The sequence below is a fragment of the Clostridium sartagoforme AAU1 genome, assembly GCF_000401215.1.
GTDB classification, from domain to species: domain Bacteria; phylum Bacillota; class Clostridia; order Clostridiales; family Clostridiaceae; genus Clostridium; species Clostridium sartagoforme.
This window is the reverse complement of record NZ_ASRV01000150.1, coordinates 1-57,671: the sequence shown is the minus strand read 5'-3', so window position 1 is coordinate 57,671 and position 57,671 is coordinate 1. Positions and strand designations below refer to the sequence as shown.

63 protein-coding genes, 2 tRNA genes, 1 other RNA gene and 1 pseudogene are annotated in these 57,671 nt (G+C 27.4%); 51 read left to right on the top strand and 16 right to left on the bottom strand.

Annotation, left to right across the window (positions count from 1 at the left end):
* Positions 1–56 precede the first annotated feature (56 nt).
* A complete protein-coding gene (locus tag A500_RS12060) occupies positions 57–1,532 on the top strand; it encodes an N-6 DNA methylase (protein ID WP_016207870.1) in 1,476 nt (491 codons plus the stop codon).
* Between the two features lie 29 nt (positions 1,533–1,561).
* Here A500_RS12060 and rd read toward each other — a convergent pair whose 3' ends face one another.
* Positions 1,562–1,729 (bottom strand): rubredoxin, encoded by a 168-nt coding sequence (gene rd, locus A500_RS12055; protein WP_016207869.1) that lies wholly within the window; start codon positions 1,727–1,729, stop codon positions 1,562–1,564.
* Between the two features lie 125 nt (positions 1,730–1,854).
* Between rd and A500_RS12050 the strand changes: the two genes are divergently transcribed.
* Positions 1,855–2,157: a hypothetical protein gene (locus A500_RS12050; protein ID WP_016207868.1), complete on the top strand. Its 303-nt coding sequence runs from the start codon at positions 1,855–1,857 to the stop codon at positions 2,155–2,157.
* Between the two features lie 52 nt (positions 2,158–2,209).
* Here A500_RS12050 and A500_RS12045 read toward each other — a convergent pair whose 3' ends face one another.
* A complete protein-coding gene (locus A500_RS12045) occupies positions 2,210–3,784 on the bottom strand; it encodes a DEAD/DEAH box helicase (RefSeq protein ID WP_016207867.1) in 1,575 nt (524 codons plus the stop codon).
* Between the two features lie 287 nt (positions 3,785–4,071).
* Between A500_RS12045 and A500_RS12040 the strand changes: the two genes are divergently transcribed.
* Together A500_RS12040 and A500_RS12035 are read left to right on the top strand one after the other, a co-directional pair.
* Positions 4,072–4,578 (top strand): methylated-DNA--[protein]-cysteine S-methyltransferase, encoded by a 507-nt coding sequence (locus tag A500_RS12040; RefSeq protein ID WP_016207866.1) that lies wholly within the window; start codon positions 4,072–4,074, stop codon positions 4,576–4,578.
* Between the two features lie 218 nt (positions 4,579–4,796).
* Positions 4,797–5,921, top strand: coding sequence for a Fic family protein (locus A500_RS12035; protein ID WP_016207865.1), 1,125 nt, complete (start codon positions 4,797–4,799; stop codon positions 5,919–5,921).
* A 74-nt stretch (positions 5,922–5,995) separates the two neighbouring features.
* Here the strand turns inward: A500_RS12035 and A500_RS12030 are convergent, their stop codons facing one another.
* Complete coding sequence (locus A500_RS12030; protein WP_016207864.1) at positions 5,996–6,721, bottom strand: lysophospholipid acyltransferase family protein; 726 nt, start codon at positions 6,719–6,721, stop codon at positions 5,996–5,998.
* 387 nt (positions 6,722–7,108) lie between these two features.
* Here A500_RS12030 and A500_RS12025 point away from each other — a divergent pair, with 387 nt between their 5' ends.
* From A500_RS12025 to A500_RS12015, 3 genes are all read left to right on the top strand, one after another.
* Positions 7,109–7,921 carry a staygreen family protein gene (locus tag A500_RS12025; RefSeq protein WP_016207863.1) on the top strand — a complete coding sequence of 271 codons (813 nt, stop codon included), beginning with the start codon at positions 7,109–7,111 and terminating at the stop codon, positions 7,919–7,921.
* An 82-nt stretch (positions 7,922–8,003) separates the two neighbouring features.
* Positions 8,004–8,078 (top strand) — tRNA-Arg (locus A500_RS12020).
* Positions 8,079–8,218: 140 nt separating this feature from the next.
* On the top strand, positions 8,219–8,686 hold the full coding sequence (locus tag A500_RS12015) for a hypothetical protein (protein WP_016207862.1): 468 nt from the start codon (positions 8,219–8,221) through the stop codon (positions 8,684–8,686).
* Between the two features lie 36 nt (positions 8,687–8,722).
* Here A500_RS12015 and A500_RS12010 read toward each other — a convergent pair whose 3' ends face one another.
* The 3 genes from A500_RS12010 to A500_RS19545 all read right to left on the bottom strand — a co-directional run bounded on the left by A500_RS12010 (position 8,723) and on the right by A500_RS19545 (position 10,998).
* Positions 8,723–9,058, bottom strand: a complete 336-nt coding sequence (locus A500_RS12010) for a hypothetical protein (RefSeq protein ID WP_157453660.1) — start codon at positions 9,056–9,058, stop codon at positions 8,723–8,725.
* A gap of 343 nt (positions 9,059–9,401) precedes the next feature.
* On the bottom strand, positions 9,402–10,505 hold the full coding sequence (locus A500_RS12000; RefSeq protein WP_016207859.1) for a site-specific integrase: 1,104 nt from the start codon (positions 10,503–10,505) through the stop codon (positions 9,402–9,404).
* A 28-nt stretch (positions 10,506–10,533) separates the two neighbouring features.
* Positions 10,534–10,998 (bottom strand): helix-turn-helix domain-containing protein, encoded by a 465-nt coding sequence (locus tag A500_RS19545; RefSeq protein ID WP_016207858.1) that lies wholly within the window; start codon positions 10,996–10,998, stop codon positions 10,534–10,536.
* Between the two features lie 135 nt (positions 10,999–11,133).
* Here A500_RS19545 and A500_RS11990 point away from each other — a divergent pair, with 135 nt between their 5' ends.
* From A500_RS11990 to A500_RS11945, 10 genes are all read left to right on the top strand, one after another.
* Positions 11,134–11,337 carry a helix-turn-helix transcriptional regulator gene (locus A500_RS11990; RefSeq protein ID WP_016207857.1) on the top strand — a complete coding sequence of 68 codons (204 nt, stop codon included), beginning with the start codon at positions 11,134–11,136 and terminating at the stop codon, positions 11,335–11,337.
* On the top strand, positions 11,334–11,633 hold the full coding sequence (locus A500_RS11985) for a helix-turn-helix domain-containing protein (protein ID WP_016207856.1): 300 nt from the start codon (positions 11,334–11,336) through the stop codon (positions 11,631–11,633). The genes A500_RS11990 and A500_RS11985 overlap by 4 nt, the downstream gene beginning before the upstream one ends.
* A 2-nt stretch (positions 11,634–11,635) precedes the next feature.
* On the top strand, positions 11,636–12,046 hold the full coding sequence (locus A500_RS11980; RefSeq protein ID WP_016207855.1) for a helix-turn-helix domain-containing protein: 411 nt from the start codon (positions 11,636–11,638) through the stop codon (positions 12,044–12,046).
* A gap of 26 nt (positions 12,047–12,072) precedes the next feature.
* The gene (locus A500_RS11975) at positions 12,073–12,579 is read left to right on the top strand and encodes a DnaD domain protein (protein WP_016207854.1); all 507 of its coding nucleotides are present in this window, start codon (positions 12,073–12,075) and stop codon (positions 12,577–12,579) included.
* Positions 12,580–12,970: 391 nt separating this feature from the next.
* The gene (locus A500_RS11970) at positions 12,971–13,297 is read left to right on the top strand and encodes a plasmid mobilization protein (protein ID WP_016207853.1); all 327 of its coding nucleotides are present in this window, start codon (positions 12,971–12,973) and stop codon (positions 13,295–13,297) included.
* A gap of 56 nt (positions 13,298–13,353) precedes the next feature.
* Positions 13,354–13,536 (top strand): hypothetical protein, encoded by a 183-nt coding sequence (locus A500_RS11965; protein WP_016207852.1) that lies wholly within the window; start codon positions 13,354–13,356, stop codon positions 13,534–13,536.
* 251 nt (positions 13,537–13,787) lie between these two features.
* Positions 13,788–14,087, top strand: a complete 300-nt coding sequence (locus A500_RS11960) for a MerR family transcriptional regulator (RefSeq protein WP_157453659.1) — start codon at positions 13,788–13,790, stop codon at positions 14,085–14,087.
* Complete coding sequence (locus A500_RS11955; protein WP_016207850.1) at positions 14,071–15,174, top strand: DNA cytosine methyltransferase; 1,104 nt, start codon at positions 14,071–14,073, stop codon at positions 15,172–15,174. Before A500_RS11960 ends, A500_RS11955 begins: the two co-directional genes overlap by 17 nt.
* Positions 15,175–15,215: 41 nt before the next feature.
* A complete protein-coding gene (locus A500_RS11950; protein ID WP_016207849.1) occupies positions 15,216–15,986 on the top strand; it encodes a PmeII family type II restriction endonuclease in 771 nt (256 codons plus the stop codon).
* 34 nt (positions 15,987–16,020) lie between these two features.
* Positions 16,021–17,700 (top strand): ATP-dependent nuclease, encoded by a 1,680-nt coding sequence (locus tag A500_RS11945; protein WP_016207848.1) that lies wholly within the window; start codon positions 16,021–16,023, stop codon positions 17,698–17,700.
* A 309-nt stretch (positions 17,701–18,009) separates the two neighbouring features.
* Here the strand turns inward: A500_RS11945 and A500_RS11940 are convergent, their stop codons facing one another.
* On the bottom strand, positions 18,010–18,345 hold the full coding sequence (locus A500_RS11940) for a FimB/Mfa2 family fimbrial subunit (protein ID WP_016207847.1): 336 nt from the start codon (positions 18,343–18,345) through the stop codon (positions 18,010–18,012).
* Between the two features lie 83 nt (positions 18,346–18,428).
* Positions 18,429–18,761 carry a hypothetical protein gene (locus A500_RS11935; RefSeq protein WP_016207846.1) on the bottom strand — a complete coding sequence of 111 codons (333 nt, stop codon included), beginning with the start codon at positions 18,759–18,761 and terminating at the stop codon, positions 18,429–18,431.
* A gap of 333 nt (positions 18,762–19,094) precedes the next feature.
* Between A500_RS11935 and A500_RS11930 the strand changes: the two genes are divergently transcribed.
* The 5 genes from A500_RS11930 (at position 19,095) to ffs (ending at position 22,559) form a co-directional block, all read left to right on the top strand.
* Positions 19,095–20,336 (top strand): HlyC/CorC family transporter, encoded by a 1,242-nt coding sequence (locus A500_RS11930; RefSeq protein ID WP_040436817.1) that lies wholly within the window; start codon positions 19,095–19,097, stop codon positions 20,334–20,336.
* Between the two features lie 360 nt (positions 20,337–20,696).
* Complete coding sequence (locus A500_RS11925; RefSeq protein ID WP_016207844.1) at positions 20,697–21,140, top strand: nucleoside deaminase; 444 nt, start codon at positions 20,697–20,699, stop codon at positions 21,138–21,140.
* 111 nt (positions 21,141–21,251) lie between these two features.
* On the top strand, positions 21,252–21,992 hold the full coding sequence (gene lgt, locus A500_RS11920) for a prolipoprotein diacylglyceryl transferase (RefSeq protein ID WP_016207843.1): 741 nt from the start codon (positions 21,252–21,254) through the stop codon (positions 21,990–21,992).
* Between the two features lie 212 nt (positions 21,993–22,204).
* A tRNA-Ser gene (locus A500_RS11915) sits at positions 22,205–22,294 on the top strand.
* Between the two features lie 3 nt (positions 22,295–22,297).
* Positions 22,298–22,559: signal recognition particle sRNA large type (gene ffs, locus A500_RS20035), an RNA gene on the top strand.
* Between the two features lie 224 nt (positions 22,560–22,783).
* Here ffs and A500_RS11910 read toward each other — a convergent pair.
* Entirely contained in the window at positions 22,784–23,266 is a 483-nt protein-coding gene (locus A500_RS11910; protein WP_016207842.1) for a dihydrofolate reductase, read from the bottom strand.
* A gap of 4 nt (positions 23,267–23,270) precedes the next feature.
* A complete protein-coding gene (locus tag A500_RS11905; protein WP_016207841.1) occupies positions 23,271–24,113 on the bottom strand; it encodes a thymidylate synthase in 843 nt (280 codons plus the stop codon).
* A gap of 257 nt (positions 24,114–24,370) precedes the next feature.
* Between A500_RS11905 and A500_RS21750 the strand changes: the two genes are divergently transcribed.
* The 22 genes from A500_RS21750 to A500_RS11800 all read left to right on the top strand — a co-directional run bounded on the left by A500_RS21750 (position 24,371) and on the right by A500_RS11800 (position 43,813).
* Positions 24,371–24,502 (top strand): hypothetical protein, encoded by a 132-nt coding sequence (locus A500_RS21750; protein ID WP_278245126.1) that lies wholly within the window; start codon positions 24,371–24,373, stop codon positions 24,500–24,502.
* Between the two features lie 90 nt (positions 24,503–24,592).
* A complete protein-coding gene (locus A500_RS11900; RefSeq protein WP_016207840.1) occupies positions 24,593–25,759 on the top strand; it encodes an MFS transporter in 1,167 nt (388 codons plus the stop codon).
* Between the two features lie 228 nt (positions 25,760–25,987).
* Positions 25,988–26,674: an N-acetylmannosamine-6-phosphate 2-epimerase gene (locus A500_RS11895; protein ID WP_016207839.1), complete on the top strand. Its 687-nt coding sequence runs from the start codon at positions 25,988–25,990 to the stop codon at positions 26,672–26,674.
* A 7-nt stretch (positions 26,675–26,681) separates the two neighbouring features.
* Entirely contained in the window at positions 26,682–27,965 is a 1,284-nt protein-coding gene (locus A500_RS11890; RefSeq protein ID WP_016207838.1) for a PTS sugar transporter subunit IIC, read from the top strand.
* Complete coding sequence (locus tag A500_RS11885) at positions 27,958–28,722, top strand: HAD-IIB family hydrolase (protein WP_016207837.1); 765 nt, start codon at positions 27,958–27,960, stop codon at positions 28,720–28,722. Before A500_RS11890 ends, A500_RS11885 begins: the two co-directional genes overlap by 8 nt.
* Positions 28,712–29,020 (top strand): PTS sugar transporter subunit IIA, encoded by a 309-nt coding sequence (locus A500_RS11880; protein ID WP_016207836.1) that lies wholly within the window; start codon positions 28,712–28,714, stop codon positions 29,018–29,020. The genes A500_RS11885 and A500_RS11880 overlap by 11 nt, the downstream gene beginning before the upstream one ends.
* 1 nt (position 29,021) lies before the next feature.
* Complete coding sequence (locus tag A500_RS11875; protein ID WP_016207835.1) at positions 29,022–29,321, top strand: PTS sugar transporter subunit IIB; 300 nt, start codon at positions 29,022–29,024, stop codon at positions 29,319–29,321.
* Positions 29,318–30,847: a DUF4127 family protein gene (locus A500_RS11870; RefSeq protein WP_198010583.1), complete on the top strand. Its 1,530-nt coding sequence runs from the start codon at positions 29,318–29,320 to the stop codon at positions 30,845–30,847. The genes A500_RS11875 and A500_RS11870 overlap by 4 nt, the downstream gene beginning before the upstream one ends.
* A gap of 103 nt (positions 30,848–30,950) precedes the next feature.
* Positions 30,951–31,784 (top strand): MurR/RpiR family transcriptional regulator, encoded by an 834-nt coding sequence (locus A500_RS11865; protein WP_016207833.1) that lies wholly within the window; start codon positions 30,951–30,953, stop codon positions 31,782–31,784.
* Between the two features lie 82 nt (positions 31,785–31,866).
* Positions 31,867–33,483 carry a DNA polymerase III subunit gamma/tau gene (gene dnaX, locus A500_RS11860; protein WP_016207832.1) on the top strand — a complete coding sequence of 539 codons (1,617 nt, stop codon included), beginning with the start codon at positions 31,867–31,869 and terminating at the stop codon, positions 33,481–33,483.
* A gap of 575 nt (positions 33,484–34,058) precedes the next feature.
* Positions 34,059–34,403 (top strand): YbaB/EbfC family nucleoid-associated protein, encoded by a 345-nt coding sequence (locus A500_RS11855; protein WP_016207831.1) that lies wholly within the window; start codon positions 34,059–34,061, stop codon positions 34,401–34,403.
* Between the two features lie 161 nt (positions 34,404–34,564).
* Entirely contained in the window at positions 34,565–35,161 is a 597-nt protein-coding gene (gene recR / locus A500_RS11850; protein ID WP_016207830.1) for a recombination mediator RecR, read from the top strand.
* A gap of 24 nt (positions 35,162–35,185) precedes the next feature.
* Positions 35,186–36,721, top strand: a complete 1,536-nt coding sequence (gene cls / locus A500_RS11845; protein WP_016207829.1) for a cardiolipin synthase — start codon at positions 35,186–35,188, stop codon at positions 36,719–36,721.
* A gap of 77 nt (positions 36,722–36,798) precedes the next feature.
* Positions 36,799–37,056 carry a DUF2508 family protein gene (locus A500_RS11840; protein ID WP_016207828.1) on the top strand — a complete coding sequence of 86 codons (258 nt, stop codon included), beginning with the start codon at positions 36,799–36,801 and terminating at the stop codon, positions 37,054–37,056.
* A gap of 44 nt (positions 37,057–37,100) precedes the next feature.
* Positions 37,101–37,349, top strand: coding sequence for a pro-sigmaK processing inhibitor BofA family protein (locus tag A500_RS11835; protein WP_016207827.1), 249 nt, complete (start codon positions 37,101–37,103; stop codon positions 37,347–37,349).
* Positions 37,350–38,012: 663 nt separating this feature from the next.
* Entirely contained in the window at positions 38,013–38,180 is a 168-nt protein-coding gene (locus tag A500_RS20780) for a hypothetical protein (protein ID WP_016207826.1), read from the top strand.
* Positions 38,181–38,202: 22 nt separating this feature from the next.
* Positions 38,203–38,631 carry a large-conductance mechanosensitive channel protein MscL gene (gene mscL, locus A500_RS11825; RefSeq protein ID WP_016207825.1) on the top strand — a complete coding sequence of 143 codons (429 nt, stop codon included), beginning with the start codon at positions 38,203–38,205 and terminating at the stop codon, positions 38,629–38,631.
* Positions 38,632–38,941: 310 nt separating this feature from the next.
* Entirely contained in the window at positions 38,942–40,018 is a 1,077-nt protein-coding gene (locus tag A500_RS11820; protein WP_016207824.1) for a pyridoxal-phosphate-dependent aminotransferase family protein, read from the top strand.
* A 177-nt stretch (positions 40,019–40,195) separates the two neighbouring features.
* Complete coding sequence (locus A500_RS11815) at positions 40,196–41,107, top strand: D-2-hydroxyacid dehydrogenase (RefSeq protein WP_016207823.1); 912 nt, start codon at positions 40,196–40,198, stop codon at positions 41,105–41,107.
* Positions 41,108–41,124: 17 nt separating this feature from the next.
* The gene (locus tag A500_RS11810) at positions 41,125–42,360 is read left to right on the top strand and encodes a DUF1015 domain-containing protein (protein WP_016207822.1); all 1,236 of its coding nucleotides are present in this window, start codon (positions 41,125–41,127) and stop codon (positions 42,358–42,360) included.
* Positions 42,361–42,605: 245 nt separating this feature from the next.
* Positions 42,606–43,112 (top strand): COG2426 family protein, encoded by a 507-nt coding sequence (locus A500_RS11805; protein ID WP_016207821.1) that lies wholly within the window; start codon positions 42,606–42,608, stop codon positions 43,110–43,112.
* A 146-nt stretch (positions 43,113–43,258) separates the two neighbouring features.
* Positions 43,259–43,813, top strand: coding sequence for a rubrerythrin family protein (locus A500_RS11800; protein WP_016207820.1), 555 nt, complete (start codon positions 43,259–43,261; stop codon positions 43,811–43,813).
* 76 nt (positions 43,814–43,889) lie between these two features.
* Here A500_RS11800 and A500_RS19540 read toward each other — a convergent pair whose 3' ends face one another.
* Positions 43,890–45,359 (bottom strand): GGDEF domain-containing protein, encoded by a 1,470-nt coding sequence (locus tag A500_RS19540; RefSeq protein ID WP_016207819.1) that lies wholly within the window; start codon positions 45,357–45,359, stop codon positions 43,890–43,892.
* 70 nt (positions 45,360–45,429) lie between these two features.
* Complete coding sequence (locus tag A500_RS11790) at positions 45,430–45,690, bottom strand: late competence development ComFB family protein (protein ID WP_016207818.1); 261 nt, start codon at positions 45,688–45,690, stop codon at positions 45,430–45,432.
* A gap of 610 nt (positions 45,691–46,300) precedes the next feature.
* On the opposite strand from A500_RS11790, the gene A500_RS11785 reads away from it, so the two are divergent.
* From A500_RS11785 to A500_RS11775, 3 genes and pseudogenes are all read left to right on the top strand, one after another.
* Positions 46,301–47,185 (top strand): HD-GYP domain-containing protein, encoded by an 885-nt coding sequence (locus tag A500_RS11785; protein ID WP_016207817.1) that lies wholly within the window; start codon positions 46,301–46,303, stop codon positions 47,183–47,185.
* A 52-nt stretch (positions 47,186–47,237) separates the two neighbouring features.
* Positions 47,238–48,692: pseudogene (locus A500_RS11780) on the top strand (methyl-accepting chemotaxis protein); the annotation flags it as partial.
* 346 nt (positions 48,693–49,038) lie between these two features.
* Positions 49,039–49,452, top strand: coding sequence for a hemerythrin domain-containing protein (locus A500_RS11775; protein ID WP_016207815.1), 414 nt, complete (start codon positions 49,039–49,041; stop codon positions 49,450–49,452).
* Positions 49,453–49,503: 51 nt separating this feature from the next.
* On the opposite strand, the gene A500_RS11770 is transcribed toward A500_RS11775, so the two are convergent.
* Entirely contained in the window at positions 49,504–50,196 is a 693-nt protein-coding gene (locus tag A500_RS11770; RefSeq protein ID WP_016207814.1) for a 5'-methylthioadenosine/adenosylhomocysteine nucleosidase, read from the bottom strand.
* 268 nt (positions 50,197–50,464) lie between these two features.
* Between A500_RS11770 and A500_RS11765 the strand changes: the two genes are divergently transcribed.
* Positions 50,465–51,223 carry a tRNA threonylcarbamoyladenosine dehydratase gene (locus A500_RS11765; protein ID WP_016207813.1) on the top strand — a complete coding sequence of 253 codons (759 nt, stop codon included), beginning with the start codon at positions 50,465–50,467 and terminating at the stop codon, positions 51,221–51,223.
* 264 nt (positions 51,224–51,487) lie between these two features.
* On the opposite strand, the gene msrA is transcribed toward A500_RS11765, so the two are convergent.
* Positions 51,488–51,958, bottom strand: coding sequence for a peptide-methionine (S)-S-oxide reductase MsrA (msrA, locus tag A500_RS11760; protein ID WP_016207812.1), 471 nt, complete (start codon positions 51,956–51,958; stop codon positions 51,488–51,490).
* 74 nt (positions 51,959–52,032) lie between these two features.
* On the bottom strand, positions 52,033–52,701 hold the full coding sequence (locus tag A500_RS11755) for a DUF4230 domain-containing protein (RefSeq protein WP_016207811.1): 669 nt from the start codon (positions 52,699–52,701) through the stop codon (positions 52,033–52,035).
* A gap of 177 nt (positions 52,702–52,878) precedes the next feature.
* Here A500_RS11755 and A500_RS11750 point away from each other — a divergent pair, with 177 nt between their 5' ends.
* Both A500_RS11750 and glcT read left to right on the top strand, forming a co-directional pair.
* Positions 52,879–53,817 carry a GNAT family N-acetyltransferase gene (locus A500_RS11750; protein ID WP_016207810.1) on the top strand — a complete coding sequence of 313 codons (939 nt, stop codon included), beginning with the start codon at positions 52,879–52,881 and terminating at the stop codon, positions 53,815–53,817.
* A gap of 22 nt (positions 53,818–53,839) precedes the next feature.
* On the top strand, positions 53,840–54,700 hold the full coding sequence (gene glcT, locus A500_RS11745) for a glucose PTS transporter transcription antiterminator GlcT (protein ID WP_016207809.1): 861 nt from the start codon (positions 53,840–53,842) through the stop codon (positions 54,698–54,700).
* Between the two features lie 48 nt (positions 54,701–54,748).
* Here glcT and A500_RS11740 read toward each other — a convergent pair whose 3' ends face one another.
* The gene (locus tag A500_RS11740) at positions 54,749–55,267 is read right to left on the bottom strand and encodes a PTS sugar transporter subunit IIA (protein ID WP_040436814.1); all 519 of its coding nucleotides are present in this window, start codon (positions 55,265–55,267) and stop codon (positions 54,749–54,751) included.
* 559 nt (positions 55,268–55,826) lie between these two features.
* Between A500_RS11740 and nagE the strand changes: the two genes are divergently transcribed.
* Positions 55,827–57,266, top strand: coding sequence for an N-acetylglucosamine-specific PTS transporter subunit IIBC (nagE, locus tag A500_RS11735; RefSeq protein WP_016207807.1), 1,440 nt, complete (start codon positions 55,827–55,829; stop codon positions 57,264–57,266).
* Positions 57,267–57,671: the final 405 nt, after the last annotated feature.

Here is a 57,671-nt window from a genome sequence, read left to right as displayed (position 1 = left end):
GTTATGGTGTATAATTAACAATAAATGAAGCAATTTAAGTTTTGGAGAGAATACTTATGGGAAGAAAAAATAAGATATTAAAGGAAAATATTATAGATGAAGTAGTTATAGATAAAAGAGAAGTAGGATATTATTCAACTCCAACTTTTATATGTGATTATATCACAAAAAGAGTAGTAGATATAAATAAAGAGGGCAAAAGCGTTTTTGACCCATGTTGTGGTAAAGAAGAAATGCTAGAACCTTTTAATGGATTTAACATTAAGACTTATGGTATGGATATTATTAGATATAAGGAGAAGTATAATTGTAATTTTAAGAATATGGATTTTATTGAGTATTATTATGAATGCATTAATGCTGAAGAATTTTTAAGTTATGATTATTATGTGTTAAATCCTCCATATAATTGCCATGAAGTAAAATATATAAGAAATAATAAAAAAATATTAAAAAGGTATTTTAAAGATGTAGGTATTCATAATATGTATGGAATGTTTATATCTGCTATTATAGATCTAGCAAAAGAGGGAGCTGTAATAGGTATAATAACTCAAGACTCATTTATGACATCTAAAAGTTATATTGGCTTAAGAGAAAAAATATTAAAAAGTTGTACTATACATGAAATTATAATGTGTCCAACAGATTTATTTCTAGAGCAAGGAGCCGAAGTTAGAACTAGTATAGTTATATTACAAAAGGGATTGGATTACCAAGGAAATATAATATTAAAAAATAGATTTATAGATAAGAATGAATTAATTAATTTCTTAAATTTTTCAAGAACTTGTGATAATGTATATTCAATAGAGGATGTTATATTAAATAATAAAAAGGATAATAATGAATTTTTGATAGAATGTCCAAGAGATATTAAATGTTTATTTAATCATAATAGACTTGGAGATGAATTTAAGTGTATAACAGGAATATCAACAGGAAATGATGGACAATATTTATCTAGAGAAAATAAAGATCCATATATAATACCATTTTACAAAAACCCAGGTAAGGATAGATATTATACGGATAAAGTAATGTATATACATAAAAATTTCATAAACATATCAAAAGAAGTTTCTAATTTTATAGTAAGAAATAAAGAGTTATTATATAAGCCTGGAGTGATTTGCTCATCTATGGGAGTGCAATTTACAGCATGTAAGTTACCTAAAAATAGTACCTTTGGAGTAAATACATGTATTATATGCGATGATAAGGATATATTTTGGATATTAGCATATTTAAATTCTACTTTAGTAACTTATTTAGTGAGAGGCGTTTTAAACAGAAGTAATATGATTACCTCAGGATATGTTTCTAGAATTCCATTATTAAATTTTGATAATGTAACAAAGGAGAAGTTAAATAACCTAGGAAATAAAGTTTATAATATAGCTGAACAGAGAGAAGATATGAATGAAATTTTAATAGAGATAGATAATATAATCAATGGTACATCTAAATTATCTAAAGAAACAATTTCATATATTAATAAATTTAAAAGTAATTTGATTAAAAGAACATAAAAAACAGTCCTCACGACTGTTTTTTTATTTTACTCTTCATCTAAAGGCTCAAATTCATCTTTTGAGGCACCACATACAGGGCAAACCCAATCATCTGGTAAGTCTTCAAATGGGGTATCTGGATCTATTCCGTTATTAGGATCTCCATATTCAGGATCATAAACATAGGTACAAGGCACACAGATATATTGTTGCATTAATATAAACCTCCTAAATTTCCTTTATATTTTAAAATGTATTGGGTATAGTATTAAAATATGATATAAATTATTATAAATAGTGAAAAAATAATATAAGAGCTTTTTAGAAAAGAGGTAAAGTTATGGGAAGAAAAAATAGTAAAAATAATGATTTATTAAGTAGTGTAAGAAAAGATACATCACCTAAAATATATTCTATATTAGTAGACTTAGTTAATGATGATAGGGAGGACTTAGCAGAGATAGTACTTAAAATAGATTATTTATTGCAATATACAAGTGCATGTATAAATCATAAGGATTTTGACGAAGCTAGAGAGTCAATAAGAAAAGTAGAAGATAGAATTAAAATTTTAGAAAAGGAAGAAAAGAATATTGATTATTTAATATATATTTATGAGGGAATAAAAAGTAAATGTAAATAATACAAAAGGCTATTTTAAGCATGATACGCATTAAATAGCCTTACTTTTATGATTATCTTCTTTTTTTGTTAGCGACCTCAATGTTTACTTTTCTTTTATTAAGCTTAACACCGATACATTTATCAAGAATTTTATCCTTAACGTCAGGAGATATATTTACAAAAGAGAAGTTTTCTAATATGTCTATATCACCAATTGAAGAAGCTTTTATTCTAGCTGTATCTTTAATAAAATTAACTAGAGTTTTAGGGTTTATTCCATCTCTTCTTCCTATAGATAAAAATAATCTTATATCCTCTGATTTAGGAGCTTCTAAAACATCATTTGTATAAGTTTCAAGTAGCTCATCATTAAATTTATTCTTTATTAATGCAGCAATAATCTCTATAGAATCAAATTTTTCAACAAGCTCTTTTGCTACTGGAATAAACTTTGAATAATCAGAATCTGTAATAGTATTAGTAACATCTTCTAAAATAGATTTAGATTTATTATCAAATATATCATTAACTGTAGGAATAGCTTTTCTAGTTATATCACTCTTAGTTACTGATTTTATTTGTTTTAACATTGAAAATTCTTTTGGGGAAACTAAAGAGTAAGCAATACCTTCTCTATTTGCTCTACCTGTTCTACCAATTCTGTGAACGTAACTTTCAACATCTTGTGGTAAATCATAATTTATAACATGAGTTATACCTTCAACGTCTATACCTCTTGCAGCTACGTCAGTTGCAATTAAGTAATTTAGTGAACCTTCTTTAAATTTTCTTAAAGTTCTTAACCTATGAGCTTGAGACATATCACCATGCATACCCTCAACAATATAACCTCTTGATTGCATACCTTCAACTAACTCATCAACGCCTTTTTTTGTTCTGCAGAAGATGATAGCAGATGCTGGGGTATCATAATCTAAAACTCTACAAAGTGCTTCAAATCTTGTTTTGTGAGATATTTCAAAGAAACTTTGACTTATTGTAGAAACTGTCATAGAAGTTTTCTTTATAGAAATTTGCTTAGCATCAGGTTTCATATATCTTTTTGCTAATTTTCTTATTTGATCAGGCATTGTTGCTGAGAATAATAAAGTTTGTCTTTCACTAGGTAATTGCTTTATTATGTCTTCTAAATCATCGATAAATCCCATATTAAGCATTTCATCAGCTTCATCTAAAACTAAAAATTTAATGCCATCTAATTTAATAGTTCCTCTTTTTATATGATCAAGAACTCTACCAGGAGTACCAACTACTATATTTACATTTCTCTTTAATGCTCTTATTTGATTTACTATAGAATCTCCACCGTAAATCGGTAATACTGACAAATCATCATATTTTGATAATCTTTTTAATTCATCATTAACCTGAATAGCCAATTCTCTTGTAGGAGCCAATATTATAGCTCTAAGGCCATCATTCTTAGTGATGTGATTAATGATACCACAGCCAAAAGCAGCAGTTTTACCAGTACCTGTTTGAGCTTGCCCTATAAGATCATATCCTTGTATTGCAACAGGTATTGCCTCAGCTTGTATTTGAGATGGTTTTTCAAAACCTAAATCAGTAATAGATTTTAAAAGGCTATCCTTAAGCCCTAAGTTATTAAATTTTATTTCATTCATTCAAAATCCTCTTTCTTTTAGTATTTAAAATAATCTATAATTAAATATAATATATATTTTTAAATTTTACGACGGGTATATAATATTAATATTCCATGGAGCAAAGGAATTTATAATATAATTTTAAAAATTCCAAATAATTACTATAAATTATATATTATTCTTTGTCAACTAGCTTAGTATACACTATAATTTAAAAATATGCTCGTATTATTTACTAGTAAAATAAGTTATTTTGTAATAAATATTCAAAAAACAATAAGTAAACGTTTGATAGGAGGGATAATATGGAAAAAAACACGAAAAATTTGTACTTCTATAAAATAAATAGCATTATAGGACCAATATATATAGTAAAAAGTTCAGATGGATTAAGAATGATTGAGTTAATAGAAGAAGAATGGATTGAATTTAAGGAAAAACAAAATTTAATAGAAGATAAAAATATATGTATGGATGTAATTATTCAGTTAGAGGAATACTTTAAAGGAAAAAGGATGGAATTTGACTTAGCTTTAGATATAGAAGGTACTGAATTTAGAAAATTAGTATGGAATGAATTAGTGAAAATTCCATATGGTGAATTAAAGAGTTACAGCTATATAGCAAAGTCTATAGGAAATGAGAAAGCGGTAAGGGCAATAGGGCAAGCTAATAGGGCTAATCCAATTCCTATAATAATTCCATGTCATAGAGTGACTGGTAAGAATGGAATGTTATTAGGATATGCAGGAAATCATACAGATATTCAAGAAAAACTTATTAATTTTGAAAAAAGAAATATACAAAAATAAACAAATATTGAGAATAGATAAATTTACATATTATGGGGCGGGTTATATCTCTCCCCTTTTTATTTTGTTAATAATATTATTGAAAAATAAGTATAAGTATTTTAATATATAATTAAAAAGTATTATAGTAGTATATTATTAGTAATTAAACTAGAGATTTTTCGTTATAAGAATAGTATTATAATAGTATTTAAGTAGTAATAAAAGTGAGGATAGCTATGGACAATCAACTTATGCAAGATTTTAACAGTTTATATTTTAGTAAAAAACAAATTTCAAGAAGGATATTTGAAAAAGAAGAATTGGAAAAAATATGGGAAACAATTCAAGGAGGAAGGTTAAAGTTATCTAAAAAAAATAATTGTGACTTTAAGCCGATAACTGATTATTGGTTTAATAATACAGAAGGTATAGATAGTAATATTGAATTTGTTAATGAAGCTAATAATTTGGGAGTATTTAATTACATATCTTCAAAGATAAAGGATAACCTAAACAAATCAGCAGAAAGTTTAGAAATATCTCAGTTGCTTGCTTTAAATGGTATAGAGACATCAGAGAAGAAAATTAATGGTATAAGAAATATTATTAATAATAGTAATATTATTGATGAAGATTTTCTGTGTAATTTATATAACATAATTGAAATGGAAGATTTAGAATCTGATAAAATCAATAAGGTAAATAGTAAAAATATATATAGTATTAGTAGAATTGTAGAAGATGGACATAATATAGAAAATTTATTGCTTTTAATAAATAAATATGAAGAAAAGAGTATTTTAATAAAGGCTACAGTCATACATCTGTATGTAATAATCAATAATCCTTTTATAAAACATAATGCCATAATTTCAGAGCTTTTAACATATAAATATCTATTGATGAATGGATATGAAGTTATAAAATATTGTTCAATATCTCCTTTAATTAAAGAAAAATTAAAAAAATACAATACAGCTATTGAAAACAGCTTATCTTCAAATGGTGATATAACTTATTTTATTAAATTTTATTTAGATATACTTAGAAATTCTATTGAAGTTTTAAATATGGAGTTAAATTATAAATTTGGGAAAAAAATATTGAAGGAATTAATTGAAAAGAATGATGTAAAGTTAGAAGAAAGATGTATGAAGTTTATTAATAGTGTCTTAACTTCAAAAAATAATGTTGTAACCATTGATGAGTATAAAAATAAACTAAATGTATCTTACGAAACTGCTAGAAGTGATTTAAACTATTTAGTTACACTAGGCTTTTTTAGGATTGCTAAATCAGGAAAAAGATATGAATACTATAAAAATGATATATCCACAATTGTAGATAATTTTGAGGAGTAAAATTATCTAAATAGTAAAAAATAAAATAAAACAGATATGAATTATAGCTTCATATCTGTTTTACTAATTTAGTTCTAATTAGGTAGTTTACTTTTAACTATTTCATATACCTTTTTAGGTAAAATATCTTGCTCTTCTTTAGTTAAATTAGCTGTTTCTATAGCTGGATGAATATATAAATCTACATTTGCAGGGTTTATAATCCATTTACGTTTATTAGACTCCATTATTTTATAAGATCCACTCATTGTAACAGGTACTATTGGAACTTTAGATTTTGTAGCTAATTTAAAACTTCCAGCTTTAAATTCACCCATTTTATCACCCTTACTCCTTGTACCCTCTGGGAATATGACTAATGAATGACCATTCTTCAAAACTTTAACTCCTTGAATAATAGCTTCTCCAGCTTTTCTTAAATTACTCCTATCCATAAAGACACAATGCATATATTCCATCCAAGTGCTGACCCCAGGAATTTTTTTTACTTCTATTTTAGAAACAAATCCCTTAGGGACAGGAATTTTACTAATATATATTGGAATATCAAAATTTCCTTGATGATTTCCTATAAATAATACATTTTGATCTTTAGGAAGGTTTTCTAATCCATGAACATTAACACGAACTCCAGCAACTTTTAAAAGGCTATTAGCCCAAGCTGAGGTTGCCTTAAAAGTAAGACGCTCCTTTTCTTCTGCCATATCTTTTTCATCAAATCTTTTAGTTTTTATCATACTAGGAATACTACGTAGCAAACCCATGAAGAAAACTACATACCAAGCAATAGATCTAAGCATGCAAATCAAATCCTTTCAAAAATTATTAAAATACCATAAATAAAGTATATAACAAAGTTGGAATATAGAAAAGCATATAAGTTTTAAATTGCGAATATAAGGGCTATGATAAATAGATATGCTTATTTCACCGTCTATTTACCTTCGCCAACTTATATTAAGAATTTAAATTAATAATGAATTAAGCTATTGGTAAAAAATAATTGGTGAGGTAAATTAAAAACTTAGTTAAGTGGAGCAGACTATAATTGAGCTTGTTCCCTGTTACCTAAAAAAATAAAAACAACTGTGCACTGTGCCTTGTGAACTGTGAATTGAAAAATGCTTCGCAAAATATAACATGCAAGCATATAGTAAGTAATAAAAAGCATTTTAGAGGTGAAAGGTTTGAATAAGCGAAACCAGGGGAAACTGAAGGTTGATTTCAAGAGTGGAATATCACAAGATGGGCCTATAATTCCACGTAAATATACAGTTACTCATTCAGATGAAACCGGCGAGATATTAGTAACAGTAGCTAAGCATTATGATAAATCTAATATAAGTAATAAGAGGGATGAGGTATTTGCTAGATGGTTTCAAAATGGTAGCAATTACGTTTTATGTTTATATTTGAATGTAGATGGAATTGAAAGGGATAAGAATAAAATAGAAATAAGAAATAAAATTTTTAGAGAAGAGTTACCTATAGCTATTACAGCTATAAGACAAGGCGACTTAGAATTAATTAAAAAACATAATAATTTAGATGAAGCAGATATATTTATCAAATTTAATTCAAGATATGAGGAGTTTTATAAGGTTGAAAATTGGGGAAAATTAAAAAATTATAAATATATAGATGATTATGATGAATATGAACTTGAGGAAGATGAAGAAGAAAAGTGGGTAGAAGAAAGAAGAAACTCTCTTATTAGAAAGAAGAAATGTAAAATTACTATGCAAGAAAGCATCATACTTAATCTTCTAAATCCATATATAGAAAATAGACTATGTGTTTTATATGGAAGTAATATAAGATACAATATTGAAAAATGTGAAATAGTAGATATAGAAGAATTAAAAACTTTAGATGGATGTGAGAAAATATATGAAGTATTTATAGTAACAAAAATAAAAATGAATTCTATTAGTAGGAATGTTTCAATAGAGTTTATTGTGAAGCCAAACAATGTGATAGTTAAAAAGGTAAAAGAATAAATAATGGCTATGGAGTATATTATAGTAGTAGGATAATGTTGACATATAATTAATGTTATTATACAATTTATTTGTTGATTATGTCTCCATAGTTCAATGGATAGAACAGTCCCCTCCTAAGGGACAGATACAGGTTCGATCCCTGTTGGGGATACCATGTAATATTAAGAAATGGCTTAACCATAAGGGTTAAGCCATTTTTGTTTGTGTGAAAAGGGACAAAAAGGGGACATAAATCCTAAACAGGTTTTTTATAAATAAAAATTAAAGAAAAAATCTAGTTAAGGAGATAGTATTATGGAGTTATTCGATTATTTAAATGAAAGAGATAAGAAAGGTCTTAAAATAGCAATAGGGCAATGGTTAGGATATAAGTTTAGTAACATAGTTAAAGAAAATGGATTAGAGATAAATTTTATAAATAATATTGATAGAATGAAGCTAGCAGAGCAATTTATGAATGAAAGAATAGGCAGACATACTTTTACTGATTTTAAGCGTTGGTATTGGGGAAATAGAGATTATGAAAGATATGAAATAGAAAATGATATTGCTCAATTCATAGATTTAAAGATTCCTAAAAACTACTATGCTTGTTTAAAAGAGAGTCTAGGTGAAGAATATATTAAAGGAGAGTATAAGGGAATAGATACTGTAGATGGAATAAGCTTCAGCTATGAAGAAAATTATAAGTTAGAGGAAATGACTTTAGAGAGAATCCAAATAAATATGAATATAAATAAAACTAAAAAATATAAAAAGTAACAAAATAGGTTAATATTATTGCATACAAGCAAAATATTAACCTATTTTTATATTGAACTTATAGCTTATATTTAATGGATATAGTGAGTGGGAGCTTTTAATTCCATTAACCTTTAAGATGTTTAGAAAACTTTCATGATTTTTATTAAATATATCAATAGAATTCGATACAGCTTCAAATTCAATAGATATGTTACTCCACTTAGATACTAGATATTTAAATCTACTAGGAATTCTATTTTCTTTATGTTGAATAGCATGTGTTAATTCATGAATAATACAATCTAATAATACATATTTTGACCAACTAAATTTACAGAAGTTTATTTTTTCAATAGTAAGATAATCTTTAAACTCATTATAGTTAGTCATATTGGGGAGGTTAGAGAGTTTTTTTTCTAACATTTCTAATATTCTATTTTCAAACACATAGATTGTTCTAGAACCTATGTTATAACATCCTAGCTCAGCTGTTGGATAAAAGTAGTTTAGTACATATTCAATAATTCCTCCAAAAAATATATAAAATTTAAATGTTTTAAACTATGAAATATATACCTAGAAAAAGTATCAAATATAATTACTTTAGTATCTAAATCTTTATATTTTTGAGGTAAACGGATTAGGCAATCATTAAGCTCATTAATTGAAATATTATCAGAATAATTAATAATATTAAGTTTTAAATCCATAATAATAACAGCTCCTATACATATTAGAATTTAAACAAGGAATCCAAAAGATTAGCTGTATTTTTTTGCATATCTTCCATGACATGAGTATAGGTATTTAAAGTTACCGAAATATCCTTATGTCCTAATCTATCACTTACTACCTTTATATTTTCTCCATTGAAAATTAGTAATGTAGCATGAGTATGTCTTAATGAATGAAAAGATATTTGTTTAAGGTTTTTATATTTAGATACTTTTTTAGTAAATTCCATTGAAACATTTCTAGGATTAGCCATACAATTATTCCTATCTTTTATTATAAATCCATTTATAGAGTCGATATCAGCTTCTCTAAGCTCTTTTAGATGTTTTATTAACACATTAGGTATAGAAATGTTTCTATGGCTTGTAGAAGTCTTTAAAACGTCGGATAAAAGCAATTTTTTATTAATCTTATCCTGAATTACTTGATTATTAACAGTAATAAAAGCGTTATTAAAATCTACATCAGACCATCTAAGTCCACAAAGCTCGCCGATTCTTAACCCTGTAAGTAAGGAAATAAGTACAGGAGTATATAAATAAGTATCTTGAATTTCATTTAAGAAAAAATCAACATCATTTTTATTCCAATAATCTATTTTAGGTTTTTCTAATTTGATTTTTTCTATATCAGTAGGAATATTATAAATAAGTTTGTTTTTCTTAGCATATTTAAAGCAGTTATTTAAGGTTTCAATTATCTTTTTAACACTTGCAGGAGCAAGTTTATTTTCGTTAATTAAGCTATTATAAAAATTTTGTATTGTAATGTTTGTTATTTCACTTAATTTTAAATTACCTAGCTTAGGAATAATATGATAGTTTATTCTACTAAGATAATTATTTTTAGTATTAATTCCTAGAGTATTAGATTTATAGTTATTAAACCACTCCCAAATAAAATCTTTTAATAAGATATTATTAGTAGTTGGTGTTACATAACCTTTATTTTTTCTGTTTAATGTTTCTGTAACAAAAACTTCTGCTTCCTTCTTTGTTTTAAAGCCTTGTTTTTTCAATCTAGTACGCTTACCAGTATCATCATAACCTAGAGAGATTACTACTTGCCAATTTCCTTTTGATAGTTGAGTAAAACTTGCCATAAATACCATAACATCCTTTTAAATGAGTTTATTTAATATTAAATTCAGAAAGTTTAAGTTTAATAGTAAAGTGAATTGAATTAATTAGTTCGTCAATTTGTGAATCAGTTAGTAAACTAGTATCAACATTAAAATATTTTTCAAGGAAATAATATTGATTTGGTTGAGGAATATTTATATTTTTAATGCTAGATTTTTCTAGTTTATTAAGTTCAAACATATTTACTTTATTCTTGGGTGAATCTACTTTAAAAAGGTTTTTACCAATCTTAGAGTACATAACATTTTGCAGTAATTCTTCTCCTGTAATGCCTAAAGCTAAAGAAATTCTATTTAGAGTTTCTTCGTCAGGGGTTCTATTATCATTCTCATAATTTGAGTATGTTGAATAAGGTATTTCAAGTAACTCAGCCATTTTTTTTTGGCTAATATTCTTAGATTTTCTTAGTTTTTTTATTTCTGAACCTAAATTTGAGTAAATTGAAAATTTCATAAAACCACTCTCCTTAATAAAATAATAACAAAAATATTCAGAAATGCAAATAATATTCACTAAAACATTGACATATTCATTAATGAATATTAAAATATTCGTTAATGAATATTTTATAAAGGAAGTGAATATGTTATGAACATTAAATTAGAAAGAATTAAAAGGAATATTAAACAAAAAGAATTAGCAGATGAGTTAGGAATAACTACTCAGTATTTAAGATTAATTGAATTGGGCAAGGTGGATATAAGAAGAAATTTAATGATAAAGATAGCTAAGATATTAAATGTTTCAATACAAGAGTTATTTTTTAGTGAGATAAAGGAGGAAAATAGATGAGTATAAAAACTACAGAGGTTTATTCAGTGGAGGAATTTGCACTTAAGGCAGGAATAACTACAGCTCATGCAAGACAATTATTAAGAGAAAAGAAGCTAAAAGGCATTAAAGTGGGAAGGTCATGGAAAATAAGTAAGACTGAGGTTAATAACTACTTAGGAATACAGACAGATATAGGAGCAATAGAAAAGGAGATATATATTAAGGAATTAGAGGCAAAAGTAAAAAATTTTGAAATGCAAATAAACACATTTAAGAATTTGGTGGATACACTTGGAAATATTGTAGGGTTATAATTATGAGCAGTGAATTTAATAATTCATATATGTATTATAGTGCGTTTGATAAACAAATTAGAGATATTTTATTTAAGGAAAAGAAAGTAGAGAAATTTTTAGTAATATCATCAATAATATTTAATACTAACTTTACTGAATCATATAAAGACTTATCTAAAAATGAAAGTTATTTTAGTTATTCATATATTGAAAAGGCAGTTAATGTTGGAAGGAGCAAGTTGCAAAATATTATGAAAGAACTTGAAGAAGAAGGTTATATTCAATGGATTTATAAATCCAATACTAGATATAAAGAAAGTATATTAAGGCTGAATTTCAAACATGGAAAGGGATACGGTGAAGTTATTATGATGAATACGATAAGAAATACTATAAAGAATATGATGAAGAGCTTGATATATATGGTTTAGAAAATAATAATGATACTATAGAAGATATGGTAAAAGATAGTATGGAGAATACAGTAAAAGATACATACTCTAAAAATATATCTAAAAATGAATCTAAAAATATATCTAATTATGAGGATGATGATATTTTCAATAGAGTAGTAGATATAAAGGTTTTAGAAGTTAGCAGAGCATATTTAAATTTGAATAATACTTCATATAATGAACAAAAGTTATTACAGCTTCAAAATGAGTTTAGTAGTGAGTTATTAGTACAAGCAATTGTTGAGGCTGGTAAGAGAAATGCAAATTCATTGGAATATGTTGAGAAAGTATTAAATGATTGGAGGAAAAATAGAATAAATACACCTATAGAAATAAAAGAGTATATAAGTAAATATAAAAGTAGAAATAGTAAAAATACAAAAAAAGGAAATATCTATAGCGATTATACAAGTAATAATAGTAAAAGATTAAAGTTTAATAATTTTAAGGGAAGAGATTATGATTATGATGAATTAGAAAGAAAATTACTAGGATGGGATAGGGATTAATGAATATATTAAAGGTACAGGTTTTAAATTTAGAAAAAATATAGAATTAAGTTATGCTATTTTAATTTAAGGATACTATTTCCAAAGTATAATAGTAAATAATTTAGAGATTATAACATTTTTATAATAGATAATTTTATAATATGGTGAAATATTAAAAGATTTAAGTAATTAGGATAGCAAAACAAGTTTATAATTTATTTTGTTTAAAATGTCAATTATGCATAAGTGTAGAATAGGATAATTTTAAATAAATTAGTAATATGCAAGCATTGACTCTGGATATCCGTGGATATCCAAAGTCGTGTTGTAAGGGAGTATCCCTTAAACCCTATTTTATTAATTTTAATAATCACTATGTTCAATAATTGATTTTAGGAAGGAAGAATTTATGGAAGTAGAAAGAAAAAGAAATAAGAGTGTTTTAGTTAGAATGGATGAAAGAGAATATGAGAAATATATAAAGTTAGTTAAGAAAAGTAAGTTAAATCAACAGAATTATAATTTGAGGTGTATGCTAAATAAAGATATATATGTAATAGATGGGATACAAGAGTTAGCGATGCAAATTAGAAAAATTGGTGTAAATATAAATCAAGTAGTTCATTTATCTAACCAAGAAAATTATTTGCATAAAGAGGATACTGATAAGCTTAAAATGTTAATGGATGAAATATGGAAAGTGCTTATTAGTTTTATAAAACAAATTAAAATATGATATGGATGTTCCCAGGGAACTAAAATTAAAAATGATAATTTAAAAGGAGTAATTCTATGAAGGAAGTAACCATAGATGAAAATGATGAAGTTATAGATTATGAGTTAATAGCTGATGATGATAGCATGGTATTAAAAAATAGGAAGATACTTAAAGTAAAAACTAAGGATAATATAACTAGTGTTTTAGTAGAGGCAACAATGCGTGGAATTAGAAAACGCTATAGAATTTTATGTTGATACTACTGATAGTAATATTATAATTGAACAATTTAATGAAGATTTGATTATTATTTGTGAAAATAAAGCTTAATTTAGTTGGGAGGAGTTTTATAGTTTTGATAGATAAAAATTAATATTTAGAAAGGTGATTAGGATGGGGATACATTCGTAATCACCTTTTTATTTTAACTTGCTATATATTAGTAGAATATATAAAATAGTAAAAGTAGTAAAAATAAATAAATTGATATAAATAAAAAAATAATAAGATGAATAAAAACAGAAAAAAGAGGAAAAATAGAGAAAAGATAGAATTGGTTATATGTAAAATGGTTAAGTTTGGAGTGGGGATAATGAAATATAATACTAAATATATAATTGATAATTTTAAAATTAGTAAGCCAACTATAAATTCTTGGATAAGACAAGGGATTATCGATGAGCCAGAAAGAGATTGGAGAGGTTGGCGAATATGGAAAGAAGATAATATTAATCAAATTGATGAAGTTATTAAAGAAAAACAAAGTAAGTACAATTTAGGAGGAACAATAGATGAAACAGCCAAATGAATTAACATTAATTTCTGTATTTTCTGGTGCGATGGGACTTGATATAGGATTAGAAAGAGCAGGATTTAATACTAGGGTAGCAATTGAGATAGATAAGGTAGCTTGTAGAACTATAAGAAGAAATAAACCTAATTTACCAGTAATAGAAGGAGATATAAATAACTATAGTTATGAAGAAATTTTAAATACAGCAAATTTAGAGAGAGGCGAAGTTACATTATTAGCAGGTGGAAGTCCTTGCCAAAGTTTTAGTACTGCAGGAAAGAGAAGAGCATTAGAGGATGATAGAGGTAAATTATTGTTAAAGTTTATAGAATTAGTTGAGGAAATTCAACCAGAATATTTTATCTTGGAAAATGTAAAAGGAATTTTAAATGCACCAATAAAGAATAGACCATTGACAGAAAGAGGAAAAGGCTTTCCCCCATTATCAGAGGAAGAGGAGAAGGGGAGCGTATTAAGATATATATTAGAAAGACTAAATAGTACAGGATATACGGTAAATTATAAATTATTAAATTCTGCTGATTATGGAGTTCCACAGACTAGAGAAAGAGTAATATTTATTGGAAGTAGGAATGGAAGAACAATTCAATTACCAGTAGCAACACATTCTAAAGATGGAGTTGATGGAAAGTTAAGATGGAAAACTTTTTCTGATGTTATAGATGAAATGGTTGGTACACAGTGTAATTTTAAGCCGTATAGTGAGGAAAGATTAAATTATATGGAATTAATACCAAGAGGAGGAGGGAACTGGAGAGACCTACCAGAAGAAATTGTTAGGGAGGCTATGGGAAATGCTTTTGAATCAGGTGGAGGGAAGGTTGGATTTTATAGAAGAATAGCACTAAATAAACCAGCTCCGACATTATTAACTAGTCCTATTCATAAGTCTACAAATATTGGGCATCCATTAGAAGATAGACCACTATCTGTAGAAGAATATAAGGCAATACAACAGTTTCCAAATGAATGGATAATAGAAGGGACATTAACAGATCAATATAGACAAATAGGAAATGCAGTCCCAGTAGGATTGGCATATAATATAGGTATAAGTATTGTAAATGATATTAATAACTAATTAACATTAGGATGGAGAATAGAAAAAAGTGAGGTAAAAACATGGAGAATAAGTATTTTAGCATTGTAAATAGTGCATTAAGTGATTTTTATAAAAGGAGAATAGATATTGTATCTAGAGTAGATATATTTAAAACAATAAAGCATAAAAATCCATACTTATATAGAGCATTTGGAACTAATGATGCACATGATTTTGTAGAAAACATATTATTAGATTGTCAAACATCATCTGATGAAACTATTTTTGGTGATTTTTTTGAAGAGGTAGCAATTGGGGTTGCAAAAGAAAATAATATTGCAAGAAAATCATCAGCAGATAGCATAGACTTAGAATTATGGTCAGAAGATGATAGACAGGTAAAATTATATGCAGTAAAATCTGGAACTAAGGTATTTAATGCCCAAAGTAGAGAACGCCAAAGACAAGCATTTACAGAGGCACAAAGAAGATTAAAAGGAATAGCCGTAACACCTATAGTTGGATATAGCTATGGTAGAAAAAAAACTAGTGATAGTAATAAGGATAATTTTAGCGAAGAAGCTGGACAAGTGTTCTGGACTAATTTAAGTGGAAATAAAGACTTCTATATGGAGTTAATAGAATTGATAGGACAAGCTGCTGAACAGCATAAGTTAGAGTTTAAAAGTGAATGGGATAAGTGTATAAATAGGCAATTTAGAAAGTTTATTGAAGTTTTTGGAGAGGATGATGGTAGTATAGATTGGAGAAATATAGTTAAATATTCATCTTCTGAAATAGTTGATAAGGATTTAGAGAAAAAAATAAGGGGGATTAAGAAAAAAAATTAAAGGAATCAAAAGGATTTATGAGGGGGAGAACGTAGTGAAGCTATTAAAACTAACTGTAAAAAACTTTAGGGGATTAAAAGGTGATAAAAATATTATTAATTTTGATGATTCAGATATAATTTTTTTGATAGGTCAAAATGATGTAGGAAAATCGACTTTTTTAAGGGCATATGAATTTTTTGTAAATTCAAAGCAACAGGCTGCTAAGTCAGATTTCTATAATTATGATAGTTCAACACCTATTGAAATAATTGGGGAGTTTGAAAAAGAAGAAAGTGATAATGATAATAAAGATTTTTCTAAAAATGAGCCAGATTGGATTGATAAATGGGTAGATAAAGAAAATAGAATAAAAATTAAGAAAATCTGGAATGAAGTTGACAAAACATTTAAGAAGTATACTTTTAACCCAAGTGGGGAAATAAATGATTATGTCCTAAATGGATTTGGAGGTATAGATACTCTATTTACAAAGTATGCACCAACACCTATTTTTATAAATGCACTAGAAACAACAGAATCCTTTGAAAAAAAAGTCAATGAAATTATAGATAAGGAATATTTAAAGAAAATTGAAACTAATTTTGGTGTAGAATATAAAGAGGCTGTTACTAAAATAAGCGAATTACAGCAAAAGATTACTAATGCAGAAGATATATTAAAGTATAATGAAAGAATTAGCAAAAGATTTAATAATGTATTTCCAAATTTAAATTTAAAGATATCACAAAAGAATGAGGACGGGATAGAATTAATAAAAGCTTTTAAAACAAATCATTCAGTTGATGTTATAAGAGATGGTACAGATAGAAAAGAAAATATTAATCAGCATGGACATGGAATAATAAGGCAAGCGTTATTTAATTTTATTACTTTTTTAAAGAATGATTCAAATAATAATAGGAAAGAGTTTTTAATATTATTTGAAGAGCCAGAATTGTTTATGCATCCCAAAGCATCAAGAGCATTAAGGAAAGAGTTATATGATGTAGTTACTAATAGTCCATTTCAAATATTATGTGCTACACATTCACCAATAATGATTGATATATCTAAACCACATTCTTCTTTAGTAAGAATAGTAAAAGATGTCGATGAGAATATAATTACATATCAAGTAGGACATAATATTTTTCAGTCAGAAGAAAATAAAGATTTTGTTCAAATGGTAAATAGATTTAATCCGTATATATGCGAGGCTTTTTATTGTGATGAAGTTATCCTTGTAGAGGGGGATACTGAGGCAATAGTATTTAGAGGATTATTGGAAAAGTATTATCCAGATAAAGATTTTTATGTTCTTAATACAGGTTCAAAAAATAATTTAATATTTTATATGAAGATATTAACACATTTTAATATAAAATATCATGTTATTCATGATATAGATACGGAATTTAATTCAAATGGGAATCATAATTCTGCATGGACCTTAAATGAAAAAATATTAGAACAAGTAATATTATCTAACACAGCAGTTGGTTATAGAATATCTACAAGACATACTCACAATACTAACTTTGAAACGTCACATCCTCAATACAAATTAGATAAAGCCAAAGGAAAGCCTTTGTGCGCATATGAATTTTTTAAGACATTAGATTTAGATTCAAATGCTAGATGTATAGAAATATTAAAATTAATAGTAGAAAATAAAGATGAATATCAATATGATGATGTAGAAAAATTAACAGCAAAAGATTTAGCTAATTAAATACAAAATATAAGGGACACAAAGGGGACTATTATTCAATATTTATCAAAATAATACTTGTTATAATTAAATAGTTTATTTATAATAAACACAGATAATACAAAGGGTTTCATATATATTATATATATAAACCAACATATAAAAATGTATAAGAAAATTCCTGTTGGGGATACCACAAAGCATTCAATCCTTGTAATATAAAGGATTGAATGCTTTTGTTTTTTATATAAAATTTAAAGATTAATTTAGCAGTGATTAAAATATACTATATTAAATAACTTTCAATGATACCAATAATAACTTTAGTATTCATGACTGTTTAGGTGTAATAGTTAATTCTCCATTTCCAATCACTACTAATGAGTATTCGGGTTTTAGTGGAAGTGTGGTATCTATATCTAGTGTGTTTTTAGGCAGACTTACGTTTTGAAGTAAAAGATAATTTTCATCAAAAATTAACACCCTGATATCATTAGTTTTTGAAGAATTTCTAATTGAATAAGTGTTATTTTTCGAGATATTGAAATCGGATAAGCTATAAATGCCCTGTTTATAGGTTTTAGGATTAGTTAGTGCAGGTATTAAACCAATTATATTAAATGATAAATATATAGAGAATAAAATTGTAAGAATAGACTTCTTCATAATGATTATCAATCCTTTCTCTGTACTTAAGACACAAAACTTTATGAAGTTTATTTTTAAGTTTTTTTAAAACAAAATAACTATTAAGCGTTAATAGGTGTTAAATATAGCTCTCCTTTACCAATTAGTAATATGGTATAGTCAGGATCGATGGGGACTGTATCAACTTTCGGTGAATTAGGTGGTAATCTTAATAATTCTACTACACCTAGGTTTTCGTCAAAAACAAATAAATACATATGTTCAGTTCTAGAAACATTTTGAATAGTGAAAGTACTAGTTTTTGATGTATTAAAATCAGATAAAGTATAAATACCTTGTGCATATATATTACTCTGAGAAAAAGCGCACTTTAACCCAATTGTATTAAAAATCAAATAAAAGGATATTAAAAATGCTGAAAGAAATCTTTTCATTTTTTCACCACCTTTCCACTTTATTCTGTGTAATAAAAATGATAGTATTCAGTATATGCTTAGTTTTTTAAGTAAAATTTAGTAATGTAGATAATTTACAAGGTTATACACAGGATATACATGAAAATGAAGCTAAGTTGTGGATAAAATATTATTAGCTGTGAATTAAAAGATAGATTTTTTATATAAATAAAAAATTTTAATTATATAAGTTATATATGGCAAATATCATATAGTATAGAATATTTATTGGAAGTTATATTAAAATAAATTATGGATTTTAATATATGATATAATAAAATAAAAATATTTAATTTAGGAGTGTGAATTAATTTGGAGAGTTATACGTGGCAGATAGTATTATTAGTAATATTATTGTTGATGTCAGGATTTTTCTCTATGTCAGAAACTGCCTTAATGGCACTAAGTAAAATTAGAATAAGACATATGGTAGAAGAAGGAGTTAAAGGAGCAAAGCTAGTTGAAAAGCTTGCAGAAGATCCAAGTAGGTTATTAGGAGCAATATTAATAGGAAATAATGTAGTCAACATAGGTGCCTCTGCATTAGCAACATCAGTTGCTGTTAAGGCTTTTGGAGAAGGTTCAGTTGGTGTTGTGACTATTGTAATGACTATATTAGTTCTTATATTTGGTGAAATAACTCCAAAATCTATAGCTAAACAAAACTCAGAAAGTGTAGCGTTGAAGGTAAGTAAACCTATAAATGTAATAGTGAAATTATTTAGACCTTTTGTAGTTGTATTTTCAGCTATATCGGGGTTATTTATAAAAATCTTAGGTGGAGATCCAAAAGCTAATGAACCATTTATAACTGAAGAAGAATTAAAGACAATGGTAGGAGTTAGTGAAGAGGAAGGTGTGCTTGAGGATGTAGAAAAAGAAATGATATTTAATGTCTTTGAATTTGCAGATTCTCAAGTTAAAGATGTTATGGTTCAAAGAGTTGATGTAGTAGCAGTAGATATTAATTCTACTTATGATGAAGTCATAAATGTTATTAAAACTGAGCAATTCTCAAGAATACCAGTTTATAATCAAAATATAGATGATGTTATAGGAGTACTAAATGTTAAAGATTTAATAATAGCAGCTCAAAGTAAAGAAAATTTTAAGGTTTCAGATTACATGAGAGAACCTTATTATACTTTTGAATTCAAAAAAATTACAGAGTTGTTTAATGAAATGAAAAAGAATAGAAATCATATGGCAGTTGTACTAGATGAATATGGTGGAAATGTTGGTATAGTCACTATAGAAGACTTAATTGAAGAAGTTGTAGGAGAAATCGAAGATGAATATGATGACGAAAATAGCGATATAGTTGTAGTTAAGGAAGATGAATATATAGTTGATGGAAGTGCTAGACTAGATCATATAGGAGATTTGATAGGTGTTGCTATGGAATCTGAAGAGTTTGATTCTGTAGGTGGATTGGTAATAGGAGAATTAGGAAGGTTTCCTGAACAATTAGAAGAAGTTAAACTTAATAATATTAGATTTGTGGTTGAAGAAGTGGATAAAAATAGAATTAAAAAGGTTAGAATATTTACTTAATCAGTTCACAGTGCACAATTCACGGTTCACAGTTTATGGGATAAGGGAATCTGGAACAGGTAACAAGTAACAGGTTAGATATAAATTGTGAAGCAATTTATAGGTGAAAAGTTAAGAGTGAAAAAGTGAAAGAGTTGGGGATGTTTTACTACGTAAAGCTTAAGTTTAGTTGGTGTAGGAATGAATACTTAGTGAAGTTGAGTGTAACGATAACTGAACTTAGTATGAAGCCCTATCTACTGAAGCTTGCTTGAAGTAGATGAAAATATCCTTTTTAAAATCCTCTAAGGATTTTTTACCATAATTTTTTCATTCCTTCATTCTTTCATTTTTTCATTATCTTTTATTGGGAGAAAATATATGGATTACATGGATATTGCAATAGAAGAAGCAAAAACTGCATATTATAAGGGAGAAGTACCTGTTGGAGTAGTTATAGTTAAGAATGGTGAAGTTATAGCAAGGCAACATAATTTGAAGGAAAGTTTAAGTTTGCCAACAGCTCATGCAGAAATATTAGCAATAGAAGAGGCCTGTAAAAAGTTAAATAATTGGCGATTATCAGGCTGTGATATGTATGTAACTTTAGAACCTTGCCCTATGTGTATATCAGCAATAGCACAAAGTAGAATATCAAGAGTATTTATAGGGACTTTTAACAAGGATATGGGGGCTTGCGGATCTGTAATAAATTTAATTGATTATGATATTTTTAATTGGTATGTAGATATAAAGTGGTGTTATAGTCAAGAATGTAGTGATTTATTAACTTCATTTTTTACGAAAAAAAGAAATAAATCTTAAGTTTTATATTTTATAAATTTATAATTTATTTATATTTTATTTATATTTAATTGGTATAATTACCTATGAAGTAATATAATTAAAATAATTACTATTAGAGGAGGAAAGAGGATGAATCCAGTAGCTTTTGAATTATTTGGTTTAGAAATAAGATGGTATGGAATAATAATATCACTTGGAGTATTAGGAGCAATGCTGTTAATATACATTCTATCTAAGAAAAAAGAACTAAATTATGATATTATAATAGATGCATTTTTAGTTACATTTCCAATATCAATAATTGGAGCGAGATTATACTATGTAGCGTTTGAATATCAAAATTATCACTCATTTATGGATGTGATTAATGTAAGAAATGGTGGAATGGCCATACATGGAGGGGTTATAGCTGCTTTATTATCAGGATATATATTCGCAAGATATAAAAAGATAAACTTTTTAAGATATGTAGATGTTATAATGCCTGGAGTTATATTGGCACAAGCAATAGGCAGATGGGGAAATTTCATGAATCAAGAAGCCCATGGAGGTCCTGTATCAAAAGAATTTATAAGCAAGTTTCCAGAGTTTATTCAAAATGGAATGTTGATAAAGGGAACTTATTATCATCCAACATTTTTATATGAATCAATATGGAATACACTAGTTTGTTTAATATTAGTATATGTACTTCTTAAAAAGAAGGAAGGAAAAGATGGAATCATACTTGGAGGGTATATGATTTTATATTCAATAGGTAGATTTTTTATCGAAGGACTAAGAACTGATAGCTTAATGTTCATGGGATTAAGAACAGCTCAAATAGTAAGTTTATTAGGAGTATTGTTAGGAATAATTTTAATTTTTTAGTAAGTAATAAGAAAAAGTCTATATAATATTTAATCTGTATATAATCAAAGGATAGGTAACTTTACTTATCTTTTGGTTTATTATTATATAAGTATAAATTTAAAAAATTAATAAATAATAATCAATAGAAATATGGTAAAGTTTTAAATGTTGCAATATGAATTAGTATATGATAATATATAGCAGTAGTTAAAATTAAATAACTATATTATGGAGAGATGTCCGAGTGGTTGAAGGAGCACGCCTGGAAAGCGTGTATAGGGGAAACTCTATCAGGGGTTCAAATCCCCTTCTCTCCGCCATAGCCGTGCTAGATGGGGAGTCAGCGGTGCCCTGTAACCCGCAATCCGCTATAGCGGGGTTGAATTCCTAGCCTAGGCTTTAACTTGTAGGGTCTGCCTATGCAAGTGGTGTTGATGGTAAGGTCCCATACGACGTAAGTGCGTGAACCTCGTCAGGTCCGGAAGGAAGCAGCGATAAGCGATTACTGCGTGTGATATGGATAAATCTTGCCAGAGCTAACTACATAGTAACGCCTATAAGTTACTGTCAAAGCTAGGTGCACGGTTTTAATTTTAGGCCTTTCTAACCAAGAGAAGGGTTTTTTTAATGTAATGAACAAAAATAAATGTTTTATAAATATATAATATTTATTTAGTAAAGGTTACTCTTCAATAGGATTAACATACAATAGGACAAAGAAAGCGAGGGAATTCCTTATGGAATGCCCTCGTTTTCTTTTTATTAATATATAGAAATTAAATTCTATGAATATTAAGTTTAAAAATATATTAAGATTTTTTGGTATAGATAGTAAATACATGAGGATATTTATGATTTATATTTTCCTTATGGCAAATACTTTGTGATATTTCCCAATCTTCCGTAATTCCTGGGAAATATGTGTCAGCTTCGAATTCAGCAAAAATATGAGTTATATAAAGCTTATCTGCATATGAAAGCATTTGATCATAAATGCTAGCACCACCACATATAAAAGTTTCATCTTCCGTATTTAATAATTTTAATAAGTCTTCTATAGAATTAACTACTAAAGCACCTTCTAATTTTATATCTTTAGTAGTAAGAACAATATTTCTTCTATTAGGTAATGGCCTTTTAGGTAATGACATATATGTGTTATATCCCATTACAATTGTATGACCATCAGTTACTTTTTTAAAGTACCTTAAGTCTTCAGAAATATGAGCAAGTAACTTATTTTTATTTCCAATTCCATTATTTTTATCCATTGCAACTATTAAGCTTATCATAATATTATATCCCCAATTCAAATTTTAGTTGTGGTTTAACAGGTTCGTAATCGACTATTTCAAAATCATTAATAGTAAAATCGTAGAAATTTGTCTTACCTTCTTTAAGTATTAATTGAGGGTGTTTGTTACTAGGAGTTCTTTCTATTAATTCTTTTGCTTGTTCTACATGTCTATCATAAATATGTAAGTTATCTACAACGTGCATAAATACACCAGGCTTTAATCCAACATGTCTTGCTACCATCATCATTAAGGCAACATATTGGATCTTATTTATATGTCCTGCTGTACAATAATCAGAACTTCTTTGGTGAAGTGTTACATCAAGATATTCATCTCTAACAGACCAAACAGTAAGAAAAGCACAAGGATTTAAGCCAGGAGTTTCTTCGAAATCTGCATACTGATATAAATCTATAATATGTCTTCTAGTATAAGGTTCATTTTTTAATCCATCTAGTAATCTAGTCATTAAATCATATTTCTTTACAGTAGCACCATATCTTTGACCGATTGTTCCTGTATCATTAACTTCCCAGTCTCTCCACCAATTAATACCCATTTCCTCTAATACTGAAAGTTCATTAGATGCCTTCTGATATATCCATAAAATTTCTTTAATGCCTGACTTCCATGCTACAGGTCTTAAGGTGGTAATAGGAAAATCTCCCTTAGAAATATCATATTTTTCAACAACTTGATTTATATATATTGTATGTGCAGGGGTACCATCTTTATACTTTGGTCTTACCTTGTGACCTTCAGTGCTTACTCCATTTGCAAGAATATCATTTAATGTCTCTTTAAATAAATTATCTGCCTTTGATATAAAATTTGTAGTCATGTACTCACCTCTAAATTATATTTTAATTTCACCTTCTAATGTGAATAATTTTATTACATTATAGCATAAGTTGAAATTAACATCATCTTAAAAAGTATTGAACTATAAAGCAATCTATTTTAAGTTAAGGAATCAATATATTTTAAATTATTTTAAATCGCTTGTTGATTATGAAGAATAAAAGTAACTTGATATATAGAGATATATGATATATTATTAATATATTATATTTAAAGTAAGAAGGGAGGAATAGATCCATGAAGTTTTCTACAAAGGGAATAAAATTTGAGATATTATCTAGTAGTTCAATTTCAAAAACAGCAGTATTTTTTGAAAATTGGATTACTATGCCCTTTTTTAGTAGGGAATTACAAGGAACTATTCTATAACTTGTAATATATATAGTAACTCCAATCAGGCCCATTTTTTTATAGGGTCTTTTATTATGCATAAAAATATAAGATTTGGAGTTGATTTAAATGAATAGATTAAGTGTAAATATTAAAAATGATTATATATATAAGTTTTTTTCAGCCTTTGATATAACATCTGCAATATGGGTATTATACTTAGGATTTAAAGGTATGACCTTAGCTCAAATAGGGTTGCTTGAAGGGATATTTCATATAACTGGATTTCTTTCGGAAATACCAACAGGGGCTTTAGCTGATTTATTTGGGAGAAAGAAGATAATTATAATAGGGAGGATAACCTCATTAATTTCTGCAATTATTATGTTATTTTCTAATTCTTTTATGGGATTCGCAATAGGATTTATATTATCAGCTTGGGGATATAACTTAAATTCAGGGTCAGAAGAAGCATTAATTTATGATACTCTTAAAAAGCTAGATAGAGAAGAAGAATTCTTAAAGGTTAATGGAAAAATAAACTTAATAATAGAGGTATCACAAGGGTTGGCAGTATTTATAGGAGGAATTCTTTCACAAATAGATTTTTCTATTAGCTATATTACAGCAGTTGTTATAGGATCAATATCATTAGTTCTTTCTACTAGGTTTATTGAAGTAGATGTTATAAGAAAAGAAAATCAAAGTATTAATATTATTAATCATTTAAGGCAATCTATAGATATAGTTAAAAATAATAAAAGGCTTCTTAATATATTAATATTTTTTCCATTGATATATACTTTTTCAGCAATCATTTATTTTTATGGGCAACAATTATTTAATGATATGGAATATTCAAGGATTAGTATTTCTATAATATTTTTATTTAATGGAATATTTTCATCTTTAGGAGCTATTTTAAGCAGTAAAATATATAAGAAATATAAATCTTTAGGATGGATAATGATTTCAATTAGTATAAGTGTATTTACAATTTTTATGGGAATTGGCAAAGGGAATTTATCTATAGTATTTTTCTTAGGAATAGGATTTTTAACATCAATACTTCAACCGATAAGTAGTAATTTGATAAATTCTATGGTGGAATCAAATCAAAGGGCAACAATTATTTCGGTTGAAAGTATGTTTTATTCTATAATGATGATAATTTTATTTCCTATATGTGGGTTCATAGGAGATAGAGTTTATTTAGAGTTATCATTTATAATGGTTGGTATTGTAGGAGTATTAATTTGTATTACTGAGATAATTATAATTAAAAAGACCATATAAATTAGAAATAAGGATATTCTATTATATAAAAATGGAATATCCTTATTTGTTTTTTCTGAATTTAATTTCACTATATTTTTATTTTATATATAAAGTATGGAGCTTTTTTAACTTTGTTAGAAAGTAGTTTCTAAATGAATGATATCAATTGAAAATAAATACAGGACAACTTAAAATGAATTCAAGAAAAAGTACTTTTTTATTATGTAAAATAATAGGGGGAATAATATGAAAAATATTAATAAAGGGCTAATAGTATCTTGCCAAGCATTAGAAGATGAACCACTTCATTCATCTTTTATTATGGGGAGAATGGCTAAAGCAGCAGTACAAGGAGGAGCGGTAGGGATTAGAGCTAATTCTAATCAGGATATATTAGAAATAAAAAGAAATGTTGATGTTCCAATTATAGGAATAGTTAAAAGGGATTATGAAAATAGTGATATTTATATTACTCCAACAATGACAGAAATAGATGAGCTTATTGAAGTAGGAGTAGATATTATAGCTTTGGACGCAACAGACCGATTAAGACCTGGTAATATTACTTTGAAAGAATTCATTGATAAAATTAGAGAAAAATATGGCAATGTATTACTTATGGCAGATTGTTCTACTTATGATGAAGCTATTTACGCTGATAAAATAGGTTTTGATTTTATAGGAACTACATTAGTAGGATACACAGTTCAAAGTAAAGGTATTCATATAGATACAAATGACTTTGAACTTATAAGAAATATTATTAATTCAGTTTCGAAGCCGGTTATTGCAGAAGGAAATATAGATACACCTGAAAAGGCTAAACGCGTACTTGAACTTGGATGCTATAGTGTGGTAGTTGGATCTATTATAACTCGTCCGAAAGTTATAACTGAGAAATTTATTAATGAGATAAAAAAGATAGGAGAGTAGAAATATTATGAATAAATTTATGAATAAAATTGAAGAGATCTTTCTTCCTATAGCAAATAAACTTGCTTCTAATAAGTATTTATCTGCAATAAGAGATGGTTTTGTGGCAATACTTCCTATTATGATTGCAGGATCTTTCTTTATACTTATAAATAACGTATTTATTGGAGAAAATGGTTTTACAAATAAACTTTTTGGAATGCCATTTACTAAACTTACAGAGCTAGGAGCTTCTATAGTTCCTGCAACTATGTCTATAATGGCAATACTTTTAACATTTACAACTTCTAAATCCTTAGCAGAACATTATAAATCCGAGACTTCAATTACACCATCTATAGCAGTTGTAGTACTTTTCATATTAATGCCAATAAATTTTGATGGAAATTTAGGAATAGAATATATAAACACTTATTATACTGGAGCTGCTGCCATGTTTATGGCTTTTATTTCTGCAATAGCAACTGTAGAAATTATAAGAGGGTTATCAAATATTGATGCCTTGATTATAAAAATGCCAGATAGTGTACCACCATCAATTTCAAGATCTTTTAATAAATTAATACCTGTTATTATAACTTTACTAATATTTGGAACCTTAAAGATGTTTACAAATTACTTTGAACTTCCTTTAAATGATCTTATATTTAAGTCTATACAAACACCTTTCACAAATGTTGTTAATTCTACATTTGGTTTAGGAGTAATTTATTTGCTTTATATGTTGCTTTGGGGATTAGGAATACATTCCGCCTTTATTTTTAATCCTATTTTAGAGCCAATATATCTTGTTTCATTAACACAGAATGCTGAGGCAGCATCGGCTGGACAAGCGTTACAAGCAATTATGACTAAGCCTTTCTTAGATTCAGTTGCATTTATGGGGGGCGCAGGAAATATGATTGCTCTTATTATTGCAATTTTTATAGTATCTCGTAGGGAAGATTATAGAAAAATTGCTAAGATAGGGTTTATACCAGCATTATTTAATATTTCAGAACCGATAATGTTTGGACTTCCAGTTGTGATGAACCCAATATTAATAATTCCAATGATCTTATCTACTTTTGTAGGACTTGCAATAGGAACCTTGACAACATCATTAGGAGTAATGGCTCATACTTATATATTGGTTCCATGGACGACACCACCAGTTTTAAGTGCTTTCTTTGCTACAGGTGGACATATAGTATCAGCATTAATAGCTGTAATCATTTTAATAATATCAGTATTAATATATATGCCTTTCGTGGCAATAACAAACAAGCAAAGGATGATAGATAATGACTAAAGTTTTAGCACTAGATTTAGATGGCACATTAATCAATGAAATGAATGAGATAATAGGAGGACAAGAAACTCTTAACCTACTTAAAGTTTTACAAGATGATGGTTACGAGGTAGTGGTGGTAACTGGAAGATTGGATCACGATATAATTCATATAGCTCAAAAATATGATTTAAATATAAAATATAGAATTTCTCAAAATGGTGCTGTGCTACAGGATGACAATAGTATTAAAGGAAGAATATTAAATAAGAAAACAGCTCTTAAGATATATGAATATATAAAGGAAAGAAATCTTAGAGTGGAACTAAATACTATAAGTAATAGATACTGGCATAATGAAAGAGGTGCTGATTTTCCAAGAGAATTCTATAATTCATCTAATATATTAGATGACTTTACAGAGGTTATTTACTATCAGCCAGTAATAATATTTCTTATGATTGGGGATAGCAATGAAATAAATAATGTTAGAAGATATATTGAAGAAAATTTTGATGATGTTGATGCAATTAAAACTTCAGATAAGACATTAGAAATAATTCCCAAGGGTGTTTCTAAGGGAAAGGCACTTAAAGAAATATATCCAAATGCAGAAATAATATCTATAGGAGATTCTGAAAGTGATTGTTCTATGTTCAAACACTCAAAGACATCATATTTTATAGGTAAACATAATCTTGGAAATGCAGATTTTTATATGCCTTCTATAAAAGAAGTTTTAAAAAATATAGTTAAGGAGAATATTTATGGAGAATAATGAGCTTAGTGCATTTGAAATAATATCTAATGTAGGAGCAGCAAAGTCACAGTATATGGAGATAATAAATAAATGTGAAAACAAAGATTTCGACCTTTTAGAGGAAATGTTTGAGGAAGCTGATAATTATTTGGTACAAGGACATAAAAAGCATATGGAACTTGTGCAAATGGAGGCTTCAGGAGATCCACTTAATATATCTCTATTGCTTATACACGCAGAAGATCAGCTTATGAATGCAGAACTGGTTAAGATATTAGCACAAAAATTTATGCATTTATATAAGGAGGCTTTATAATATGATGAACATTTTATTAGTTTGTAATGCAGGAATGTCTACATCAATTCTTGTAGAAAAAATGAAAAAGGTTGCATTAGAAAGAAATATGGAAGCAAGAATATGGGCATTATCTAGCACTGAAGCAAAGAATACTAAGGAAGATGTTGATGTAGTACTTGTAGCACCACAGTTAAAATTTGCAGTAAAAGACATACAAAATAGTTTTGATGGGAAGCCACTAGGAGTAATTGATATGAGGATATATGGAACAATAGATGGAGCGAAGGCCTTAGATCAGGCAATAAATTTAATAAAATGATGAATATACTATTTATTCCATTAGATGAGAGACCTTGTAATAGTGATTTTCCTAAACTTATTACATCGGCTAAGAAAGATATTAAACTTATATCTCCTGATAAATATATATTAGGAGACAAGAAAACCCCAGGACAAGTATCAAAACTTTGGGACTTTGTATTTGAAAATGCAAAAGAATGTAGTTATGCAGTGCTTTCAATTGATATGCTTATTTATGGAGGACTTATTCCTTCAAGATTACATCATTTAACTAAGGATGAAGCTGAAGGATATATTAAAAATTTAAGAAGAATAAAAGAAATTAATCCTAATATAAAAGTTTATGCATTTAATTGTATTATGAGATCTCCTCAATATAATTCTTCTGAAGAAGAGCCGGATTATTATGCTGATTATGGATACAATCTCTTTAGAAGTAAGTATCTTATAGATAAAAGATTAAGGGCTGGAATTAACAAAATAGAGGAAGAGGAGTTAGAGTCAATAAAGATTCCTAAAGAGATTGTATTAGATTATGAGAGTAGAAGAGAATTCAATGAATATATAAATATTGAAGTAGCAAAGCTTCTAGAAGATGGAACTTTGGATTTTTTAGTTATTCCACAAGATGATTCGTCAGAATATGGATATACGGCTATTTCACAAAAAATAGTTTTAGATTTTATAAAAAATAAAAACCTTGAATTTAAATCTTATATATATCCTGGAGCAGACGAGGTAGGAAGTTCTTTACTAGCAAGATGCTTAAATGACTTTTTAGGTAGGACTGTTAAGATATATGCATTTTATTCTTCTACGTTTGGCCCTAATATAATTCCTTTATATGAAGATAGACCTATGAATGAGAGTCTTAAGTATCATGTAAGAGTTTGTGGTGGGGAACTAATTGACAATTCTAGTGAGGCTGACTTGATATTAGCTATAAATTCCCCAGGAAAATATATGCAGGAAGCCTCAGATCAGATTTTAGATATTGATCTTACTTATACATCATATAGAAATCTTTTAGACTTTGTATATAAAATTGAAAGTTATATAAAAAGTGGTAAAATGGTAATATTGAGTGATTCAGCTTTTGCTAATGGTGGAGATTTAACTTTAATAAATTATTTAGATAGGCGTAGAGTTTTATCTAAATTAACAGCATATGCAGGATGGAATACTAATTGTAATACCTTGGGAACTGCTTTGTCTTCAGGGATATATAGCTTAAGCTCAAATAAGGGAAGTCAAATAAAGCATCTTATATATCGTATAGTTGAAGATGTTCTTTACCAATCCAAGGTAAGGCAAGAAGTTATAAAAGAGTATCTTCCTAATAATGATATAAGTTATTACAACTTCAAGGATAAGCAGATGTATGTAGAAAATACTATAAGGGACTTACTTTTAAAAGAATATAATAAGCTTAATATATCAAAAGTTTGTAAACTTAATATTAATAGTATAACAACGCCATGGAAGAGAATGTTTGAAATAGGTATGGATATTGATGTAAACTTTAACGATTATAACAATTTATAAAATAAATTTTAAATAAGATAATCTATTTGGTATTATGATATTAAGTAATTCCAAATAGATTTCTTTATTTATAAAAAACTTTATAAACGGGGGTTAAGTAGAAATGCCAAGTAAAGATAAAAGTATAATACCGTTAATGGAAACCTTATATAGTAACTTTACAAATACTGAAACTACAATTGCAGATTTTTTTATACATAATAATAAAAAACAAGACTTTTCGGCAGAAAGTATTTCCAGAAAGTTATTTGTGTCAAAGGCATCCCTATCAAGATTTGCTCAGAAGTGTGGATTTAAAGGATATAGAGAATTTGTTTATAGATATGAACAGACATTCAATGAGGAAATACAAAACGTAGGGAAGCTAAAAAAGAATGTTTTAAGTACTTATCAAAAACTTTTAGATAAAAGTTATACTCTTACAGATGAAGCTCAGCTTAAAAGAATTTCCGAAATGCTTCTAAAATATAAAAAGGTGTATGTATATGGAATTGGAAGTTCTGGAATTGTAGCTATGGAGTTTAAAATAAGGTTTATGAGATTAGGATTAAATGTGGAATCTGTAGTAGATGCACATATAATGCAAATGAATTCAGTTCTAATAGATGAAGATACTCTGGTAATTGGATTTACTGTAAGTGGTAAGACTAAGATAGTATTAAACTCATTAAAGGAAGCTAAATTAAGAAAAGCAAAAACAATTATAATAACTTCCAATAATGACTTTTCTCTTCATGATTTCTGTGATGAAATAGTTTTAATTGCTGTAACTAAAAATTTAGCTATAGGAAATGTAATATCTCCGCAATTCCCTATGCTAGTAGTGGTGGATATACTGTATTCGCATTTTCTAAACAGCAATTATAATGAAAAAGCGTCTTTTCTTAATGACACATTATCGAACATCGAATTTGAACTAGAATCAGAACTTGAATAATTTTTAATTTATTCATTATTCATTATTATTGTTCTTTAGTCTATAATATAAATAAAGAAACTAACATAAGGAAGGGTAATTCATGGGATATACAGCTTTATATAGAGAATGGAGACCACAAAACTTTTATGATATTGTTGGTCAAGAACATATAACTACAACAGTTAAAAATCAAATATTAAACAATAGAATTGCTCATGCATATCTTTTTTGTGGAACAAGGGGAACAGGAAAAACAACAACAGCTAAGGTATTTGCTAAAGCTTTAAATTGTTTAGACTTAAAAGATGGAGAGCCTTGTAATGAATGTGATATGTGCAGGAAAATAAATGAAGGTTTAGCAATTGATGTTACTGAATTAGATGCAGCTTCAAATAATGGTATTGATAAAATTAGGGATATTATAGATGATGTAAAGTATCCACCACAAGAAGCAAGACATAAAGTTTATATAATGGATGAAGTTCATATGTTATCTATTGGTGCAGTAAATGCTTTTTTAAAGACTTTAGAAGAGCCGCCGAGTAATGTAGTATTTATTTTAGCCACCACAGATCCGCAAAAACTTCCAATAACTATATTATCTAGATGCCAAAGATTTGATTTTAAAAGAATAAATAATAATGAAATTACAGAGCGACTTAAAAAAATTGTTAATGAACAAAATGCGCTTGCAGACGATAAAAGTTTAAACTTAATTGCAAGAGTATCAGATGGAGCAATGAGAGATGCACTTAGTATTTTAGATCAAGCAATATCTATGGGAAATGGAGCAGTACAATATGATGTTCTTGTAAGTATGCTTGGACTTGTAACTAATGATAGTTTATTTAATTTAACCAATTCTGTAACTCAAAGAAATATAGAAAAGTCAATAAGTATAATAGATGAAGTAGTTTATGCAGGAAAGGATATTTATTTATTTATAAAAGACTTAATAGCACATTACAGAAATATTTTAATGGCTAAGGTTACTAATAACCCAGAAGAAGTATTAGATATGTCAGAAGAAAATATATTACTAATAAAAGAGCAAGCTAGTAAAATTAGAGCAGAAGAAGTAATGAGATATATAAGAATTCTTCAAGAAACAGAATCTAATGCTAAAATAAGTAAACAAGCAAGATTATATTTGGAGTTAGCGATAATTAAAATGTGTAAAATTGAGTATGACACATCAAATGAAGTTATATTAACTAGAATAAATAAATTAGAAGAAGGATTGAAAAATGGAAGCCTTAAGGTAGTAAGTAATACTACTGATAAAGTAAATAGTAAAGAGGAAGTAACAAAAAGGCAGCCAGTTAGAGAAACCAAAAGAATAACAACCAGTAATGTTGTAGCAAATGAAAATTCAAAAGTAACATTAAATGATATACAAAGGTCATGGAAAGATATCTTAGAAAGGTTTAAGGCTAGAAGAGCAATGATAGTATATGCATCTATTCTTACTGGAAAACCTGTAGAATGTAAAAATGGAATTCTAACTATAGAGTATGAGGATCAATATAAATTCAATAAAGATAGATTGGAAAAGCCTGAGTACAAATCTGTAATACAAGAAGTATTAGCAGAAATATTTAGAGAAGATATAAAAGTTATGTTTGAAGTAGAAGAAAGTTCAAGTGATGAGAAATCAACAGCAGATATGCTTTTAGAAACTTTAGGGTCTGATATAGTAGATATTTTAGATGAATAATAGTTTTAAATTGCGAATATAAAGGCTACGATAAATAGATATATTTCATAAGCTAAATAGCTACGCAAAGAAGTACTAGGCTCGGAGAACTACTATGCCAAGAGTTTTGGTTAAACTCGCTGCGCTCAGACGAACCAACAACACTAAGGCAAAGTAGTTCTTCCTTCACCAAGTACTTCTAATTTCTCGCTATATCTTATTTCACCGTCTATTCACCTTGGCCAACTTATATTAAGAATTTAAATTAATAATGAATTAAGTTATTGGTAAAAAATAATTGATGAGGGACATTAAAAACTTAGTTAGGTGTAGCAGACTATAATTGAGCTTGTTCCCTGGTACCTGTTCCCTGTTACCTATAAAATCAAAACAACTGTAAACTGTGCCTTGTGAACTGAAAAATGCTTCGCATTTTAAAACTATTGAATAAAAAGAATAAATAGAAATAATAATAACAATGAAAACTAATATAAATAATGGGCTAAATATAGAAAAGTAAAGTAAAATACTATATAATAGTTAATAGGTTTTTATAAAAGATAAAAAGATAGAAGAGATAAAAAGGAGGATTTTTTATGGCAAAGGGAGGATTTCCAGGCGGATTTGGCGGAGGAAATATGAACAACCTAATGAAGCAAGCACAAAAACTTCAAAGGGATATGGAGCAAATGCAAAAAGACCTTGAAACTAAGGAATTTGAAGTTTCAGTTGGTGGTGGAGCTGTAATTGTAAAAGCAAATGGTAAGAAAGAAGTAGTTTCAATTAATATAAAACCAGAAGTAGTTGATGCAGATGATGTTGAAATGCTAGAAGACTTAATTTTAAGTGCAGTAAATGAAGCGCTAAGAAAAGCGGAAGAAGAAAGTGCAAATAAAATGGGGAAATTAACTGGTGGAATGAACATACCAGGACTGTTTTAGCAATTAACGATTAATGGTTAAAGTTTTACAATTATTTGTAGTCATTAATAATGGATAATTAATAAGGAAAAGTTAACAATTAATTTATAAATAAAGTTATAAGGGAAAGGGCGAAGTTGTTTCGCCTTTTTATATATTCAAATAATGGGAAGGATGATTTTATGGATTTTTATCCTGTTGCAATAGAAAAGTTAATTGAAGAGTTTGCTAAGTTACCTAGTATTGGACAAAAAACAGCTCAAAGATTAGCATTATATGTTTTAAATCTTCCAGAAGATGAAGTAAGAGAATTTTCAGAAGCCTTAGTAAAGGCTAGAGGAACCATAAGATATTGTTCAATATGTGGTAACTTTACAGATAAAGATCCTTGTGCAATATGTTCAAATCCGAATAGAGAAAAAGATATAATTTGTGTCGTAGAGCAACCTAAAGATATCATGACAATGGAAAAGGTTAAAGAGTACAATGGATCATATCATGTATTACACGGAAATCTATCCCCTATGCAAGGAAGGGGACCACAGGATATAAGAATAAGAGAGCTAGTTGCAAGAATGAGTGCAGATATTAAAGAAGTTATAATAGCTACAAATCCTAATATTGAAGGAGAAGCTACAGCTATGTATATATCAAGAATATTGAAGCCTTTAGATATAAAAGTAACTAGAATCGCATCAGGAATACCTGTAGGTGGAGATTTAGAATATGCAGATGAGGTAACATTATCAAAAGCTCTGGAGGGAAGAAAAGAAATATAGAAAATATAATTGAAAGGTGACTGTATGAGTAACTTATTGAAATTTTTATTTAGTAGAATGATTATTGTCGGGGTACTTATTCTACTACAACTAGGAATACTTACTTTTGCTATATGGAAAGTTACTGAGGAGTTTGTTTATTTATATGCAGCTTTTTCGGTAGTAAGTATAATAGCAGCTGTATATATTTTTAGTACCAAAGATAATCCATCTTATAAGCTTGCTTGGATTGTACCTGTTTTGTTAGTTCCTGTATTTGGAGGATTGTTCTATTTATTATTTGGTTTGAAAAAGACTACTAAGAAATTTAGATCTAGAATGTTAAATATACATAATGAAACATCCTCATTATTAATGCAGGATAAACATATCTTAAATGAAATTCAAAAAGAAGATAAATCTATAGCAAATCAAATAAGATATTTAAATGAATATGCAGCAAGTCCGATATATAAAAATACAATTACCAAATACTTATCACCTGGAGAAGAGTTTTTCGAAGAACTTAAAAAGGAATTAAAGAAGGCTCAAAAATATATATTTTTAGAATATTTTATAATTCAAGAAGGACTAATGTGGGATAGTATATTAGAAATATTAGAAGAAAAAATAAAAGAAGGTGTAGAGGTAAGATTAATATATGATGATATGGGATGTCTTAGAACGCTTCCATATAAATATAATGAAAAATTAAAGAAAAAGGGAATCAGGTGTTTAGTTTTTAATCCATTTGTACCATTTCTATCAATAATAATGAACAATAGAGATCATAGAAAAATTGCAGTAATAGATGGTCATACGGCTTTTACAGGCGGAATAAATTTAGCTGACGAATATATAAATGAAATAAATAGATTTGGTCATTGGAAAGATTCTGCACTTATGATAAAAGGAGAAGCAGTTTGGAATTTAACTATGATGTTTCTTCAGTCATGGCAATTTAATTGTGGAGAAAAAGATGATTATGAAAAATATAAACCCTATGTAAATTATAAAGAAGTATTTGAAACTGATGGATATGTTCAGCCTTATGGAGATAGCCCTCTAGATGATGAGACTGTAGGGGAAAATGTATATTTGAATATAATAAATAAGGCAAAGGATTATGTATATATAACAACTCCTTATTTGATAGTTGATAATGAATTAGTGACAGCATTAACATTAGCGGCTAAAAATGGAGTAGAAGTTATAATAATTACACCACACAAGGAAGACAAGTGGTATGTCCATATGGTTACAAGGGCTTACTATGCTCAACTTATAGAGGCTGGTGTAAAAATATATGAGTACACACCAGGATTTATACATTCAAAAACCTTCGTATCTGATGATGAAATTGGAGTCATAGGAACTATCAACATGGACTATAGAAGCCTTTATTTACATTTTGAGTGTGGGGTATTACTTTACAAAACAAAATCACTTGTAGAAATTAAAGAAGATTTTATAAAAACATTAGAATCTTGTAGGTTAATAACAATAGAAGATTGTCACCAAGTAAAGTGGTCTAATAAATTTATAACAGCTTTACTAAGAGTATTTGCCCCTCTTATGTAATAAAAAAGTTATTCTCTTGAATATTATTGTTAAATTATGGGAATTAATTTAATATAGAATATTTGGGAGGGGTCAAAGTGAATAAGAAAGCAATTTTAAATTTATTAATGCAAAATGTAGAAAAAAATAAGTTAGAATATAGTGAGGAAGATTTAGAATTATTAAGTGCTATTAAAGAAACTGTAATAGAGATGGAAGTAGCAAGGTCATTATTTAATTCTGTAAGTGATCCTCAACTAATTGAACTAGCAATTCACGCCGAAGATGTAGCAAAGACTAGATATAATTATCTGATAACTATGGCAAAACAAAGAGAGTTAAGAAAAATAGATTAATATTATTATTAAATAATGCATAATATTAAATGGAGGGGATTTATATGGATTTAAATATGATATTATATGGATTAATAGGATTAGTGTTATTGTATTTATTAATAAAATTTTTAAAATGGCCGTTAAAAATTTTACTAAACGGAATTATAGGTATAGTTTTATTATACTTTACTAATATTTTAGGCTCTTATTTTGGTTTTTCAATAGGGATAAATGCTGTAACAGCATTAATTGCAGGATTCTTAGGGATACCTGGAGTTATATTCCTTGTAATATTTCAACTATTTCTATAAAATAAAAAGAGATTCAGGATTGCTTGAATCTCTTTTATTTTAATGAGAGAGGGAACAATAGAGTTCCCAAAAGTTTATATAGATGGGAGTTAAAAGTTTTTCAGTCTACTAATGAGTGAAAAGCCTCTTATGAGATTAGTATATGGTGATAATAAAAATAGGTTACTAATACTTTGTTATAAAATGCGAATATAAAGGCTACGATAAATAGATATGTTTCATAAGCTAAATAGCTACGCAAAGAAGTACTAGGCTCGGAGAACTACTATGCCAAGAGTTTTGGTTAAACTCGCTGCGCTCAGACGAACCAACAACACTAAGGCAAAGTAGTTCTTCCTTCATCAAGTACTTCTAATTTCTCGCTATATGCTTATTTCACCGTCTATTTACCTTCGCCAACTTATATTAAGAATTTAAATTAATAATGAATTAAGTTATTGGTAAAAAATAATTAATGAGGGACATTAAAAACTTAGTTAGGTGTAGCAGACTATAATTGAGCTTGTTCCCTGATACCTGTTCCCTGTTACCTATAAAATCAAAACAACTGTAAACTGTGCCTTGTGAACTGTGAACTGAAAAATGCTTCGCATTTTATTACAACTGTTAACTAAAGTAAGGCTGTAATAGAATAAAAGTATAATAAGATTGGGGGGTGTATCTATGCCAGTAGGAAATGGAGTAAATTGTAAGTATTGTCCTGAGTATAAAAAAGGATGTAGTGGTAATGATAAAACATGTCTATGTTATAAGTGCCCAAGACATTTAGGACAATGTATATGTGTAAAATATTGTAGAGAAACAGAGTCTATATTAACTTTTGAAAAGTAAGTGATTTAAAGGAGGAAATTAAATGAAAGAAAAAGGGAAAAAATTCATAAGTGAATTTAAAGATTTTGCAATGAAAGGAAATGTACTAGATTTAGCAGTTGGAGTTATTATAGGGGGAGCTTTTAATAAAATAGTTTCATCATTAGTTAAAGACATAATAATGCCTCCAATCGGACTTTTAACAGGAGGAGTTAACTTTCAAGATCTTACATATACTTTAAAAGAGGCAGTACCAGGTGTCAGTGATGCTATAGTAATATCATACGGATTATTTATACAAAATGTAGTTGACTTTATAATAATTGCTCTATCTGTATTTATATTTATTAAGATTATAAATAAATTAAATAAAAAGAAACAAGAAGAATCAAAACCACAGGAAGATAAAAAGACAAGGGAAGAAGAGCTATTAACAGAAATAAGAGATATTTTAAAAAATAATAAACAATAGAAAAATAGTTAATAATTAATGATTAACAATTACTGAACTTAGTATTAAAGTCCATCTACTGAAGATTGCCTGAAGTTGATGGACTTTAATTATTTCACTTGAGTTTTACGGAGTAAAGTATCTTCAGCTATCAATTAAAATAAGTTGTTCTGCAATTTATTAAACTAGTGTTCAAATTAATGATAATTACATAATATGATAAAAAGTTAGTAAATTATTAACAAAGTAGTTGTTAATAATTCGAAAAAGTAGTAAAATTATCAATAATAAAATTAAGCAATAAATAAAAATATAATGGGGGAGAGTCATAATGCATAAAAAGCTATTTATTCCTGGGCCAGTAGAAGTTAAGCCAGATGTTTTAGAACAAATGGCAAGACCTATGATTGGTCATAGAAGCAAAGAAGCTTCTGAGCTTCAAAGAAGAATAAGCAATAATTTAAGAAAGGTTTTTTTCACAGAAAGTGAAATATTACTTTCAACTACATCAGGTAGTGGACTTATGGAAGGAGCTATAAGATGCTGTACAGCAAAGAAAGCAGCTGTATTTTCCGTTGGGGCATTCGGAAAGAGATGGTATGAAATGGCGACTTCGAATAATGTTTCTGCAGACTTGTTTGAAGTAGAAATGGGAAAAGCTGTTACGCCTGAAATGGTTGATAAGGTATTAAAAACTGGTAATTATGATTTGGTAGCAGTAACTCATAATGAAACATCTACAGGAGTTATGAATCCAATAGATAAAATAGGAGAAGTCATAAAGAAATATTCTGATATTATTTTTATAGTAGATACAGTAAGTTCAGCAGCAGGAACAAAGATAGAAGTCGATAAATGTGGAATAGATATTTGTATAACTTCAACTCAAAAGGCAATAGGGCTGCCTCCTGGAATGGCAATATGCACTTTTTCAAATAAGGCAAAAGAAAGAGCAGAGAAAGTTCCTAACAGAGGTTTTTATTTGGACTTGTTATCACTATATAAGTATATACAAAAGAAGGATTATCAATATCCATCAACACCTTCTATATCACATATGTATGCTCTAGATTATCAACTAGACTATATATTAAATAAGGAGGGCTTAGAAAATAGATTTGCAAGACATTTAGAAATGGCAAAAGTAGTTAGGGAATGGGCGAAAAAGTATTTTGAATTATTTCCAGATGAGAATTATTTATCTAATACTTTAACAACTGTTAAAAATAACAGAGAAATAGATGTTTCATTTTTAAATAAAGAATTAGCAAAGAGAGGCTTCCAAATATCTAATGGATATGGAAGTTTAAAAGATAAAACTTTTAGAATTGCTCATATGGCAGATTGCAAAATGGAAGAAATACAAGAGCTATTAATTAATATAAATGATATTTTAGGATTAGAATAATTTAGATAAGTATATTTAAGTAATAAGCAATAAATGTGGCTAGAAAGTATAAATAAGGGTTTAGATTAGATTCTAGACTCTTATTATTATAATTAACAATTAACAGAGTAAGTGGTTTTATTTTGTGAAACCATTGTTAATTATCAATTATTAATTAAATAAACTGGGGGTATTAACGTGTACAAAATATTAGTAAGTGATGGTTTGCAGGAAAATGCAATTAATGAATTAATAAAATTAGGTTTTAGTGTTACTGATGAGCATTATGATAAAGTAATTTTAGGGGAAAAGCTTAAGGAGTTTGATGCTTTAGTTATAAGATCAGCAACAAAAGTAACTAAGGAAGTATTAGAAAAGGCATCAGGTGGAAAATTAAAATTAATAATAAGAGCTGGAGTTGGAATAGATAATATAGATATATATTCAGCACATGAACAAGGCATCACCGTAAAGAATACTCCAAATGCCAGTTCAGACTCAGTTGCTGAATTAGCATTAGCTCATATGTTTGCAGTGGCAAGGTTTATAGGAACATCAAATTACACTATGAGAAATGGTGAATGGAACAAGAAGAAATATGAAGGCATTGAAATTAGTGGGAAAACTTTAGGGATAATAGGAATGGGTAGGATAGGTAAATCCCTAGCTAATAAGGCAACAGCATTAGGAATGAATGTTATTTATAATGATGTATTTGGAAAACAAGATGATGTAAAGTATGAGTTTTTGGAATTAAATGATTTACTCAGAAAATCGGATTTTATTTCTCTACATGTTCCTTATGATAAAGAAAATGGGACATTAATCAGAAAAGAAGAGTTAAATTTAATGAAAGATGGGGCTTATATAATAAATTGTGCAAGAGGTAAAGTTGTAGATGAAGAAGCTTTACTAGAAGCTTTAGATAGTGGGAAAATTGCAGGGGCAGGTATAGATGTATTTGAAGTAGAGCCAAACACAAATGAAATCTTAGTTAATCATCCAAGAGTAAGCTGCACTCCTCATATAGGAGCATCAACAATGGAAGCTCAAGATAGAATAGGAGAAGAAGTAGTTTCAGTTATAAAGGATTTTTTTACTAAGCTATAAATATAGGAGGAATTTTAATGGCAATTATTAAACCTTTTAGAGGAATAAGACCTATAAAAGAATTAGCGGATAAAATAGCGGCACTTCCTTATGATGTAATGGATAGTGATGAAGCTAGGGAAATGGTTAAGGATAATCCATATTCATTTTTGCATGTAGATAAAGCAGAAATAGATTTACCAAAAGATATAGATCCTTATGATGATAGGGTGTATGATAAGGCTAAAGAAAATCTAGATAGTATGATTAAAAATAGATTTTATATAGAAGATGAAAAGCCTAATTATTATATCTATAGACAAGTTATGAAAGGAAGAAGCCAGGTTGGTCTTGTTGGATGTGCATCAATAGATGATTATACTAACAATATAATAAAAAAACATGAACTGACAAGAGAAGATAAAGAAATAGATAGAATTAATCATGTATATAAATGTGAAGCTCATACAGGACCTATATTCTTAACTTATAGAGAAAACAAGGATATTTCAAATATTATAAATGAATGGATAAAGAGAGAACCAATATATGATTTTAAATCAGAAGATGAGGTATGTCATACTGTATGGATCGTGGATGATGAAAATACAGTAATTAAAATAAATGAATTATTTAAATCAGTAGAATATTTATATATTGCAGATGGACATCATAGATCTGCATCAGCAGTAAAAGTAGGTCATATAAAAAGAGCAGAAAAGGAAGATTATACTGGAGAAGAGGAGTTTAATTATTTCTTATCTATTTCATATCCAGATAGCGAGCTTGAAGTTTTAGATTACAATAGAACCGTTAAAGATTTAAATGGACTTTCAAGAGAAGAGTTTTTAAATAAGGTAAGTGAAATTTTTGTAGTTACTGAAAGTAATGAACCAGTTAAGCCTAAAGAAAAACACACTTTTGGAATGTATTTAGAAAAACAGTGGTATTTATTAGAGGCTAAAGAGGGAATATTTAATCCAGAAGATCCAGTAGATCAATTAGATGTATCAATTCTTCAAAACAATCTTTTAAGACCAATACTAGGAATTGATGATCCAAGAAAATCAAAGAGAATAAAATTCATTGGTGGGATAAGAGGATTAAAGGAACTTGAAAGAAGAGCAGATACAGATATGAAAGTGAGCTTTTCTATGTATGCAACAACAACTGATGATATTATGGATATTGCAGATAGTGGAAAAATAATGCCACCAAAATCAACATGGTTTGAACCAAAGCCTAGAAGTGGATTATTTATTCACAAGTTCTAATTTATATAAATTTATAATATCAAAAAATATGTTAGAAACTCAGTTTATCTGAGTTTCTTTTATTATGTAAAACTTAGACTATTTTTCATTTAAAATAAGTTTTTTTCAATTTATAATAAAAGATTGTTAAGTATTAAAAATAAAGACTTGAATACTATGTATTTATTATGTAATCTTATATATATGTAAATAAGCATATTTTTAAAAATAAAATTTAAAGAAATATATAGTATAAGGAGCATATTATGACAGATTCATTAATTAATTGGTTTACTAGCACATTAAGTTTTATGCCAAAGGAGCTTGTGGTGTTTATAATATCTATGGTACCTATTTTAGAGTTGAGAGGTGGATTAGTTGCGGCCTCTTTATTAGGTATAGGAGTATTTAAAGCTATATTCTTATGCGTTTTAGGAAATATAGTTCCTATTCCATTCATTTTGTTTTTTATTACCCCAATATTTAATTGGATGAAAAAGACCAAATTATTTAAAGCTACAGTTGAAAAATTAGAGGAAAAATCAATGGCTAAAAGTGAGCAAATTCAGAAATATGAATTTTGGGGACTTGCATTATTTGTTGGTGTACCTTTACCAGGAACAGGGGCATGGACAGGTGCACTTATAGCGTCATTACTTGGAATAAAAACAAAGAAGGCATCCTTAGCGATATTTGTAGGTTTAATAATCGCAACAGTAATAATGACTATAATATCCTATGGAATTCCATGGGTCATTCAAACAATGGGATAATAGTTATTAAAAATATATGTAAAAAATATAAGAATATAAAGTATTTATCAGCCCTTTTCCTATGCTTATAGAAAGTTTATATATAAATGAATTAAAATTTCCTTTTTTGAAATAATAATAATATATCATGAAGGGATGTGTTTATAATGTCAGTAAATAATGCGATGACAGTAGATTTTTTAAGTTCAGCATATGGTGGAGAAAGTATGGCTCATATGCGTTATACTATTTGGGGTGATTCAGCAGAAAAGGATGGGTATCCAAATATAGCTAGACTTTTTAGGGGAATTGCTTATGCAGAGTGGTGTCATGCTAAGAATCATTTTAATGTACTAAATGATAAGGTTGAAGATAAAACAGTAGTTGCTGGAGCTGTATTTGGTCATACAAATATAGTTGAAAATCTTCAAGGTGCAATTGATGGAGAATTACATGAAATAGATCAAATGTATCCTGTTTATTTAGAAACAGCTAAGTTTCAAAAAGAATCTGATGCGCAAAGATCATTTCATTATGCTTTAGAAGCAGAAAAAATTCATGCTAAGATGTTCAAAGATGCACAAGATATGGCAAAACAGCAAAAAGATATAGGTAGTGAGACTATCTATATATGTCCAATTTGCGGTTTCACTGAAATTGGAGATAATGTAGAAAAATGTCCAGTCTGTGGTGCAAAAAAAGAAATATTTAAGTCTTTTTAATAAAATCTTATTAGCTTATAGAGTTTTATTAAAAAGAATAATTAAGATAAAAGTCATGATATAAATAAAGTCTATATCATGACTTTTTCATAAGCTTCTCTAAATACATTTTTTTATCTGCTAAGTGTAAAATTTCTTCTGTTGTATAATCAATACTATTATTAAATTCAAATACTCCATGACTCGCACTAACAGAATAGGGCTTCAATTGGGAAAAGTTATATTTTTGAAAATCATTTTTTATAGAATTCCATATGTTCTCAGCATAGGTTTCATCTTTAAATGGAAATAAAATTATAAATTCATCTCCACCATATCTATAGATAATATCTGAAGAGCTTATATTTTTTTGTATCAACTCACAAACCGTTCTAATTAATATATCACCTTCGCTATGTCCATAGGTATCATTTACTAATTTTAAATCATTTATATCTATAAAGCATAATGATAATGAAGCACCTATATTCTTACAGAGACTAAGATTATATTCAAGAATTTTAATTCCAGAGTATCTATTCAAAACACCAGTAAGTGAATCCATGGAGGCGCGATTTAGTAATTCATCTTCAATTTTTTTTAAATTTGTAATATCTGTAATACTTGTTAAGATACATTCTTCTCCATAATATTCAATTAATTCATGATTTGTAATTACCCATTTAATATTACCAGATTTACACTTATACTCTACAATACATTCTTTAATCTTAGATTTACTGAGAATATTCTCTAACATATTATATTTATCTTTTTCATTTTTATATAAATCACCTAAAGATATTTTATTAAATTCATCATTACTATATCCTAAAAATATAGATGCCTTATTATTTGAAGTTATAATTTTATCATCTTTGTATTGGCTTATAAATAAGGGCTGTGGATTTGCATTAAATAATTTTTTAAAATTATGCTCACTTTCAATAAGATGACATTTGTTGCTAAATTCTTTTAATCTATTCTTATGCAAAGAATAACATAATAGAATCGATGCTAACAATATTGTATTAGCATTAATTTGTTTTGATAATATAGATATAAGGCTATTAGAAAAATGCATATTAATCCCTAACATAAGTATTATATGATTAATTATAAAAGCTGTAATCATAAATATATGTTCAAAAGGAAACCATACTGCTGAAATTAACATCATGATTGCATATGAATCAATACTATTTACAAATTTATAATTAATAATAAGGGGAAGAGATCCAGCAAGTAACAGTATTATAATAAATAATCTATAAATAAACCGTAATATAGAAATATTATTATAAATTTTTATCTTTTTATAAAAAATTAAAAATAATGAAGATAAAATAAATCCGCTTGAATGAACAAATAGTAATACTAATTTAAAATGCTTACTAACATCTTTTAATAAGAAGAAGTAGCAGTAGAAATAATACATATTAATAGATAATATTCCAATGCATGAAATTCGTATTCGATCTAGTGCAATTAATAAATTTTCTTTTTGAAAATCAAGTTTTTTTTCAAGTATTTTATAGCTTAATGATAGGTTATGATTATTATACATTATATATCATCCTTAAAAATTGTTTTAACTTGCTTTTATACTATACAATTAAAAGATATATCAATTGATGTTAGTGATTTGGATTGTTATATACTATATCAATTGACTTAATTATTTCACTTATAACGGTAGTTTTAAATTGAATTTTCAATTCATTGATTTTGGTGTAAGTATAGCCTTTTTCGGTAGAAATATATAAGGGCTGTAGATTATTTAAAGTTATTGCTTTTATATCTTCAATACATACTTTGCACTTACATATATCTTTATATTCACTAAGAATAGATGTTAACAAATTATCAACTATTACTTCCATATAATTTCTAAGCAAGATACCCCTCCTTCCAATTTTAGAGTATTTATATAAAAAACAATAATAGAAGTATTATCCATAACTTCTATTATTATATAAAATTAATTGTTAAATTTAAAGCAATAAGCAAATTATTATTTTTATATTATTTATATCTCTATTGCTAATAATATGATAAGAGTTATATCTAATACTAAAATTTTATTAGAAATTTAAAATTATTTTTCGACATTTAAAGTTTCACATCTAAATATAGAGTAAAGGCTAAAAAACTAAATTTCTTAAAAATAATAACTGTGAATATTATACTATAAATGAAAATAAATACATGGCATAAAACAAAATACGACAAAATAAAACAAAAAGTATAAATGATTTTGAAACAACAAGCATTGACAAAATAGGATAAAATGCTACAATTAAAGCGGAATTGAGAAGGTTATAAAAATAATATTATTAAATTATAATAGGGAATAAAAACTTTTTCGAAATAATATAAACTGAGTTAAAAATTCAATTATAGATAATTATGAGAATTGATAAGAGTAATCTTAGGCAATCTTAAGAAAACATTTACAAGAGGTAATATATAGTGGATATAAAAAGATTAATATGGAGGCAGGATACGATGACAATTAATATACCTACATCAAATAGTATAAATGGAGACAAGCTAGCTGAAGATATTTATGATGCATATGGTAATATTATATTAGAAAAAGATACAGTACTTAATTGCAAATTAAAAAGGTATTTAGTTGATTTAGGTATAATAAGTATTAATATATATAATCCACTTACTAATTTTGATAATTATGAAAAGGTACATAAAACAATAATACAAGAAGTTGAAAGTACTCTTACTTGTATTTTGTATAAAAATGATCATATATATGATGAAATTACAGAATATGTATCTAAAATGTGTAAAAGTATAAGTGATAATCCAATCATAATAAAGGCATTAGACAGAATAAAGAAAATTGATAATTATACATTTAAACATAGTATAAACACATCACTTTATTCAATGCTTATAGCAATATGGATGAATCAAAGTAATAAAGAAGTTATTAATGCAACTCAAGCTGGAATATTACATGATATAGGGAAAATTTATATACCTCATGAAATTTTAAATAAAGAGACTAAATTAACTTCAGAAGAGTATGAAGAAATTAAAAAACACACTCTGTATGGATATTTCTTGCTAAGTAATTTTAGTGAATTTAATCAAGAAGTGAAAAAAGCAGTTTTGTTTCACCATGAAAGAATAGATTCTCTCGGATATCCATTAAGGGCTAAACCGGATTATGTAGGCATTACTTCAAAAATAGTTGCTGTTGCTGATGTATATGATGCAATGACAACAGATAGAGTATATAAAATGTCAATATCGCCTAGTGAAGCGGTTAACTATCTAAGTAGCGATGGAATGGAGATATTAGATAATAACATAATAAAAGTTTTTAAAAAGAATATTTTGAAATATGATTTTAAGGCTAGTATATAAGATATTACAAATGAGGAGAATTAATATGTTTAAAAAATTAAAGGATATAAAAATAACAAATTTAGTGACTCTTTTAAGCGTGCTAGCAATTACACTGGTTTTACTTATTGGAGTTAGAGCTATCAGAGAAACTAAAAAAGTTAATAATAATATAGAGAAAATATATGAGTATAGGTTAATTCCTATTACAGACGTTGCAGATATTAATGCAAATTATTTAAATATAAGGATTCAAATAAATAGATCAAACATAGAGTATAGTCCGGATTTTAACAAAAAAATAAAGGAATATGATGCGAAGATTCAAGAATATGTAGAAAAATATAAAACTAGCAATATGGATGATGATGAAGTAAAATTTTTAAATTATTTTCAAAAGCAATATAATCAGTATATGGAAGTATGGGAAAAGGTTAATTCTTACACTAGTAGGGGAGAAAAGATTAAAAGTGAAGATTTAAAAAGTTTTGATGAGTATGGAAATAATATAGCTAAAACGATTGAAAGTTTAATGAAATATAATAAAGTTAATGCAGATAAGATAAAATTTAATAGTGATAGTATATATAATCAAGTAATAAATACTTTTACAATTATTATAATCATTTCTTTAATAGTACTTGGAGTTATTGCTTATTTTATAAGAAGAAGTATAAAATATTCAGCAAAAGATATAATTAACAAGTTACAATCTATTGCTAAAGGTGATTTTACACCTAATATAGAAACCGATAGTAAAAATGAGTTCGGAGTTATGAAAAAGGCTTTAGCAGAGACATTAGGCAATATATCGAGTCTATTAGAAGAGATAAAAGAAAAAGCTTTATTTATAGAAAGAAGTTCAGAAGGGCTGTCAGCGGTATCTGAAGAAATGACATCATCTTCATCAAATGTTGCATTAGCTATGCAAGATGTTGCTAGAGGTTCTGGAGAACAAACAGAAGATCTTGTAAATATTAGTAATATACTTAGTGACTTTGGAAAGCGAATAGAAGATATTGTTTCTGCAATTAAAAATATAGATAATAACGCTAATCAAGTTGATAAAATGGCTGAAGATAATGAAAGTAATATGCAAGTAATTGTAAAAGAATTAGGATTGTTGAAAGGTGATTTTAATAACTTTGTTAATTTAATTGTTGAATTGGGAAAAAATATATCAAAGATTAATGAAATAACTAATTTAATTAATGATATAGCAGAACAAACTAATTTACTAGCATTAAATGCTGCAATCGAAGCAGCTAGAGCAGGGGAGTCAGGTAAAGGATTTGCAGTAGTAGCAGATGAAATAAGAAAACTTGCAGAGCAATCTAAAGTTTCTTCTGAAAGTATAAATAAATTAATAATAAATATTTCAGATAAAACAGAAATACTTATTAATAGCACAGATACTATGGATGCAGAATTAGAAAGTCAAATTAATAAAGTAAATAACTCAATAGTGAATATTAGTAAGATGATAGGAGCTATTGCAGAGATTATTCCACAAATCAATTCTGTAAGTAGATCAGCAGCTAGTATAGAAGAAAATAAAAATATAATATTACAAAAAGTAGAATCTACTTCAGAAGTAGCTGAAGAGGTATCTGCATCTACGGAAGAGATAGCAGCGGCTTCTGAAGAAATGAATTCATCATCTGAAGAAGTTGCAGGAACAGCAGAAAATCTAAGCAAAATGGCAAAAGAAATGACAAAGGAAATAAATATATTTAAACTTAAAAGATAAACTTTAAAATAAGATAATCTAAATAGTTAGTAGATTGTGATTGAAATCACAGAAGAATTCTTATTTCTTAGTTATTATATAGTTAATATAAATAAATAAGAGATAAGGTAGGAAATTAGAAGAGATGAATATAGATAATTTAGAAAGACAGCACTTAGAAATAAATAGCTTATTTAGCAAGATAAATAAAAACTTAAACTCAAATAATATAACTAATGATATAGATAGTCTGGTATGGGATATAAACACTCTTGCAGGAAAGTTAAATATCCATATGAAAACAGAGGACAAGTTTTTGTATCCAGAATTAATTAATGGTGCAAATGAAAACTTAAAAAAAATTGCTCTTGAGTATAGTCAAGAGATGGGAAATATACATAAGGTATTTGAGGAATTTAAAAGTAATTTTAACACTAAGAATAAAATATTAAATGATATTGATAAATTCTTAATAGAAAGTAATAAAGTTTTAAAGCTTTTAAAAAATAGAATAGACAAAGAAGATAGAAGTCTATATCCAAAAATGAAGTTGATATAATAAATAAAGCAGACAAGTTATTAAAATATAATAATTTGTCTGCTTTATTTGTTATAATTTTTCTAACATACTTTTTAAAATAATAGTAGAGTTTCTAACAGCAATAGGAATAAATTTTTCATAATCCATATGAGCTCCATTGTTGGCATTATCAGATATAGATCTAATAACAACACAAGGAATATTATTTAAATAGCATACATGAGCAATACTTGCACCTTCCATTTCGCAAGCTATAGCATTAAATTCTTTTTCGAACCATTGGATTTTTTCAATGCTTGATATAAATTGATCACCAGATACTATTCTACCTGAAAAAGTGTTTATTTCTTTAATTTCTTCACAAGCAGATAAAGCAGCTTTTACTAAGATATCATTACATTTAAAATCAAATGTATCTAACCTTGGAATTTGTCCATGAGGATCACCGAAAACAGTTGTATCCATATCATGTTGAACTAAATCTTTTCCAACAACAACATCTCCAGGATAAATATTTTTACCAATACCACCTGCGACACCAACATTTATTATTGAAGATACATTATATTCAGATATTAATATTTGTGTACAAATAGCAGCATTTACCTTACCAATACCACAGACAACTGCAATTATATTTTTATTTTCTAAAGTACCTCTATAAAAAGTCATATTGGCCTTTTTTGTTTCTTCTTGGATGGACATATCTTTTAAAAGAAGTTCCAACTCCTCAGTCATTGCGCTTATAACTCCTAAAATCATAATTAGCCTCCTTAAATCTTTTGTCAGTTCACAGTTCACAGTGCACGATGCACAGTTATGGAAATATGAATTGTGAACTAAAATAAATTGCTTCTCAATTTATTTCTTATATTATCATATATTAGACTTTATTTAAATAAACTATAATGTTTTTTATTATATGGAAAATAATAATATTGTATATAAATAAATAATGTTCTAAAATAAGATATAAATTAAAATTTAATCTTTTGTTAAACTACATAAGATACAAGAAGGAGAGAAGGTAATGTTACAACATTCATTATCTAGAACAGAGTTACTTATAGGAAGTGACGGACTAGGAAAGTTGAAAAATTCGAAAGTAGTAGTTTTTGGTATTGGTGGAGTAGGAAGCTTTGCTGTTGAAGCTCTAGTAAGGGCAGGGGTAGGTAACATAGTATTAATTGATGACGATACTATCTGCTTAACTAATTTAAACAGACAAATACATGCAACATATGGAACAATAAGTAAATCAAAGGTTGATGTTATGAAGGAGAGAATTCTTACTATAAATAGGAAATGTAATGTTATTACTCACGAAGTGTTCGTAACTCCAGAAAATATAAAAGAACTGATTCCAGAGAATGTCGACTATGTAATAGATGCAATAGATACTGTTTCAGCAAAATTAGCTTTAGCACAATATTGTTATGAAAGAAACATTAATATAATTGCATCAATGGGGACAGGTAATAAGCTAGATCCAACACAATTTAAAATTGCGGATATATATGAAACAAAAGTTTGTCCACTTGCGAAGGTTATGAGGTATGAATTAAGGAAAAGAGGAGTTGAAAAACTTAAAGTTGTTTACTCAGAAGAAAAGCCAAGAAAACCAAAGGATGAAGATGTAGTTACTTGTAAAACTGGTTGTGTTTGTACAGGTGGAACTAAGAAGTGTACGATTAGAAGACAAATACCAGGAAGTATATCTTTTGTCCCTCCAGTTGCTGGAATGATACTAGGGGGAGAAGTTGTAAAAGATATAATAGGTGACATTTAATTAATAGTACAGTATTTTTAGCAATAATTATTATAAGATAAAATCCTAGTAAGACTCTAGTTATATTAGTAATATTAGATAATCTTACTGGGCTTTTTAATCTCTTATTCTTATAAAATCAAAAGAATAAGTACTTAAGTATAAGATATATACGGTTAATATGAAATAAAAAGGAAATTATATACAAACTATATTAATTATAGTAAATAAAATTTCCTTTTACATTTTAATAACTAGCTTAAATAAATATTGCAAATAATCTTATTATAGTTTTATATGACAATATCCACCAGGATTTTTCTTTAAATATTTTTGATGATATTCTTCAGCCCTATAATAATTAATTAAAGGCGTTACTTCTGTAACAATCTTCTTATCATATTTTTTCTGGGTTTCTTCTTTAGACTTAAGAATCTCTCCTAAGTCATTTTCATCTAAATAATATATGCCAGTTCTATATTGGCTTCCTACATCAGGACCTTGTCTATTTAAAATAGTTGGATCAATTATTGACCAATATTCATTTAATATGTTTTCAAGTGATATTTTAGTTTCATCATATTCAACTAAGCAAGCTTCTGCAAAATAAGTATTTTTATAACACACATCTTCGTAAGTAGGATTCTCGGTTCTTCCATTTGCATATCCAACTTCGGTTAATATTACTCCATCTAATCTAGAAAGAAATTCTTCAACCCCCCAGAAGCATCCTCCAGCTAAAACTATTTTTTTCATTTTATCAACTCCTTTACTCAAATAGATTAAATAGTTTAAATATATTATATACCTATAGATAGTAAAGTATATATTTATTTAAAGTATATACTTATAGACATCTTTTTATCTGTTATTTGATTTAGCAAATTTTCTATAGAGATCTTGCTATCAGATAATACCTTTTCATAGATTTCATCATCTTTCATAGTTTCCTCAAAACTTTTTTGTACCTCATTTTGAATAATATTAAATTCTTCTGATGTTAATTTTATTTCGCCAAATCTTAAGAGACCATTAGAAGAATCCTCATAAACAGTTTTTTCTTTATCAATATTGATACTAAAAATTTGTGGGTTAGGAAAATTTATAGATAATTCATTTTTTTTACTATCTATATTAATATCATTTGTAGTAAGATTAGATAAATCTATTGAATAAGAGCAGTTAGCAAAAAATTTTATTCTCTTAAATTTCTGAAATACTTCAAGATTCCCCCAACTTTTATCTATAGTTATTATTTTAGATAATTCGACTTCAAGAGGAATTATCTTATTTACATTTTTTATTTCTTTAAGTAAACTTTCCTCTGAGATAATTTTAAAAGTATTTGAATCAGATAAGTTGTTAATATCTTTTTTATATTTATAATTAAAAAATAGTTTACATACGAGTAAGGTTAATGATAGTATAAAGAAAATAATAAAAAAGTTTCTTATTCTATTTTTCAATTTATTTTTTCTAAACATAGTTAAAATAAACATATATACTCCTAGCTTGATTAATATCAATAAATTATATGATGCATATTACTTAATAATGAATGTAATATAATTCGATTATTAAGTAAAATCGTCGAATATAATATGTTGTGTATGTGGTCTGTTTGTCGTTATAATATAAATAAGAGTAGATACAGATATAACTTAGGAGAAATTATTATGAATGAAAATAAAGGAATAAGTATAGACTTAGTTAAGGGAACTTTTAATGATTATATTATAAAAGACAAAAATAATATATTTATTGGAAGATTTACTATAGTAGAACTAGATAAGGATAATAAAAAGTGTACTGTTAAGCTTAAATTTTATAGGGAAAATAAATATGATCTATTAAAGGAAACAATAGAAAATATATTGAGGGCTATATTTAAGGATAGCAATATATATAAATCTAATATTTTAGTAGATGAGAATATTAATTACAAAGTATTTTTAGACCTAGGATTTACTTTAGAGGGGATACTCACAGAAAATATATTTACTAATGGAGTATTTTTAGATGAATTAAGTTTTGGGATAAATAGAAATGAATATAATAATACTAAAAGAAGTTTCATTGTTTATTTGAAGGGTGAAAATATAACAGTAAAAAATTTCACTCCAGATTCTGCAGAAGATCTATTAAATTACTATATAAGGAATAAAGAACATTTAAGCAGTTATGAACCAAGTAGAGATAGTGTATTCTATACTTATGAAGTACAGAGAGACATATTACTTGAGAGTTATAGGAGTTTGATGAATGGGTCAGGCTTTGATTTAGGAATATATGAGGATGATAAATTAATAGGAAAAATAAAAATATCGAATATAGTTTATGGTGTATTCAAAAGTGCTATAATAGGGTATTCTATGGATAAGGATTTTCAAGGAAAAGGATACATGAAGGAAGCTGTAAATTTAGTTTTGAAGTATTCTAGAGATGAATTAGAATTACATAGAATAGAAGCCTCAGTTTTAACAAATAATGAAAAATCGAAATCAGTTCTTTTAGGTTGTGGATTTAAAGAAGTAGGATTAAATGAAAAATATTTATTTATAAATGGATCATGGAGAGATCACATAACCTTTTTTAAGATATTAGAAAAACACTAACTATTATTTGGGGGAAGAAAATATGAATTTGATTATATTAAATAACAAAGCAACAGTAGTGAAATCCTTTAATAATAATATATTGCTTGTAAGAGAAAAAGGAAAAGAAAAAATTCTTTTTCAAAAGGGAATTGGTTTCGGTAAAAAGCTGGGTGATATTATAGAAAAAGGAACATTAGTTGAAAAAATTTTTATAATTGAAGATAAAGAAAACCAAAGAAATTTTAATGAAATATTAACTAGAGTAGATACTAAACTTATAGGAATAGTTGAAGAAGTTATAGCAGAAATAACTGACGAATTAGGAGAGACTCTTAATGAAAACATTCATATAGGGTTAGTCGATCACCTTTTTTATGCAATAAAAAGATTGGAAGAGAATGAGGAAATACAAAATCCATTTATAGTAGAAATACAAACTTTATATAATAGAGAATTTGAAATGGCGAGTAAGCTTGCAGATAAGATAAGGGAAGAGCTAAAGGTAGATATCCCAGAAGGTGAAAAAGGATTTATAGCGCTTCATATTCATTCAGCAAGAAATAATGGCAAATTATCTAATACTATAAAATATAGCTTTCTAAGTAATTCTATAATTGAACATGTTGAAGATAGATTAAATATAGAGATTGATAGAAAATCATTAGATTATGCCAGATTCTTAACACATATTAGATTTGCAATAGAGAGAATAATAACAGATGCACCGATAAAAAATGATTTAATATATGTAATAAAAAAGAAATACAGATTATCTTATGAAATTGCAGAGGAAACAAAAAAGATAATATGTAGGGCATTAGAAATATCAAATATATCTGAGGATGAAATAGCTTATTTAGCAATGCATATAGAAAGATTCAGAAGTTCTATTATAAAATAAAATCAGTCATTATAAAAATGACTGATTTTTATTTTATATTACTATATCTTATACTTCAAAGTTTACAACTACAGTTTTACCTACAACAACATCTCCACTTTCAATTGGAGTTATTGATTTAGTTGCATCTACATTAGTTATTAATACTGGTGTAGCTAAAGATAATCCTTTAGATAAAATAAAATCTCTGTTTATTTTTATTAATGGGGTACCAGCTTTAACATTTACACCTTGTTCTACTAATTGTTCAAAACCTTCTCCATCAAGAGAAACAGTTTCTAATCCTATGTGAATAAGTAATTCTAATCCATTTTCTAAAGTCATAGCAAATGCATGCTTAGTCTTAAAGATAAGAGTAACTTCTCCATCAGCAGGAGCGACTATAGTATCTCCCTCAGCTATTATAGCCATTCCGTCTCCAGCTAGCTTTTCAGCGAAAACTGGATCTGGTACTTCTGATAAAGGAATAGCCTTACCAGAAACAGGAGCGACAAGTGTGTTAGATTTAGTAACAACTTCTTCATTAACTGAATCAGATTTAAATAAATTTTTAATAAAATCAAACATAGTACTTCCTGAATAATCAGGAATCCACATCCTTTCTACTACATATTTTAATAAATATATTAATTAATAACTATAGTATTTATTAATACAAAAGAATAAATACATAGATATTAGATACAAATTTACATGCTAAATTTTAAAAACAAAAGGCATAAGCCTATAAATGAGATGGACTCATGCCTGTTTAAACAGTAACACGTCTAGTATGATTATATATATAGTTATTAATAGTTGTCAATAAACTAAATTAAAAAAAAGTCGTGAAATCGTTAGCAAAATTAAGTATATTCAATATAATTAATGAAATCTTAAGAAAATAATAGAAAAGAGGCTGGAAAAACACTAAAAAAACTCTTGAAAACAATAACATTAGATGATACAATAACAATGTAAATAAAATATGTGTACAAATTTAGGCGTGTTATCAATTAGTTGAGCATGAGCCGAAAAGGATTTATATATCTGTATATCCTTTTCGGCTTTTTTTATTTTTAAGTTGGAATTATACTATACAACGGCTTAAATTTGTATATAAAAAATTTAAGGAGGATTTATTATTATGATGAAGTATCTTCAAAGACTAGGAAAATCTTTAATGCTTCCAGTAGCAGCATTACCTGTTGCAAGTATTTTAATGGGTATTGGATACTGGCTTGATCCTACAGGTTGGGGAGCAAACAGCGTTATTTCAGCTTTCTTATTAAAAGCTGGTGGAGCGCTAATTGATAACATGGCTATTCTTTTTGCAATTGGTGTATCAGTAGGAATGTCAGATGATAACGATGGTACAGCAGGACTTGCTGGATTAGTTTCATGGCTTGTTATTACAACAGTATTAAGTACAGGTGCTGTTGCTATGTTTAAGGGAATTGATGTTGCAGAAGTACCAGCAGCATTTAGCAAAATCCAAACCCAATTCGTTGGTATACTTTCAGGTTTAATTGGAGCAACATGCTACAATAAGTTTAAAGGAACTAAGTTACCAGATGCTTTAGGATTCTTTAGCGGTAAAAGATCAGTTGCTATAATGACAGCTTTAGCCTCATTAGTTGCAGCATTAGTATTATTCTTTGTATGGCCAGTAGTTTACAATGCACTAGTATCATTTGGTAAGGCTATTGTTTCTACAGGAGCTATTGGATCAGGTATTTATGCATTCTTTAATAGATTATTAATTCCATTTGGATTACATCATGCACTTAACTCTGTATTTTGGTTTGATGTTGCAGGAATTAACGACCTTGGAAACTTCTGGGCTGGAAAGGGTACTTTAGGACAAACAGGAATGTACATGACAGGGTTCTTCCCAGTTATGATGTTTGGTTTACCAGCAGGAGCCTTAGCTATGTATCATACTGCTAAAGATAATAAGAAAAAGGCTGTATATGGATTATTATTAGCAGCTGCTTTATCTTCATTCTTTACAGGGGTTACAGAACCATTAGAATTTGCATTCATGTTCTTAGCTCCAGGACTATATGTAGTACATGCTGCTTTAACAGGTGTATCTGCGGTAATTACTACTTTATTACCAGTAAGAGCTGGATTTAACTTCAGTGCTGGTTTCGTTGATTGGATTTTAAGTTTTAAAGCTCCAATGGCGCAAAATCCACTTTGGTTAATACCAATAGGTTTAGTATTTGCAGTACTTTACTATGTAACATTTAGATTTGTAATTACTCAATTCAATTTAAAGACTCCAGGTAGAGAAGATGATGAAGATGAATTAAGTGAAAATATAGCACTTACTGGAGACATGAATGAATTAGCTAAAGCATATATTGAAGCTTTAGGTGGAAAAGGAAATATAGTGTCAGTAGATAACTGTGTTACTAGATTAAGACTTGGAGTTAAAGACAACTCTATAATTAAAGAAAAGAACTTAACAGCTTTAGGAGCTAGAGGTGTTATAAGACCAGGAAAAGGAAATATTCAAGTAATAGTTGGAACAAATGTACAATTTGTTGCTGATGCTATAAAGGCAGAGTTAAAAAGATAATAAATAAAATAAAATAGAAAAGTAAATTAAGAAGAGGCTGTATTTAGTTTGATTTTAGAAATCAATAAGAATGCAGCCTTTTCGATTCATATATATTAATATATTATAGGTACACTTCATTTATTAATCATTTGAGCTTTATTTCAAGTTTCAGCAAGAATTATATTTTAAGTTTTTTTATTTCCTAAGAAATTATAGTTAGATAAAATATATAAAACATACTGCAATAAAACAACTTATCCCTGTGTATCAACAATAGAAAAATGTAGAAAATAAGAGTAAATATAAATAAGAATAGAATAATTTGTCGTAAACAAATAAATTATGGAGAAAAAGCATCTTTCTACATGATATTATAACTCATGTGCTCAGCAGAATAGTTGAGTAAAAGGAAATAAAAAATGG

Excerpts from the sequence above, each read along its gene's own strand:
- A500_RS20780 (WP_016207826.1), top strand. The coding sequence starts at position 38,013 with ATGCCAGTAGGAAATGGAGTAAATTGTAAGTATTGTCCTGAGTATAAA.
- A500_RS11800 (WP_016207820.1), top strand. The coding sequence starts at position 43,259 with ATGTCAGTAAATAATGCGATGACAGTAGATTTTTTAAGTTCAGCATAT.
- A500_RS12030 (WP_016207864.1), bottom strand. The coding sequence starts at position 6,721 with ATGCTTAGATCTATTGCTTGGTATGTAGTTTTCTTCATGGGTTTGCTA.
- A500_RS11785 (WP_016207817.1), top strand. The coding sequence starts at position 46,301 with ATGACAATTAATATACCTACATCAAATAGTATAAATGGAGACAAGCTA.
- A500_RS11935 (WP_016207846.1), bottom strand. The coding sequence starts at position 18,761 with ATGAAAAGATTTCTTTCAGCATTTTTAATATCCTTTTATTTGATTTTT.
- A500_RS11755 (WP_016207811.1), bottom strand. The coding sequence starts at position 52,701 with ATGTTTATTTTAACTATGTTTAGAAAAAATAAATTGAAAAATAGAATA.
- A500_RS11990 (WP_016207857.1), top strand. The coding sequence starts at position 11,134 with ATGAACATTAAATTAGAAAGAATTAAAAGGAATATTAAACAAAAAGAA.
- A500_RS11960 (WP_157453659.1), top strand. The coding sequence starts at position 13,788 with ATGAATAAAAACAGAAAAAAGAGGAAAAATAGAGAAAAGATAGAATTG.
- A500_RS11905 (WP_016207841.1), bottom strand. The coding sequence starts at position 24,113 with ATGACTACAAATTTTATATCAAAGGCAGATAATTTATTTAAAGAGACA.
- A500_RS12040 (WP_016207866.1), top strand. The coding sequence starts at position 4,072 with ATGGAAAAAAACACGAAAAATTTGTACTTCTATAAAATAAATAGCATT.
- A500_RS11805 (WP_016207821.1), top strand. The coding sequence starts at position 42,606 with ATGACAGATTCATTAATTAATTGGTTTACTAGCACATTAAGTTTTATG.
- msrA (WP_016207812.1), bottom strand. The coding sequence starts at position 51,958 with ATGAAAAAAATAGTTTTAGCTGGAGGATGCTTCTGGGGGGTTGAAGAA.
- A500_RS11835 (WP_016207827.1), top strand. The coding sequence starts at position 37,101 with ATGGATTTAAATATGATATTATATGGATTAATAGGATTAGTGTTATTG.
- mscL (WP_016207825.1), top strand. The coding sequence starts at position 38,203 with ATGAAAGAAAAAGGGAAAAAATTCATAAGTGAATTTAAAGATTTTGCA.
- A500_RS11810 (WP_016207822.1), top strand. The coding sequence starts at position 41,125 with ATGGCAATTATTAAACCTTTTAGAGGAATAAGACCTATAAAAGAATTA.
- A500_RS12050 (WP_016207868.1), top strand. The coding sequence starts at position 1,855 with ATGGGAAGAAAAAATAGTAAAAATAATGATTTATTAAGTAGTGTAAGA.
- A500_RS12000 (WP_016207859.1), bottom strand. The coding sequence starts at position 10,505 with ATGGCAAGTTTTACTCAACTATCAAAAGGAAATTGGCAAGTAGTAATC.
- A500_RS12010 (WP_157453660.1), bottom strand. The coding sequence starts at position 9,058 with ATGACTAACTATAATGAGTTTAAAGATTATCTTACTATTGAAAAAATA.
- A500_RS11855 (WP_016207831.1), top strand. The coding sequence starts at position 34,059 with ATGGCAAAGGGAGGATTTCCAGGCGGATTTGGCGGAGGAAATATGAAC.
- A500_RS11740 (WP_040436814.1), bottom strand. The coding sequence starts at position 55,267 with ATGTTTGATTTTATTAAAAATTTATTTAAATCTGATTCAGTTAATGAA.
- A500_RS11885 (WP_016207837.1), top strand. The coding sequence starts at position 27,958 with ATGACTAAAGTTTTAGCACTAGATTTAGATGGCACATTAATCAATGAA.
- A500_RS11980 (WP_016207855.1), top strand. The coding sequence starts at position 11,636 with ATGAGCAGTGAATTTAATAATTCATATATGTATTATAGTGCGTTTGAT.
- A500_RS21750 (WP_278245126.1), top strand. The coding sequence starts at position 24,371 with ATGAAGTTTTCTACAAAGGGAATAAAATTTGAGATATTATCTAGTAGT.
- recR (WP_016207830.1), top strand. The coding sequence starts at position 34,565 with ATGGATTTTTATCCTGTTGCAATAGAAAAGTTAATTGAAGAGTTTGCT.
- A500_RS11865 (WP_016207833.1), top strand. The coding sequence starts at position 30,951 with ATGCCAAGTAAAGATAAAAGTATAATACCGTTAATGGAAACCTTATAT.
- lgt (WP_016207843.1), top strand. The coding sequence starts at position 21,252 with ATGAATCCAGTAGCTTTTGAATTATTTGGTTTAGAAATAAGATGGTAT.
- dnaX (WP_016207832.1), top strand. The coding sequence starts at position 31,867 with ATGGGATATACAGCTTTATATAGAGAATGGAGACCACAAAACTTTTAT.
- A500_RS11820 (WP_016207824.1), top strand. The coding sequence starts at position 38,942 with ATGCATAAAAAGCTATTTATTCCTGGGCCAGTAGAAGTTAAGCCAGAT.
- A500_RS11880 (WP_016207836.1), top strand. The coding sequence starts at position 28,712 with ATGGAGAATAATGAGCTTAGTGCATTTGAAATAATATCTAATGTAGGA.
- A500_RS11985 (WP_016207856.1), top strand. The coding sequence starts at position 11,334 with ATGAGTATAAAAACTACAGAGGTTTATTCAGTGGAGGAATTTGCACTT.
- A500_RS11955 (WP_016207850.1), top strand. The coding sequence starts at position 14,071 with ATGAAACAGCCAAATGAATTAACATTAATTTCTGTATTTTCTGGTGCG.
- A500_RS11770 (WP_016207814.1), bottom strand. The coding sequence starts at position 50,196 with ATGATTTTAGGAGTTATAAGCGCAATGACTGAGGAGTTGGAACTTCTT.
- A500_RS11870 (WP_198010583.1), top strand. The coding sequence starts at position 29,318 with ATGATGAATATACTATTTATTCCATTAGATGAGAGACCTTGTAATAGT.
- A500_RS11970 (WP_016207853.1), top strand. The coding sequence starts at position 12,971 with ATGGAAGTAGAAAGAAAAAGAAATAAGAGTGTTTTAGTTAGAATGGAT.
- A500_RS11900 (WP_016207840.1), top strand. The coding sequence starts at position 24,593 with ATGAATAGATTAAGTGTAAATATTAAAAATGATTATATATATAAGTTT.
- A500_RS11765 (WP_016207813.1), top strand. The coding sequence starts at position 50,465 with ATGTTACAACATTCATTATCTAGAACAGAGTTACTTATAGGAAGTGAC.
- A500_RS11910 (WP_016207842.1), bottom strand. The coding sequence starts at position 23,266 with ATGATAAGCTTAATAGTTGCAATGGATAAAAATAATGGAATTGGAAAT.
- A500_RS19540 (WP_016207819.1), bottom strand. The coding sequence starts at position 45,359 with ATGTATAATAATCATAACCTATCATTAAGCTATAAAATACTTGAAAAA.
- A500_RS11775 (WP_016207815.1), top strand. The coding sequence starts at position 49,039 with ATGAATATAGATAATTTAGAAAGACAGCACTTAGAAATAAATAGCTTA.
- rd (WP_016207869.1), bottom strand. The coding sequence starts at position 1,729 with ATGCAACAATATATCTGTGTGCCTTGTACCTATGTTTATGATCCTGAA.
- glcT (WP_016207809.1), top strand. The coding sequence starts at position 53,840 with ATGAATTTGATTATATTAAATAACAAAGCAACAGTAGTGAAATCCTTT.
- A500_RS11875 (WP_016207835.1), top strand. The coding sequence starts at position 29,022 with ATGATGAACATTTTATTAGTTTGTAATGCAGGAATGTCTACATCAATT.
- A500_RS19545 (WP_016207858.1), bottom strand. The coding sequence starts at position 10,998 with ATGAAATTTTCAATTTACTCAAATTTAGGTTCAGAAATAAAAAAACTA.
- A500_RS12060 (WP_016207870.1), top strand. The coding sequence starts at position 57 with ATGGGAAGAAAAAATAAGATATTAAAGGAAAATATTATAGATGAAGTA.
- A500_RS11895 (WP_016207839.1), top strand. The coding sequence starts at position 25,988 with ATGAAAAATATTAATAAAGGGCTAATAGTATCTTGCCAAGCATTAGAA.
- A500_RS11925 (WP_016207844.1), top strand. The coding sequence starts at position 20,697 with ATGGATTACATGGATATTGCAATAGAAGAAGCAAAAACTGCATATTAT.
- A500_RS11965 (WP_016207852.1), top strand. The coding sequence starts at position 13,354 with ATGAAGGAAGTAACCATAGATGAAAATGATGAAGTTATAGATTATGAG.
- A500_RS12015 (WP_016207862.1), top strand. The coding sequence starts at position 8,219 with ATGGAGTTATTCGATTATTTAAATGAAAGAGATAAGAAAGGTCTTAAA.
- nagE (WP_016207807.1), top strand. The coding sequence starts at position 55,827 with ATGATGAAGTATCTTCAAAGACTAGGAAAATCTTTAATGCTTCCAGTA.
- A500_RS11975 (WP_016207854.1), top strand. The coding sequence starts at position 12,073 with ATGGTAAAAGATAGTATGGAGAATACAGTAAAAGATACATACTCTAAA.
- A500_RS11950 (WP_016207849.1), top strand. The coding sequence starts at position 15,216 with ATGGAGAATAAGTATTTTAGCATTGTAAATAGTGCATTAAGTGATTTT.
- cls (WP_016207829.1), top strand. The coding sequence starts at position 35,186 with ATGAGTAACTTATTGAAATTTTTATTTAGTAGAATGATTATTGTCGGG.
- A500_RS12045 (WP_016207867.1), bottom strand. The coding sequence starts at position 3,784 with ATGAATGAAATAAAATTTAATAACTTAGGGCTTAAGGATAGCCTTTTA.
- A500_RS11940 (WP_016207847.1), bottom strand. The coding sequence starts at position 18,345 with ATGAAGAAGTCTATTCTTACAATTTTATTCTCTATATATTTATCATTT.
- A500_RS12035 (WP_016207865.1), top strand. The coding sequence starts at position 4,797 with ATGGACAATCAACTTATGCAAGATTTTAACAGTTTATATTTTAGTAAA.
- A500_RS11890 (WP_016207838.1), top strand. The coding sequence starts at position 26,682 with ATGAATAAATTTATGAATAAAATTGAAGAGATCTTTCTTCCTATAGCA.
- A500_RS11750 (WP_016207810.1), top strand. The coding sequence starts at position 52,879 with ATGAATGAAAATAAAGGAATAAGTATAGACTTAGTTAAGGGAACTTTT.